Below are 55,239 nucleotides of genomic sequence, written 5' to 3'. Positions count from 1 at the left end.
GCGGATTGCCGAACTGATCGGCGAGGAGCCTGGCGGCACGGTCGGCTATGCGACACGCATGGACTCGCGGCTTTCCGCCCGAACCCGCCTGCTTGTCCTGACCGAAGGGATTTTCGTGCGGCGGATCCAGGACGATCCGGAGCTTTCGGGCATCTCCGCCGTCCTCTTCGACGAAGTGCATGAGCGCAGCCTGGACAGCGATTTCGGACTGGCACTGGCTCTCGACGCCCAGGGCGCCTTGCGACCCGACCTGCGGATCGTGCCCATGTCCGCTACCCTGGACGGCGCGCGCTTCGCCACGCTGCTGGCCCATGAAGGGAATGACGCGCCGGTGGTGGAAAGCGAGGGCCGCATCCAGCCGCTGGAACTGCGCCATGTCGGACGCGCCGCAGAAAGGCGGATAGAGGATGCGATGGCGGCCACCATTCGCCAGGCGCTCAGCGATGAGGCGGAAGGCGACCTGCTCGCCTTCCTGCCGGGCGTGGCGGAAATCGAACGGACGGCGGAGCGGCTGGAAGGTGCTGGGGCAGAGGTCCACAAGCTGCACGGCTCGCTGGAACCCGCGGCGCAACGGGCTGCGATCCGCCCCTCGCGGGAGGGACGGCGGAAAGTGATCCTGGCCACCTCCATCGCGGAAACCAGCCTGACCATCGAGGGCGTACGCATCGTGGTCGACAGCGGGCTGGCGCGACGGCCCCGCTACGACCGGGCGGCGGGGGTGACGCGGCTGGTGACGGAGCGGGCGAGTCAGGCGGCCGCAACCCAGCGGGCCGGCCGTGCGGCGCGACAGCGGCCGGGCGTGGCCTATCGCCTCTGGGAAGCAGCAGCGACGGCGGGCATGCCGCCCTTCGACCCGCCGGCGATATTGGAAAGCGACCTGTCGGGCCTGATCCTGGATTGCGCGCTCTGGGGCGTGGACGATCCGGCTCGCCTGCGCTGGCTGGACGTGCCGCCCGCCGCCGCCGTGGCGGAGGCGCGCAAGCGGCTCATGGCGCTGGAGGCGCTGGATGCCGACGGCCGCATCACCGCGCATGGCAAGATGCTCGCCACCCTGCCGCTGGAGCCGCGCATTGGCCATATGCTGGTGCGGGCCGGCGAGATGGGACTGGCAACGGTCGCCGCGGAAATCGCCGTCCTGCTTGGCGAACGGGGCATCGGCGGGCAGGATACAGACCTTTCGCAGCGGCGAATCCGCTGGCGGCGCGAGAGCGGGAAGCGGGCCGACGCCACGCGGGCGATGGCGAAGCGGTGGGCGAAGCTGGCCCCGGCAGACGCAGCCAGGACTTCGCCTCTGGTTGCGGAAGAAGGCCATGAAGCCGGTCTCTGCCTCGCCCTTGCTTTCCCGGACCGGCTTGCCAAACGCCGCTCCGCGGACGGGGCCGATTGGGCAAGCATCGGCGGACGCGGCTTCCGGCTCGACCCGCTCAGCCCGCTGGCCAGGGAGGAATGGCTGGCGGTGGGCGAAGTGCAGGGCAGTGCGGCCGGCGCCCGCATCCTTTCCGCCGCGCCGATCAGCGAGGCGGAAGTGATTGCCCTGTTCGCCGGCCGGATCGCGGAGCATCGCACCGTGCGGTTCCGGCCCGCCAATGGCGGCATAGAGGCGCTGCGTGAAAGGCGGCTGGGCGCGGTGCGGCTTTCCTCCGGCTCCGACGACCGGCCCGATTCCGACGCGGTCATCGCCGCCCTGGTCGAGGGCGTGCGGCAGGGTGGGCTGGAGCTGCTTCCCTGGTCGGACGCCGCGCGGTCGCTCAGGATGCGGGCCGCCTTTGCCGGGGTGGAGGCGCTCTCGGACGCCGCGCTGATGGAGACGCTGGACGACTGGCTCCCGCCGCTGTTGCAGGGCAGGCGGCGGCTCTCCGACATCGACCGATCGCAACTTTCCGGCGTGCTGGAAGGGCTGATCGGCTGGGACGGCAAGCAGCAGGTCGACCGGCTCGCCCCGCCTGAATTCCGTTCCCCCGCCGGCAGCGGCCATGAAATCGACTATGCCGCTGAGGGCGGCCCCCGCGTCGAGCTGCGCGTCCAGGCCCTGTTCGGCCTCGACCAACATCCGGTCGTCGGCAGCGGGCGCATTCCACTGGTCCTTTCCCTCACCTCCCCCGCCGGCCGGCCGATCCAGACGACGCAGGACCTGCCCGGCTTCTGGGCGGGCAGTTGGCGCGCCATCGCCAAGGAAATGCGCGGCCGCTACCCAAAGCATCCCTGGCCGGACGATCCGGCGGCAGCCAGCGCCACGCTGCGCACGAAACGGGCCGATGCCAAGGGGAAGCCTTGACTTGGGTCCATTCGCTGGTGCAACGCAACCCGATCTTCCCTCAGGAGTCTCCATCGCGATGAGCGCGCGCATCTATCAGATCCAGAAGAACGCCCTGCAGTCCGGCAAGGCGCTGACCCGCAAATGGGTGCTGGAATATGTGGCTGCCGAAGCGAAGAAGCCCGACCCCCTGACCGGCTGGGCGGGTTCCGGCGACACCAGGCAGCAGATCAGGCTGACCTTCTCTTCCGAGGAAGCCGCCTGCGCCTATGCAGAGCGGGAGGGGATCGCCTATACGGTCATTCCGACCGCGCCCAAGACGTTGAAGATCCAGGCCTACGCCGATAATTTCCGGTAAGGCGCCGGAAGCAATTTCCAGGCAGCCGGGACCGATCGCTGGCTTCCTTATCGCCATCCCCAGGCCAGGTCGGCCACCAGCGTGGCGAAACTGATCACCACCCCGGCCAGGAACAACCGATAGGCATAGCCCAGCCAGCGATATTTGCGTCGCTGGAGCACCTGACCGTTCTGATACATGTCGCGCAGCATCGCCCGGCACAGCGCGTCGTCATCCGCCACCAGCCGCATCATCCGCGCACTGAACTCGGTTTCGCTGAGGCTGGTGAAGACGCCGAAAAACAGCAGATTGTCATCCTCCGTCACACCGCTGCGCGACCGGCCGACATTCGGCAACACCGCCAGGATCGCACAGGTCGCGGCCAGAAACACGCCGAGCGCCAGCACCACCACCGGCCAGACCAGCGCACCCGACCGCAATTGACCAACGCAGAGGGTGAAGACCACCATCGACGCGCCGATCAGCATGTTCGCCTTCTGATCGGCCATCTGGCTGAGTTGCATGTTGGTCTGGACCGCGGTGCGCAGCAGGTGGATCGCATTGGGCACCGGCGCATCTGTCGCCTGGGTCATCATCCCCTCCCCTTTTTTCGCGACACTCATGCCCGATTGCCGCCTTATTCCCTTGCCAAAGAGCGACGCTTGAGGGCAAAAGCCGCTCTTTCACGGAAAGCACCAGGGATAATGACGGATCGCCAGCAAATTTTCGACAGCGTTCTGGGCCAGATCGCACCTTTCAACAAAAAGGACGTCGCACTGACCGAGGCGACCACCTTCGCGGGGGATCTGGAGTGGGACAGCCTGACGGTGATGGATTTCGTCGCCGCGATCGAGGATGAATTCGACATCATCATCACCATGAACATGCAGGCCGAGATCGAGACGGTGGGCCAGCTTGTGGATGCCGTAGCGAAGCTGAAGGGCTAAAGGCCGCCCTGGAGCGATTTCCGGTCGGATGGCGTCATCCGACGGTCAGGAAATCGCGGTAAAATAAAGGAATAGAGTGGCCGATCTGATCCAATCAGATCAAAAGTCGCTCCAGTGATTATTTGCCGTTCGTGCCGAGTAGCCATCAAGCGTGTCGAAATGGCGGATCCAGGGAGCGGGGAACAGCATGACGGGCTTCGAGAGGGGCTTTGGCTGCGCCCGGTCCGAACTCAGGACGAACGGGTTAAGGGACCACATATGACGACCAATACCCGCGACCTCTTCTCCAAGTTCGATTCCCTGATCGCAGAGCGGGAGGCGCTGCTGGCGACCGGCGTGCGCGACCCCTTCGCCATCGTCATGGATGAAGTGAAATCGCCCACCCTGGCCGTGATCAAGGGCAAGGACACGATCCTGCTCGGCACCTATAACTATATGGGCATGACCTTCGACCCGGAGGTGATCGCCGCGGGCAAGAAGGCGCTGGACGATTTCGGCGCGGGCACCACCGGCAGCCGCTTGCTGAACGGCACCTATCAGGGCCACCGGCAGGTCGAGGACGCCCTCCGGGACTTCTACGGCACCAGCGGCGCGATGGTCTTCTCCACCGGCTATCAGGCCAATCTGGGCATGATCTCGACGCTGGCGGGCAAGGGCGACTATGTCGTGCTGGATGCCGACAGCCATGCGTCCATCTATGACGGCTGCTTCCTGGGCGATGCGGAGATCGTCCGCTTCCGCCACAACAGCGTGGAGGATCTGGACAAGCGCCTGGGCCGCCTGCCCGCCGACGCCCTGAAGCTGGTGGTGCTGGAGGGCGTCTATTCGATGCTGGGCGACGTCGCCCCCCTGCCTGATATGGTCGCCGCGGTGCGCAAGCATCCCAATTGCATGATCCTGGTGGATGAAGCCCATGGCATGGGCTTTTTCGGCCCCAATGGCCGGGGCGTCTATGAGGAGCAGGGTGTCGAGAAGGACGTCGATTTCGTGGTCGGCACCTTCTCCAAGTCGGTCGGCACGGTCGGCGGCTTCTGCGTGTCCAACCACCCGAAGTTCGAAGTGCTGCGCCTCGTCTGCCGTCCCTATGTCTTCACCGCATCCCTGCCGCCGAGCGTCGTCGCGACCGCAGCGACATCGATCCGCAAGCTGATGCACGCGAGCGAGAAGCGCGCCCATCTCTGGAAGAACAGCCAGCGGCTGCACAAGGGCCTCTCCGACCTTGGCTTCAAGCTGGGCACGGAAACCCCGCAATCCGCGATCATCGCCGTCATCCTGACCGACCAGACGCAGGCCGTCGCCATGTGGCAGACGCTGCTGGAGCTCGGCCTCTACGTCAACATGGCGCGCCCTCCGGCGACACCAGCTGGAACTTTTCTGCTGCGCTGTTCGCTCTGCGCTGAACATAGCGATGAACAGGTTGGGCAGATCATCGGCATGTTCGAGGCGGCAGGCAAGGCGACCGGGGCGATCGGCTGAACGCGTCCTGTCATCGACTTTACGACCGGACGGCCGATTAACGAGACGGAATCCGCCGCAAAAACGGAACCTTTCACCTGCGGCATTTCTCGCTTAACATTGTTCATCTAGTGTAACTGTCGATGACGGACGGGTTTTTCATGGATGAACATGCGACCGGTTGGCGAGCGTTCGTGGCACGCTTTCTGCCGCTGGTGCTCGTCATCCTGCTGTTCGGATCGCTCGGCACGCTGCTCTACAGCGCCAGCCATGCCGCGCATGACCATGAGCGCGCGCTGCAGGAACAGCGGCGCAGTTTCGAGATCATCGCCCTTGCCCGCGCATTCGAGGCGAAGACCGCCCGCGCGGAAGTGACGCTGGCCCGCTATGTCATCAGCCTTGATCCCGATACCGGCCGCCTGTTCCAGGACCAGTGGCGCACCGCCGGGAGCCAGCTCAAGGTGCTCAATTACACCACCCGCCATTCCGACTGGCAGCGCGGCAATGTGATGGCGTTGCAGGCCGCCTTCGACCAGCGCGGCAAGACGCTGAGCGAGATCGGCCTGCGCACCACCTACGACCAGAAGATGGCAGCGCTTGCCCAGTTCCACCAGGCGGGCAAGTCCCGCGACCTGATGCGCATCACGGCATTGCTGGACCGGGTCATCCAGGCGGAAGACGCCCGGTTGCAGGAGCGCAGTCAGGCCGTGTCGCTGGCAGGGGATCGCAACGCCTGGTTCGGAAAGACATCCCAGCTTTTCGGACTGGTGCTGCTGGTCTGCGTGCTGTTCGCGCTCTGGTTCGCCAATGCCGCCTATAGCGAGCGCCGCAATGCGCGCAGGCAGGCGGATGACGAGGCGGAGCGCGCCGACCGGCTGGAGGAGGCCGTCACCGCCCGCACCGCCGAATTGTCGGATGCCTATGAACGGCTCAAGAAGGAGACCGCCGAACGCGCCGTCGCGGAGGAAAATCTGCGCCAGATGCAGAAGATGGATGCCGTGGGCCAGTTGACGGGCGGCATCGCCCACGACTTCAACAACATGCTGGCCGTGGTGGTCGGCGGCCTGGAATTGGCCAAGCGCAAGCTGCGGCTGAAACCGCAGGAGGCGAACCGTCATCTCGACAATGCGATGGAGGGTGCCAATCGCGCCGCCGCGCTGACCCGCCGCCTGTTGGCCTTCGCCCGGTCGGAACCGCTGCTGCCCAACGCCGTCGATCCTGATGCGCTGGTGGCCGGACTGTCCGAATTGATCGATCGGTCCATCGGCGACCAGATCACCATGGCCTTTGAAAATGAGGCGAAGGGCTGGCGGATCTTCGTCGACCAGCATCAGATGGAAAATGCGATATTGAACCTGTGCGTCAACGCCCGCGACGCCATGGACGGACGGGGCCGACTGGTCATCAGGACAGGACAGGCCCAACTGGCGCAGCACGAGATCGGGGAATGCGCCGCCGGCGAATATGTGATGCTCAGCGTCACTGACGACGGGTGCGGCATGACGCCCGAAATCCTGTCGCGCGTGTTCGAACCCTTCTTCACCACCAAGCCGGTCGGCAAGGGCACCGGGCTGGGCCTCAGCCAGATCTTCGGCTTCGTGCACCAGTGCGAGGGCGAGATCCGCATAGAATCGGAGCCCGGCAAGGGCACAAGCGTCCATCTCTACCTGCCCCGCCATGTCGCGGCGGGAGGCGAAGGTGCGATGGACGCGCCTATGCCGGACCGGGAGCCTGTGCTCCATCCCCCGATGCGTATCCTGGTGGTGGAGGATGATCCCCGCGTCCTCAACCAGACGATGGCGGCGCTGGCGGAACTGGGCCACCTGCCGGTCGCCTGCGATCATCCGTCCAGGGCGGCGAAGCTGCTCACCAGCCATCGCGACATCGGCCTGATCGTCAGCGACGTGCTGATGCCGGACATGACCGGGCCAGAGATGATACGCACCCTGCCGCCCCTCTATGCGCATCTGCCAGTGCTGTTCGTCACCGGCTATGCCGGCGATATAGCGGAAAGCACCGATTTCGGGGGCCATGAAGTGTTGCGCAAGCCCTACACTCTGACCGGGCTGGCACAGGCGCTGTCCAATGCGCTCAGCGGATCGCACCACCCCGGAACAGCCGCGGCAGCAGAGTAAGCGCGCCGATCAGCGGCCAGCGGCGCTGCCAGGGCCTGATCTGGATCGTGGTGCCCGCATGGCGATTGATCTTCCACGCCAGATAATCGATGCCGCCAGCATAGGTGAAGCTTGCCTTGGCCAGGCGGATGACGGACAGCCATTTGCCGCGCCTTTGCAACCGCCGCCAGCGGGCAGCCGCCTGCTCCGGCGATGGCGGCAGGCCCTGGTCCAGCGCGGCCTCGCCAAAGCGCGCGTAGCGCTCCGGATCGGCATCGACGATGGAAAGCGATCGCCCCTTCCGTTCGGCCCGCAATTCCGCGCCATAGGTCAGGGTGAAGCCGGTCCTCCACAGCGACAGCGCATCCTGGGCCTGCGCCATTGGGCGAGCAAGCGAGAGCAGCGTCGGGGCAGCGCCGGCAACGGCTGTGATGGCGCGCTGGCGGGCAAGGTCATCCGCCGCCCAGAGCAGCCGCGCGGGCTGGGCAAAGCGGGCCCAGACCGACACATTGTCGGCGGCAGGGCTGTTGAGGCGGGCAAAGTCACCTTCCGACAGCACGGCATATTTGGCGATCAGGCCATTATGTTCGAAGGGAAAGACATTGGGCGGGATCAGCCGGTTGGCGGCCGCAAGCCAGCGCTTTCCATAAGCGGCGCGATAGTCGGAGACGATCAGGTAGAAATCCAGCATCAAGCCGTCGAGATTCTTCTCCCGCAGGCAGGAACCGTAGAAGAGCACCGCCCGCGAGGCATCGGGATATTGCGCAGCCAGCGCGCCCGCCATCGCCGCCGCGCGCGGATCGGCGGGCCCGGCCAGTTCGGCGGTGACGAGGGAGAGGAGAGAATGAGGCATCGGTCCTGCTACGGGTACAGCATGCTCCCCCAAAAACACTCGAACGAGCGGTCAGCAGGAGCGCGGGTCAAACGGCCAAGATCAGGCTCCTCCCTTCGCAGGAGCGCCGCAGTCTTTCAATCCCGCCGCCGGAATATCAACGACAGATTGTTCGCGGGCATTTCGAGCAATCGGCGAAGCACCAGCCCCTCGCCCTCCGCCGCGGCAATCACATCCTCCACCCGGCGCAGCCCCCATTGCGGATCACGAGCCTTGAGGGATGCATCGAAGGCAAGATTGCTCGGCGCTGTTTCGACATTTTCCCGCAGATAGGGCCCGTAGAGGTAGAGCAAGCCGCCCGGCGGCAGTACGGCCCCCGCCCCCTTCATCAACCCCAGCGTCGCTTCCCAGGGGCTGATATGGACCATGTTGACACACAGGATCGCGTCGGCCCTTTCCACCGGCCAGTCGGCGCTCGCGTCGAGCCTGAGCGGCGGTCGCACATTGGGAAGGCCCGCCTCCTGCCGCCACGATTCTATGGATACCAGCGCCGCCGGGTCGGGATCGCTCGGTTGCCAGTCGAGAGCAGGCAGGGTGGCGGCGAAATGAACGACATGCTGTCCGCTGCCGCTCGCCACTTCCAGCACGAGACCGGAGGACGGCAGTTCATCGCGAAGCACCGCCAATATGACATCGCGGTTCCGTTCCGTCGCGGGCGCATGGCGCTTGCCGGCGGCGGCAGGGCCGGAACCGGGTTCCCACGGCGCCGGCCTGTCCGTCATTCGGCCACTTCCGCCAGTGCCGGCTCGGTCCAAGCGAGGACCGGCCTGCGCGCAGCCAGCGTTTCGTCCAGGCGGCGGCGCGGCGCGAAATGGGGCGCGCCCTTCAATTGCTCATCGCCCGCCTTGGCGCGTTCGGCCACACTGCGCAGCGCCAGGATGAACTGGTCAAGCGCCGCCTTGCTTTCCGTCTCCGTAGGTTCGACCAGCATCGCGCCATGGACGACCAGCGGGAAATACATGGTCATCGGATGGAAGCCCTCGTCGATCAGCCCCTTGGCGATGTCGAGCGTGGTGAAGCCTTCGGCCAGCCCCTTGTCGCTGAACAGCGCCTCATGCATGCACGGGCCGCTGCCGCCAAAGGGGGCATCCAGCACATCGTCCAGGCTGCGCAGGATGTAATTGGCATTCAGCACGGCGTCGCCAGCGACCTGCCGCAGGCCGTCCGCACCATGGCTGAGGATATAGGTCAGGGCGCGGGTGAACATGCCCATCTGACCATGGAAGGCGACCATGCGGCCGAAGGTCCGGCCATGATGGTCTTCCACTGTCTCTTCCTCGACCAGCACGAATTTGTCGCCCTGCTTTTCCACGAAAGGCAGCGGCGCGAACGGGGCAAGCGCCTCCGACAGCACCACCGGGCCGGAGCCGGGACCGCCACCGCCATGCGGCGTCGAGAAAGTCTTGTGCAGGTTGATGTGCATCGCATCGACGCCCAGGTCGCCGGGGCGGACCCGGCCGACAATGGCGTTGAAATTGGCGCCGTCGCAATAGACGAAGGCCCCGGCGGCATGCACCGCGTCGGAGATCGTCCTCATGTCCCGCTCGAACAGGCCGCAGGTATTGGGATTGGTGATCATCACCGCGGCAACATCGGGCCCAAGGCGGCCTTTCAGCGCATCCAGATCGACGCGACCATCCGGGGTCGCCGGAATATCCTCGACCTTGTAACCGCAGAAGGCGGCGGTCGCAGGGTTGGTACCATGGGCGCTTTCGGGCACCAGGACGACGCTGCGCGCATCGCCGCGCGCTTCCAGCGCCGCGCGGATCGCGAGCAGGCCGCACAGTTCGCCATGGGCGCCTGCCTTGGGACTCATCGCGACCGAATGCATGCCGGTCAGCGTCACCAGCCAGCCGGCCAGTTCATGAATCACTGCCAGCGCGCCCTGCACCGTCGATTGCGGCGCAAGCGGGTGGACATCGGCGAACCCGGGCATCCGCGCCACCTTCTCATTGAGGCGCGGATTATGCTTCATCGTGCAGGAGCCGAGCGGGAAAAGGCCAAGGTCGATGGCATAATTCTGGCGGCTGAGACGGGTGTAGTGGCGCACCGTTTCCTGCTCCGACAGGCCGGGCAAGCCAATGCTGTCGGTGCGCGCCAGATTGCCGAGGCGGTCGGCAACATCTGGCGCCTGCGCAAAATCGACGCCAGTGGTCTCGGCCGAGCCGATTTCGAAGATCAGCGCTTCCTCCAGCATCAGCGCGCGGTTGCCGGTGACGGTGGCAGGCACGGGCGCGGCATCGGATTCGGCCAGAGCCTGCGGCGTGGTGGGGCGGCCTTCCTTGAGCATAGTCATGCCAGTTCCTCCTCCAGCGCCTTGGCAAAGGTTTCGATATCCTCCGCCGTCACGGTTTCGGTGACGGCGACGACCAGCCCCTTGCCGATCGCCGGTGCATCCGGGAACAGGCGACCGAGCGAGACGCCGCCCAGAATGCCCTTGTCGGCCAGGTTGCGGACGACCTCGCGGGCATCTTTCGACAGGACCAGGGTGAATTCGTTGAAGAAACTGTCGTTGAGCAGCGCAACGCCCGGCACCTGCGCCAGACGGTCGGCCGCCTGGACGGCGAGGCCATGGTTGAGGGCAGCCATCTCCCGCAGCCCCTTTTCGCCCAGCAGCGTCATGTGGATGCTGAATGCCAGCGCGCAGAGGCCGGAATTGGTGCAGATGTTCGACGTCGCCTTTTCACGGCGGATATGCTGCTCGCGCGTCGAAAGCGTCAGCACGAAGCCGCGCTTGCCCGCCGCGTCCATCGTCTGCCCGCAGAGGCGGCCCGGCATCTGGCGGACATATTGCTGCTTGCAGGCGAAAAGGCCGAGATAGGGCCCGCCGAATTGCAGGCCGACGCCGATGGACTGCCCCTCGCCGACGACGATGTCCGCACCCATATGGCCCGGCGCCCTGATCGCGCCCAGCGCAACGGGTTCCGTCACCACCGCGACCAGCAGCGCGCCCGCCGCGTGGGCAGCGTCCGCGAGCGGCGTCAGGTCGGCGATGCGGCCCAATATGTCGGGATATTGAACGACGACGCAGCTCGTATCCTTGTCGATGGCCGCGATCAGTGCATCGATATCGGTGGCGGCATCCAGTGCCGGCGCCTCATGCACCAGCGCGTCGCCGGTGAATTTCGCCATGGTGTTGGCGACCGAAACATAGTGCGGATGCAGGCCGGAAGACAGGACCGCCTTCCCCCGCCTGGTGATGCGGCGGGCCATGCCGATCGCTTCCCAGCAGGCGGTGGATCCGTCATACATGGAGGCATTGGCGACGTCGCAACCCAGCAGACGGGCCACCTGCGTCTGGAACTCGAACAGCACCTGGAGCGTGCCCTGCGCGATTTCCGGCTGATAGGGGGTATAGGCGGTCAGGAACTCGCCACGCTGGATCAGATGATCGACGCTGGCGGGAACATGATGGCGATATGCGCCCGCGCCCAGGAAGAAGGGCGCCTCCCCTGCCGACAGATTCTTCCGTGCCAGAGCAGCCATGTGACGCTCGACCGCCAGTTCGCTGGCATGGTCCGGCAGGCCCGCGATCTTGCCCGGAAGGCGGGCTTCGGCGGGAACGTCCACGAACAGGTCGTCGACCGACGACGCACCGATGACGGAGAGCATCTCCTGCCGGTCGGCGTCAGTAAGGGGTAGGTAGCGCATTCAACAAATCTCCCCCCTCCCCAAAGCGGGAGGAGCTTTCATGGGATCAAAGGCTCGCCACGAACTTCTTGTAGGCCGCTTCGTTCATCAGGCCTTCCAGTTCGCCGGCATCGGCAACGCGCAGCTTGAAGAACCAGCCGTCCTCTTCGGCATCGCTGTTCACCAGCGCAGGCTCATCCTCCAGCGCGCCGTTGGTTTCGATGACCTCACCCGAAATCGGGGCATAGACGTCCGAAGCCGCCTTGACCGATTCGACCACGGCAGCGTCGTCGCCCTTTTCGAAGGACGTACCCTCGGCGGGCAGTTCGACGAACACGATGTCGCCCAATTGCTCCTGCGCATAATCAGTGATGCCGACCGTGGCGATTTCGCCCTCGACATCGATCCATTCATGTTCGTCGGTGAAATAACGGCTCATAATTTACTTCCCTCCGAGTGATTTGCTTGAAAATCACGACCAATCAGAAACCAAAAAGGACTCAGGCCTTTCGACGATAACGGTGCGGAACGAACGGCATCGGCGCGACCTCAGCCGCGATCCGCTTGCCGCGCACTTCGATTTCGAGCGCGGTGCCGATCGCGCTGTGCGGCAGGCTGACCCAGCCCATGGCGATCGGCGCGCCCACCGTGGGCGCGAAACCGCCGGATGTGACCTCACCCACCCGTGCACTGCCAGCATGGATCGTTGCGCCCTCCCGCGCGGGCAAACGACCCTCGATCCTGAGGCCCACGCGCTTCGAACCCGGGCCGTCGGCCAATTCCTTCATCACCCGCGCATGGCCGATGAAGCCGCCTTCTTCCCGCCTGCGTTTCTGGATGGCGAAGCCCAGGTCGGCGCCGATGGCGCTGACGGCGTGCGTCAGGTCATGACCGTAAAGCGGCAGCCCCGCCTCCAGGCGCAGCGAATCGCGCGCGCCAAGACCGACAGGCTTCACCTGCGGCAAGGCGCAGAGCGCGTCGGCGAGAAGCGTCGCCTCGGCGGCGGGGACGCTGATTTCGAAACCATCCTCGCCAGTATAGCCCGACCGGCTGATCCACAGCGGAACGCCGCGCCAGGTGAAAAGGCCGGACTGCATGAAGATCAGATCGGCGGTTTCCGGGATCAGCGTGGCCAGGGCCTCCCCTGCCTCCGGCCCCTGCAAGGCGAGCAGGGCCTGCTCGTCCATATGATTCATCACGACTTCATCGGGCAGATGCTCGATCATCCAGCCCATGTCGTCATATTTGGTCGCGCCGTTGACGACCATGTAGATGTCCGCGCCATCGAAGGCGCCACCCCCCAGGCGGGAAACCATCAGGTCGTCCAATATGCCGCCCTCTTCGTCGAGCAGCATCGAGTAGCGCTGGCGAAAGGGCTTCAACCCCCTGATGTCGCTCGGCAGCAGAAGTTCCAGCGCATCGTCCACGCCTTCGCCGGAAAAGCTGAGCTGGCCCATATGGCTGACGTCGAACAGCCCGGCATGTTCGCGGGTCCAGCCATGCTCGGCCATGATGCCTTCATATTGGATCGGCATGTGGTAGCCCGCAAAACCGACCATGCGCGCACCCCTGGCCCGGTGCCAGCCATCCAGCGGCAGGGCCTGCAACGGCAATTCTTCTTCGATATGGGCGATGTCGTCGTTGCCGGACATGGGAGGCGGGCCTTTCCGTGCGAGGGTCGTTGGCGACAGACGCGCCGTCCCGGAGTCGGACTGATCGCGTTTGCCACCCCCTCTGTCACGGAACCTGAGAGCTTTGACCACCGGCCGAGCGACCGGATGGCTTACCCCTTCGGTGGGACGGGATGATCCGTCCGCTTTCCAGAGTGCCTGCCCATGATGCGGTCCTTTGGCCTGAGAGATTCCGGGGCGGTTGCTCCTTCGGCGACGGGGTGGCCTGAAAGGCTTCCCATGCTCTCCCGCATCAAGTCCGATGACCGAATCCACGGCACCGGCGACAGTCCCGCATTGCGTGAAATGCGCCGCGCCGTCAATCGCTCAATCCGCGCCTTCCTCTTTTGCCAGCCGTTCGGCCAAAATGCGGGCGGCCTGTCGTCGTTCGATCAGCCGCTGATTGGCCGCCGCATCGCTCAGCACGAGAGCGCCAAGCCCCTCCTCCCCTTCGAACAGGCGCAGGAAGCGTTCGACGCCGGCGAAATTGGAGTCCGCGACCAGATGCCGCACCAGGTCGATCCGTCCCGACCAGAGCCGGTCGTCTTGCGCGCGCAGCAGTTCGGCAAGATCCTCAAGCTGGGCGGCGAGCGCGGCGATCTGCGGATGAAGGGCCATGGCCCAGCCTTAAAGCATCGTGCGCAAAAGTGGGAACCGATTTTGCGCAAAACGATGCGGCATCAAAAGAATAGAGCGATTTCCGGGCGATAGGAACCATCATGAGCAGCAGATCGCGGAAACAGCGAATCGGGAGCGCATGGAGGACAAGGGAAATGCTCAGGCCAGCGCCAGTTCACCGAAAATCTCGGCATGCCGCTTTTCGGCATAGCGATCGGTCATGCCGGCGATGAAGTCCGCTATATGCCGGCTGCGCTGAGGTTCCAGCGTCGCGCAATCATCGCGCCACTCCGGCGGCATCAGCTTCGGATCCGCCTGATAGGCGCGGAACAGATCGGTCACGATCACCCGCGCCCGGTCCGCCGCCGCCAGTTGCGAAGGATGGTGATAAAGCGTCGCATACATGAAACGCTTGAGATCGCGCTCCTGCGCGGCGAGTTCGGGCGAGAAGCCGACCAGCGTGGCACCAGCCCTGCGAACGTCGTCGACCGTCTCCACGCCCGCGGCGGCGATATTGGCGCGAGTGGCCGCGATCAGGTCATTCGCCATCACGCCGATCTGTTCCCGCACCAGTTCGCGCAGCAGGCGATCCTGCGGCACATCGGGATAGCGCGCGCGAACACGGTCCCAGCAGCCTTTCACCAGCGGCACGCTCAAAAGCTGGTCCAGCGTCAGCAGGCCCGCGCGCAGCCCGTCGTCGATATCGTGATTGTCATAGGCGATGTCGTCCGCAATCGCCGCAAGCTGCGCCTCCAGCGAGGCATGGCTGGCCAGGTCGAGCGGGAACAGCGCATCCACCGCCTGCATGGCCCAGCCGGGCCGCGTGACCGGACCATTGTGCTTTGCCAGCCCCTCCAGCATCTCCCAGCTCAAATTCAGGCCGCGAAACAGCGGATAGGGGCTTTCCAGCAGCATCAGCGTGCGCAGCGTATGCGCATTATGGTCAAAGCCTCCATGCGCATCGAGCGCTGCCTCCAGCGCGTCCTCCCCGGCATGGCCGAAGGGCGGATGACCGATGTCATGCGCCAGGCAGAGCGCTTCGGTCAGATCCTCGTTGAGGCCCAGCGTCCGCGCCGTCGTGCGGCCGATCTGCGCCACCTCCAGGCTATGGGTCAGGCGGACGCGGAAATGATCGCCGTCGGGCGACACGAACACCTGCGTCTTGTGGCGCAGGCGACGGAAGGCAATGCTGTGGATGATGCGGTCGCGGTCCCGCTGGAACATGTCGCGCGGCCCCCGCACCTCCCCGCCTGGTTCAGGATGAAGGCGACCGCGGCTCTGGCCGGGATCTGAGGCATAGGATGCAAGCAGCGTCATGCCGCGCCCTTTAAAGTCGTTTTCGGCCCTTGCCGAGTCGTTCGATGTCCCGCCGGATGGGAAATCACTATTTGGCCGGGAGGCGCTCGACCTCTTCCCCGGCGTCACTCTTCCAGGCGAAGGCGTCCGCCCCCGCCGCCTTCAACTTTTCCTCCAGCGTCTTGGCCCGCGTAAAGCTGCTGAACGGCCCGACAAGCAGGCGATTGGTGCGGCCCCAGCTCGCGACCCAGGCGTCCTGTGGTTCGAGCGAGTCGTATTTCTTGCGCAGCCCCTTCATGGTAAAGGCCAGCGCGCCCTTGTTCGCACCCGTGCCGACCTGAAGCCAATTGCGCGCGGGATTGGCGGCAAGGCGCGCCTTTTCCTCGGCCGCCTTCTTCTTTTCCTCGGCCAGTTGTTTGGCCTTGGCGTCCGCTTCGGCCTTCGCCTTGGCGGCAGCGGCCTTCTTCGCCTTTTCCGCGGCGGTGGCGGCAGCAGCGTCCCGCTCGGCACGGCGGGCGGCCTGGATCTGGGCCACCTCCGACAGGTCGACCGCGACGACGCTCGATCGGCGTTCGGATTCCGGCACATCGATGGCGTGAATGATGTCGGCCAGCGAACGGGTGACGGCCGGGTCGATCTGCTGCTGCTGCGTTGCCGGCGACGGTACCGCCGACGGTGCGGGCGATGGTGCGGGCGGCGGAACGGCCGGTTGGGCCGGGGACGCAGCCTGGACCTGTGGCGGGGCCGTCGTCCGGGGCACCGACGCCTGGGCGAGCGTGATCGCGTTGAGCTGGCTCGGCGCCGGATTGGCGGGCGCAGTGTTTTGCGCGGGGACGGATTCGAAGCCGGGCGCCGGCGGACCCTGCACATGGGCGGCGGGCGCGGCCGCCTGCATAGTGCGCTGGGGCGACGGCGCCTGTATTTGCGAAGCGGCCGAGCCCGGAGCGGGCTGGCTCTGCACCGGCGCGCTGCGGGAAGGCGCTTCCACCTGAGCGAGCCGCGTGGCAGTCTCCGTGCGACGAGAACGGCGGTCCTGCTTCGTGGACCGGGAAGGCGGCGTCTGCGTGGCGGGTTGGCTGGCCGGCGGCACCGCAGGCGTCACCGACGCGAATGCGGGCGCGGTCGGGGTGATGGGTGCGATCGTGGAACCCACATTGGCGGGGAAATGTCCGAAATGCACCGCCGCCGCCTTCTGGGCCGCGGTCAGATAGGGCATTTTCTGCATATAGGGCAGGATGGCCGAGGCAAGCTGCGACGGCATGGTCTGCTCCGCGATCTTTTTCGCGTCCGCCTGTCGGTTGTTCATCGCCAGGATGAACGCCCGGTAGCGCCAGGCCGCCCGGTCACTCTTGTAGAGCAGCGGTTTCAGCACCCGTTCCGCCGCGTCCACCTGACCGGAAATGCCGAGCGACGCAGCATAGCGGTGGGCGAGTTCGACATCGTCCGGCGTCCGCTGGAGCGCCGCCTGATAGTCGCGCTGCGCCCCCGCCTGATCGCCGGTCATGTCCTTTGCAAGGCCCCGATCGGACAGCAAGGTTGCTTCGGGAAAGCCCAGCCGCGTTGCCTGGTCGAACAGACGCAGCGCTTCGCCCGGATTCTGGTTTTTCAGCATGACGCGGCCCAGGCCCGCCTTCACCTTGCCGTTGTTCGGCGCAAGCATGTCCGCCCGCGCGAAGAAACCCGCCGCCGCCCGCGCATCGTCCATGTCCAGCGCCGCTTCTCCCGCGCCGATGAGCGCCGTCACATCGCGAGGATTGGACGCCAGGCGCGCGAGATTATTGTTGAGGTCTTCGGCGCTCGAGGGACGAATCGCCTGCACCTGGGCAGGCTGCGCCAGAACCGGTTGTGCCAGCGCGGTGCCCGCTAGAAGCAGTCCGCGAACAATCCATATGTCATAACGTCTCACAGACAGCCCTTTAGCGGATGGAGGCGGTGCAAGGGAATATGTCGAAAGAAAAAGCGCGCCCGGTTGCCCATGGCAACCGATGGCGCGCTTGTCCTGATCCGTGCGGGGCGAACCCTGCTGCCTGTTTACTGATTGCTCTGACGATTGAGGAAACGCGGAATGTCCGGCGTTGGCGTTCCGTCATCGCTCGCGCCGGCGCCCTTCTCGGCGCCACGGGTCAGCCCCGCCATGCGCTCGAACAACGTGCCTCCGGTGGCGACGCGCGGTGCGGCCTGCGACGCCGGAGCGGGCTGAGCCGGCACTGTTTCGGCCGCATCCTCACCCAGCAGCAATTCGTCCTGCGAAGGATCTTCGTCGGAGAACACCGCTGCGGGGCGCGGCGGGCTGAAGGGCGCGGGCTTTGCCGCGGCAGCAGGCGCTGCGGCAGGCGGCGTCAGCGGCGCGGGCGCAGGCGCGGCGGGCACGTCCAGTTCCAGCGTTTCAGGCTCTGCTTCCGGCGCGGGAGCAGGCGCGGCGACCGGAGCCGGAGCGGCCTGCGGCGCGGGCTTGGGCGCGGCGGCGGTCGGCACGGCAACGGCCGGACGGCTCGCGAAGCTGAACGGCTGGGTCAGCGGCGCGGCACTGGCGCTGGCATCGCTGTCGATGCCGGTGGCGACCACGGACACCCGGATCTTGCCGTTCAGATTGTCGTTGAAGGCCGAACCCCAGATGATGTTCGCATCGGGATCGACCAGTTCGCGAATATGGTTGGCGGCCTCGTCCACTTCCATCAGGCGCATGTCGTCACCGCCGACGATGGAGACGATGACGCCCTTCGCACCGCGCATCGACACGCCGTCGAGCAGCGGATTGGCGATCGCCTTCTCCGCCGCCTGGAGCGCGCGGCCGTCGCCTTCGGCTTCGCCGGTGCCCATCATCGCCTTGCCCATCTCGCCCATCACGGAACGGACGTCCGCGAAGTCGAGGTTGATGAGGCCTGGCATGACCATCAGGTCGGTGATGCCGCGCACGCCCTGCTGCAACACCTCGTCCGCCATCTGGAAGGCTTCCTTGAAGGTGGTGTTCGGGTTGGCGATCAGGAACAGGTTCTGGTTCGGGATGACGATGAGGGTATCGACATGCTTCTGCAGTTCCTCGATCCCTGCCTCCGCCGACTTCATGCGGCGATTGCCCTCGAAGGTGAAGGGCTTCGTCACGACGCCGACGGTCAGGATGCCTCGGTCACGGGCGGACTTGGCAATGACCGGAGCGGCGCCGGTGCCGGTGCCGCCACCCATGCCCGCGGCAATGAAGCACATATGCGCGCCGTCGAGCGCCTGCTCGACCGAGGCGATGGTCTCTTCCGCGGCCGCCTTGCCGATTTCCGGGCGAGAGCCGGCGCCCAGCCCTTCGGTGATCTGCGGGCCAAGCTGGATGCGCCGTTCCGCGGGCGAAGCGTTGAGCGCCTGCGCGTCCGTATTGGCGACAATGAAATCCACACCCTCGACGGAGGCGGCGATCATGTTCGCAATGGCGTTGCCGCCCGCGCCGCCGACGCCGATCACCGCGATGCGTGGCTTCAACTCGTCCACATGCGGCGGGCTGATTTCAATGCTCATAAATTCTAGCTCCCTCCAGCTTCGGTGACGTGAGCGAAACTGTCATCGAAGGTTAATGCAAGATGATGGCGTATTTCACCAGTAAATTTCGTCTGACCGTGTTTATTTCAATAGTTCGTCTTCATCGCCTTCACCATCCTCTGCCACCATGCTGGCGCGCCGATACGGTGAACGGTCTGGGGAGCGGGCGCTATCGTTCTAAGATCAACCGGGTTTGAAGCGCCATAAAGCGCAAGACCGGCCAATGTCGCAAAGGCCGGACCGCTATGTGCCTCCGGCATGGCGGCGAGGCCGCGCGGCCGCCCGATCCGCACCGCGCGGCCCAGCGCACCCTGCGCATAGTCGGCAATGCCCTTCATTTCGGCGCCGCCGCCGGTCAGCACGACCTGCCGCCCCGTGGGGGTGTTGAAGCCCATGCCGGCGAGCGCCGCATTCACCTCCACCATGATCTGGTTCAACCGCTCGCAGATCACCGCCACCAGAGCGGCGCGGGTAATCTTGCCGCCATCGGCGTTGGGGCCCGCGCTTTGCCCCGGAATGGCGACATCGCCATGCGGCGCCGCGATCTCTATCATGTCCCGGAAATCGCGGCGGTTCTGCATCGCGGATCCGTAGAAGCATTTGATCCGCTCCGCCTGGCTGCGGCGAATGCCGAAGGCCGACGCTATGTCGTCGGTGATGTCGGACGCACCGATGGGAATGCTGTGCAGCCCGACCAGCATGCCACCCGCATAAAGCGAGACATTGGTGACGCCCGCGCCCAGTTCCACCAGCGCGACGCCCAGGTCGCGCTCTTCCTCGGACAGGCAGGCAAGGCCCGTGGCGATGGGAGAAGCGACGATGGAATTGACATTGAGATAGGCGCCGCGCACGCAAAGGTCGAGATTGGCGAGCGGCGCCCCGTCGGCCAGCACGACATGGATATCGACGCCCAGCAGGTCCGCATGCATGCCCAGCGGCTTCTTCACCGGCACACGGCCGTTGATGGTGAAACAGGTCGGCTGCGCATGCAGAACCACGCGGCCGTCCGGATCAATCCCCTGCTGGCCTGTGGTCAGAAGGTCATCGATGTCCGCCTGTTCGACGCGATAACCGCCCATGTCGCGCTCGACGGTGACGACATCGCTGACCAGCGAACCGCCCGAAAAGCTGACCCACACATCCTCGATATTCGTGCCCGCGACGCGTTCCGCCTGTTCGACGGTTTCCCGCACGGCGAGTTCGGTCCGTTCCATATCCGCGATGAAGCCGCGCCGAACGCCCCGGCTTTCACGCTGCCCGGTGCCCAGGATCGCCAGTTCGCCATTTTCGGTGCGCCCCGCGATCAGCGCGGACACTTTCCACGATCCGATGTCGATCGCGGTGACGAACTTCTCGACCTTGGGTTGGGCCATGGGGGTTCAGCCTTCCTCGCCCTTGGCAGGCGCTTCGGCGCTCGCGGCGGGCTTGTCGCCGGACTGGCCGCTTCCCTGCCCCTGCGGCAGGCGCAGCACGAAACGATCGGGATCGCGCATGTCGAACTTCACGATACCCCGGCCCAGCAGGCGGTTCACCCCGTCCATCCGCGCGAAATTGACCAACGCCGTAGCCGACGGCTTGTCGCCTTCGGGCAGGGACAGCGTCTCGCCCGATTGAAAGCGCAAGTCCCAGCGCCGGTTCCCGACCCAGGTGGCGCCCGCCAGCATCGGTTTGAGCGCAGGCGCATTTTCCATCAGCCTGTTGAGACCCGCGGTCTGCAGATTGGCGTTGGGGCCAACGACCAGCGGCAGGTCCGGCATCGCCCCTGCCGATACCGATTGCAGCACCACGCCGGCCACGTCGATCAGGTGAAGCTGCCCATCATGCTGCCACACCGCAACCGGATCGCGCTCGACGATGTCGACCACCAGCGTATCGGGCAGGCGACGGGAAATGCGCGCATCCTTGACCCAGCCGAGCTTCAGCATGTCAGCCCGCACCCTGGGCAGGTCGAGCGAGAGCATCGACCGGCTCACCTGGCCAAGGGCGATATTGTAGATGGGCAGTTCGTCCATCCGCTCGACGCCGCGCACTTCGACTTTCTCGACCTCGAAGCCTGCCTTGGCCGCCAGTTCGGACGCCTTCTGCCCGGCCATGGCGGGAAGGCCCGACCAGATGGCGATACCCACCAGCGCCGCCAGCACGATACCGACGATCGCCCAGCTCGCCATGCGCTGGAGCGTCTCCTCGCTGACCGGCAGCAGGTCGATCAGACCGTCGATCCAGCTCCGCTGCTTGACCGAACGTCCTCGCCCACCGCTGCGGCCGCGCGTGCCGGTCGTGCGCGCCAACCGCGCCGTTCCGCCACGCCGGATGCGTGCTTCAGCCATGCTTCGTCCCCCCTGCGCTCTTCAGCGCGTCCTCGACTATACGCTCCACCAGCTCGGCATAGTCAATGCCCAGCTTCGCCGCCTGTTCAGGCACCAGGCTGAGCGGCGTCATGCCCGGCTGCGTGTTCACTTCCAGCAGGAACAGCCCGTCGATCCCCTGTTCATCGTCCCAGCGGAAATCAGCCCGCGACGCCCCCTTGCAACCCAGCAACTGGTGCGCGCGCAGGGCAATGGCCTTGCAGGCTTCGCTGATCTCCTGGGGAATATCGGCGGGGCACACATGCTCGGTCATCCCGTCCGTATATTTGGCGTCGAAATCGTAGAAACCGCTTTTCGGACGCAATTCCGTGACCAGCAGCGCTTCGTCGCCCAGCACGGCGGTCGTCAGTTCCCGCCCGCGAATATAGGGTTCGGCCAGCAACTCTTCGAAATGCAGCCACGGACCCTCGACATCCCGGCCGATCGGCGAACCATGATTGCCGTCCCTGGTCACGATGGCGACGCCGACCGAACTGCCCTCATTGACCGGCTTCACCACATAGGGGCGCGGCAGGGGATCGCCCTCGAACAGGCTTTCGCTGCGGACGATATGCCCGCCGGGCATGGGGATGCCATGGGGCACCAGCGCCTGCTTGGTAAGCTGCTTGTCGATGGCGATGACGGAGGTGGCGAGGCCCGAATGGGTGTAGGTGATGCCCATCAGGTCCATCATCCCCTGCACGGTGCCGTCCTCGCCGGGAACGCCGTGAAGGGCGTTGAACACCACGTCCGGCCTCACCTCCGCAAGGCGCAGCGCGATGTCACGATCCATGTCGATCCGCGTGACCCTGTGGCCACGCGACTCCAGCGCCTTGGCGACACCCTCGCCCGACGAAAGCGAAACCGGCCGTTCGGCGGACCACCCCCCCATCAGGACGGCAACATGCCAGGGGCCACGGGTCATCTGTCTTTTCCTTCAACCAGCTGAACGCCCACCCTTTGAATTTCCCATTCGAGGTCGATGCCGCTCTTTTCCTTCACCCGGCGGCGGACCTCCTCGCCCAGCGCCTCGATATCCGCGCTCGTCGCGTCGCCCAGGTTGAGGAGGAAATTGGTGTGCTTTTCCGAAACCTGCGCGCCGCCCTGTCGCAGCCCCCTGCACCCGGCCTGATCCACAAGCTGCCAGGCCTTGTGCCCATCGGGATTCTTGAAGGTCGAGCCGCCGGTCTTGCTGCGAAGCGGCTGGCTTTCCTCGCGGGCGGCGGCGATGCGATCCATTTCCGCCTGGATGGCCGCCGGCTCGCCAGGAACGCCCCGGAAAATGGCACTCACCACGACCGCGCCGTCGGGAAGGGCGCTGTGGCGGTAGGTGTAGCCCAGCGCGTCGATCGGCAGCGTCACCCGTTCGCCCGACCGCAGAACAACATCGCATTCCACAAGGATATCGCACGTCTCACGGCCATAGGCGCCCCCGTTCATCCGCACGAAGCCGCCGACCGTGCCGGGAATCGAGCGCAGGAATTCAAGCCCCGCTATGCCCGCGTCCCGCGCCGTCGAGGAAACAAGGATGCCCGATGCTCCTCCCCCGCAACGCAGGCTGGTCGCATCGACCTGCTCCACCCTGGCGAATGGCTTGCCAAGGCGCACCACCACGCCCGGAACCCCGCCGTCGCGCACGATCATGTTGGACCCCAGGCCCAGCGCCATCACCGGAATCGCAGGGTCGAGCCGCGCCAGAAAATCAGAAAGATCGTCCGCGTCCTTCGGCTCGAACAGCCATTGCGCAACACCGCCCGCCTTGAACCAGACGAGCGGCGCCAGCGGCGCATCGGCCCTGAGCGAGCCGCGAACCGGGGGAAGAGACGTGACCGCCAGCGTCAATCGCGCATCCCCCAGAGCCGCATCCAGCCCTTCATCGCCTTCACACCCGCTTCGCCCGCCCGCCCGGCGGCGGCCCCGGCGTCCACATTGCGCTGCGCCGCGTCGACCATCTGCTGCGCCACTTCGATGCCCTGCATCTGGAGGTCGATCATGCGCTTCTGCATCTCGAGGCCAACATTGAACAGCTCGAACATCAGGCGGTTTCCTTCTCCGCAACGGCGGAGGCAAGGCCCGCCGCCCATTTGGTGATGTCGCCCGCGCCAAGGCAGATGATCATGTCGTCCGCCTGCACATCGGCGGCGATCAGGCGGGCGAGATCGTCCGCACCCTCGACCGTCGCGGCGTTGCGATGGCCCCGGCGCTTCAGCCCCGCGACCAGTTCCGCGCTGTCCACCCCTTCGATCGGCTGCTCGCCGGCCGGATAGACCGGGGCGGCATAGACGATGTCGGCGTCGTTGAAAGCCTGCTGGAACTCATCCATCAGGTCGCGCAGACGGGTGAAGCGATGCGGCTGGACCACGGCGATGACCCGGCCTTTCGCTCCTTCGCGTGCGGCGGCCAGCACAGCCCTGATCTCGACCGGATGATGACCATAATCGTCGATCACCGTCGCGGTACCGCCCCCGACGGCGATTTCCCCGACTTTGGTGAAGCGCCGCTTGACCCCGCCGAACTTGGCGAAGCCGGTCTGGATCGTCGCGTCATCGATGCCCATCTGCAGCGCCACGCCGATCGCCGCCATGGCGTTCAGCACATTGTGGCGGCCCGGCATCGGCATTACGATCCCCTCGATCCGGCGCAGCGATCCGTCACGCTCACGAATCTGCACATCGAAGCGGTTGCCGCCCGGGATCGGCTGAACATTCTCGCCGCGAATATCCGCCTGGGCGGAGAAACCATAGGTGACGATGCGCCGGTCCTGCACGCGCGGCAGGATCGCCTGCACCTCCGGATGGTCGAGGCAGAGCATCGCCGCGCCATAGAAGGGCACATTCTCGACGAACTCGACAAAGGCATCCTTCACCTTGTCGAAGCTGCCATAATGATCGAGATGTTCCGGATCGATATTGGTGACCACCGCCAGCGTACCGTCGAGGCGCAGGAAGCTGCCGTCGCTCTCGTCGGCCTCCACGACCATCCACTCGCTGTTGCCCAGCCGGGCATTGGAACCGTAGCTGTTGATGATGCCGCCATTGATCACGGTCGGGTCCACCCCGCCCGCGTCCAGCAGCGCCGCAACCATGGAGGTGGTCGTGGTCTTGCCGTGCGTGCCCGCGACAGCCACGGTGGATTTGAGGCGCATCAGTTCCGCCAGCATTTCCGCGCGACGGATGACGGGCACGCGGCGTTCCAGCGCCAGATCGACCTCGGGATTGCCCTTCTTGATCGCGGTGGAGGTGACGACGACAGCAGCATCGCCCAGATTTTCGGCCTTGTGGCCGATCATCACCGGAATGCCCTTCTTGCGCAGTCCCTCGACCACATAGCCTTCGGCCACGTCGCTGCCCTGAACCTTGTAACCCAGATTGTGCATCACTTCGGCGATGCCGGACATGCCTATGCCGCCAATGCCGATGAAATGGATCGTGCCGATGTCGGTGCCGACACCCTTCATGCGCGGGATTCCTTATTCATGAAACAGGGAGAACCTTTCAGGCCGAGATTGCCGGACTTCACGCGGGAACCCCCTGCAGATTGAGGCTTGCCGGGGTCGGCCCGACCTTCACCGGATCGTTGATGATCGGCGCCGTGCCGATGCTTTCCAGCAGATCCGCCATGTCGCGTGCCGCATCGGGGCGGCCGCAGGCGCGGGCGCGTTTCGCTGCGTTCTGGAGCGCGCCCGGTTCCAGCGCCATCTTCTGCATCTGCTTGGCAAGCTCGACCGCCGTGAAGCGCGCCTGCGCAATGGTGCGCGCGCCGCCGGCCTCGGTCATTTCCCGGGCATTCGCGGTCTGGTGGTCGTCCATCGCGCTCGGCAGCGGGATCAGGATCGCGGGCCGGCCTGCACAGGTCAGTTCCGCCAATGTGGATGCGCCCGCACGGGCGATCACCAGGTGCGACCAGCCCAGCTTCTCCGGCACATCGTTGAAATAGGTCGCCAGGTCCGCCGGGATTTCGAGGTCGGCGTAGAGCTTGCGCACCCGCTCGATATCCTCGGCGCGGCATTGCTGCGTCACCTGCAGGCGGCGGCGAAGGCTGAGCGGCAACATGCCCAGCCCGTCGGGCACGACGCTGGAAAGTATTGTCGCACCCTGGCTGCCGCCGATCACCAGCACGCGGAACACGCTTTCATCAGTCAGCGCGGGGAATTCCTCCTCGCGCAATTGCTTCACTTCCTCGCGCACCGGATTGCCGACCAGATGCACCTTGCCGGCATAGCGGTCCTTGAGCCGCCGGACGTCGGGATAGGCGGTCGCGATCGCGTCGACCCGCCCCGCCAGATAGCGGTTCACCCGGCCCAGCACGGCATTCTGTTCATGAATCGCCGTCGGAATGCCGTCGGCCAGCGCGCCCAGCAGCGCGGGCATGGCCGGATAGCCGCCGAAACCCACCACGGCCGTCGGACGGAAGGTCTCGTTCAAACGCCGCGCCATCGCCCGGCCTGCAAGGATCGCCTTCACCGCGCCCGGCCAGCTCTTCGGATTCCTGGTCATGCGCCCCGCCGGCATGACATGGACCTGCGCCTTGTCGAAAATGCCGGGAATCTTGGCGCCGCGCTCATCCGTCACCAGCGCGACATGGTGGCCGCGCAGCATCAGTTCCTCGGCGACGGCATGCGCCGGAATCATGTGCCCACCCGTCCCGCCGGCGGCGAGGACGAAGTGTCGGGAAATACTCATCGACCACTCCATTTGACGACCGTGTGCCGACCCATGAAGGGATTGCGCCGCGTGAACGCGAGCAACAGGCCGACGCCGATACAAAGCGCCAGCATAGAGGAGCCGCCATAGCTGATAAAGGGCAGCGTCATGCCCTTTGACGGAAATATCTGCGCATTGACGCCCATGTTGATGATCGCCTGCAGCCCGAATTGCGTGGTGAGGCCCGCCGCGGCGAGGATCGTGAAATTATCATCCTCGTCCAGCATGCGCAGAAAAACGCGCACGACGATCGCCAGATAGACGCAGGCAATGCCGATGCACGCAAGCAGGCCGAACTCCTCCCCGATGACGGAGAAGATATAGTCGGTATGCGCTTCGGGCAGGCGGAACTTGTTCTGTCCCCCGCCCGGACCCACGCCCAGGAAACCGCCATGGGTGATCGTGCGGAAGGCCAGCTCCGTCTGGTCCGGCCCCATATCCTGTGCAACGCCGATCCCCAGGAAGTCGTTGATCCGCTGGCGGCCATTCTCGTAGAACATGTACATCAGCACCAGGCCGCCGAGCCCCACGCCCGCCATCGCGCCGATGAAGCGCATCGAAACGCCCGACAGCAGCAGCAGGCCACCCCAGCAGGCAAGGAAGATGACCGTCTGGCCGAAGTCCGGCTGCTTCATCAGGATCGCCGCGATCAGCAATGTCAGCGCGCCTGTCAGCGGGATCACGGGCAATGTCATGTCCTTGCCGCGCAGCGACAGCAGCCAGGCCATGGTGACGACATAGACAGGCTTCAGGAATTCCGACGGCTGGAACCGGAAACCCGGCAGATCGATCCAGCGCTTGGCGCCGTTCACGACCGAGCCAAGCACCGGCACCAGCAACAACGCCACGGCAAAGACGACGCACAATATGAAGGCCAGCCTGCGCGCCTGCGTCCGGGGCAGCATGGAGATCACCAGCATGATCGGCAGGCCGATGAACACCCACATCAGCTGGCGATAGAAATAGATGAGCGGCGTCACCGAAACCGTGCTGGTCGACCGATCGATCGCCGCCACCGGGGACGCCGCCGCCACCGCCACCAGCCCGATCGCCATCAACGCGACGATCAGCGACAGCAGCACGCGGTCGATTTCCCAGAACCAGATGGCCAGCGCCGTGCGCTCCCGCGGGACGGTGCGGTTCCTGAATTCCTTTACAAGATCGCCTGCCCTCGACATGCCCCCAGGTTCCTCCGCTTCCCTTTATTCCAGCGCGGCCACGGCAGCGACGAAGGCATCGCCTCTCGCCTCGAAATCGCGGAACTGGTCGAAACTGGCGCAAGCGGGCGACAGCAGCACCACATCCCCCGGCTGGGCCACCCGCGCCGCCCGGCGAACGGCGGCCGATAGCATCTCGCTATCGTCCACCGCCATATGCGATCGCAGCAGTTCGGCGAACATAGCGCCCGCCTCACCGATGGTATAGGCATGGGCGACATTACCGAAATAAGGTTCGCACTCGTCCAGATTGTCGGTCTTGGCAAGGCCGCCGACAATCCAGTGCAGGCGCGGCCGCCCATCGATCGGCGGATAGGCGGCGAGCGCAGGGGCGGTCGAGGCAGCGTTGGTCGCCTTGCTGTCATTGACATAGAGGACGCCGTTCAACTCGCGCACCCGCTGCATCCGGTGGGGCAGGCTGGCATAGCTTTGCAGGCCCTTTTCGATCGCCGCTTCATCGATGCCGAGCGCGCGGGCGACGGCAATGGCGACGGCAGCGTTCTGGGCATTGTGCGGGCCTTGCAGCGCGGGCCAGCTGGCCTGGCGGCTGGGATCGATGTCGGCGGCTTTCACCGCCATCACGCGCTCGTCGTCGGCTGCGCGGGAATGACGCACGGACGACAGGATCGAACGGCTCGGTTCATCCTCAGCAGCGATCACCGCGATATGATCGCCCGCCTGCATTTCAAACAGCCGCGCCTTGGACGCCACATAGCCTTCAAAGCCATTATAGCGATCCAGATGATCGGGCGTGATGTTCAACAGCACCGCCACGTCGCAATCGAGACTGCGCGTCAGGTCGATCTGGTAGCTGGACAGTTCCAGCACATAGACGCCGCCGTCGGGCAGCGGGTCCTGCCCCAATATGGGCAGGCCGATATTGCCGCCCATCCGAGTCGGAATGCCCGCCGTCTCGATGATGTGATGGACCAGGGCCGTCGTGGTGGACTTCCCGTTGGTCCCGGTGATCCCGACCACCCGATGCTTCGGCAGGGTGGGACGGGCAAGCGCGAACAACTCTATGTCGCCGACGACCGGCACGCCCGCGAGCTTCGCATGCATGGCGATGGGATGCCTGTTGAGCGGAACGCCCGGCGAAACCACCACGCCGTCAAAGCCCTTGAGGTCGATTTCGGTGGGGTCAGCCAGTTCCGCCTTGCCCTCGACGGCGGCACGCGCCTCGTCCCGACTGTCCCAGGCGACGACCTGCGCGCCGCTGGCGGCGAGGCATTCGACCGTCGCCAGCCCGGACCGCGCCAGACCCAGCACCGCATATTTCCTGCCTGCAAAGACGTCCGAAACGATCCCCATGGCGCTCACCGCAACTTCAGCGTGGCAAGGCCGGCCAGCGCCAGCACGAAGGAAATGATCCAGAAGCGGATCACCACGGTCGGCTCAGCCCAGCCAAGCTGCTCGAAATGATGGTGGATCGGGGCCATCTTGAAGACCCGCTTGCCGGTCCGCTTGTAGAAGAAGACCTGGATGATGACCGACATCGCCTCCACCACGAACAGCCCGCCAATCACGCCCAGCACGATCTCATGATGCGCGGTAACGGCGATCACGCCAATGGTGCCGCCCAGCGCCAGGCTGCCGGTATCGCCCATGAAAACGGCGGCAGGCGGCGCGTTGAACCAGAGGAAGGCCAGCCCCGCCCCGATGATCGCTCCGCAAAGAATGGTGAGATTGCCCGCCCCCGGCACATGTGGAATGCCCAGATAATGGGCAAAGTCTGCGCGCCCGACCAGATAGACGATCGCCATGAACGCCATGCAGGCAATGATGACCGGCATGGTCGCAAGCCCGTCCAGCCCGTCGGTCAGGTTGACCGCATTGCCGAACGCCACGATCACGAAGGCGGCGAAGAGGAAATAGAACGGCCCCAGCTCAATTGCCGGGCCGTTGTAGAAGGGCAGGTAAAGCGCGGTATTGCCATGCTGGTTGACGATCAGCCAGGCGGCGAAACCGGCGATCAGAAATTCGAACGCCAGCCGCATCTTGCCCGAAAGCCCCTTGTGGCTGGCCTTGGTCACCTTGTCATAATCATCGAGGAAACCGATGGCGCCAAAGCCCAGCGTCACGAACAAGCAAGCCCAGACATAGATGGACGACAAATCCATCCACAGCAGCACCGACGACATCACCGACGTCAGGATCATCAGCCCGCCCATGGTCGGCGTGCCCCGCTTGGCCAGGTGGGTCTGCGGGCCGTCGTCGCGAATCGGCTGGCCCTTGCCCTGCCGCACGCGCAGCCATCCGATGAAGCGCGGCCCGATCAGCAGGCCGATGATCAGCGCGGTGGCGATCGCCGCGCCGGCGCGAAAGCTCAAATAGCGGATGAGGTTGAACACACCCGCGAAATCCATTGTCTGGGCAAGCCAGTAGAGCATCAGTTCTTCGCTTCCTGTAGCGCGGCCACGAGGCGCGACAGGCCGATGCCGTTCGACCCCTTCACCAGGATCGCATCGCCCGCGCGTATTTCATTTCGTACAAGATCGGTTGCCCTGGCGGCGTCGGGGACATGGTCGAAGGGCATGGCGCCTCGCAGCGCCTGGGCCAACGGCTCCATCTCCTCTCCCACCAGAACCGCATAATCCACCTTCCCCGCGGTCAGCGGCTCGACCAGCGAGGCGTGCAATTCGCGGCTGCGGTCACCCAGTTCGCGCATCCCGCCCAGCACAGCAATGCGCCGGTCCGCCTGCTCGCGGCCCAATTGCTTGAGCGTCGCCGCCATGCTCAGCGGATTGGCGTTGTAGCTTTCGTCGATCAGCAACGCCTCGCCACCCTCGACCGGCAGGATGCTCCTCTGCCCCCGGCCCGGCAGGCCCGGCATTTCCGCCAGCGCCAGCCCCGCCGCGGCCAGGTCGCCGCCCAGCGCCTCGACCGTCGCCAGCACCGCCAGCGCATTGGAAACCCAATGCTCGCCCGGCGCGCCCACGGTCAGGCAGAGCTCCACGCCCGGCAGCGCCGCCGTGACCAGCGTGCCGCCACCCGCCGCAGGCACGGTTTCACGCGCGCGCACGTCCGCCTGCGGATCGAAGCCGAAGGTCAGGATGCGCGCCGCATGCTTCTCCGCCTTGGCATAGAGGGTCGCGACATGCGGGCTGTCATAGGGGATGACCGCCGTGCCGCCCGGCTCAAGCCCCTCGAAAATCTCCGCCTTGGCCTCCGCGATCTTCTCCTCGGTGCCGAAAAATTCGATATGGGCCGGCGCGATGGCGGTGACGATGGCGACATGCGGCCGCACCTGCCGGGTCAGCGCCGCCAGTTCACCGGCGTGGTTCATGCCCATCTCGAATATGCCAAAGGCCGATTCGCGGGGCATGCGCGACAGGCTGAGCGGCACGCCGACATGGTTGTTGTAGCTCTTGACGGACCGGTGAACCGCCCCCGGAAAGGCGCGGTCGAGCGCATGAAACAGCGCTTCCTTGGTGCCGGTCTTGCCCACCGATCCGGTGACCCCGATCACCTTGCCCTGCATCCGCGCGCGCGAGGCGCAGCCAAGCGCCTCCAGCGCCGCCGCGCTGTCGGGCACCAGCACATGGGGCTGGGCGATCGGCTGGCTGACGATGGCGCCCGCCGCACCCTGACCGAAGGCCTTGTCGACGAAGCGATGGCCATCGGTCGCCTCGCCCTTCATCGCCACGAACAGATCGCCGCCTGTTACTTCCCGGCTGTCGAACGCCACGCCAGAAACGGCGAAGGGCGCCGAAGCGACGCCCCCTGTGGCCTGCGCAATCTCTTCCTGGGTCCAGAGTGCGCTCATCCGGCGCATTCCCGCGCTACGGTCACATCGTCGAAGGGCAGCACCCGATCCCCGATGATCTGGCCCTGCTCATGGCCCTTGCCCGCCAGGAGCACGATATCGTCCGCGCCCGCCTGCGCGATGGCGGCGGCGATGGCGGCGCGACGTCCGCCGATCTCCTCCGCCCCCGGCGCGCCCGCCATCACGGCTGCGCGGATGGACGAAGGCTCTTCCGAACGGGGATTGTCGTCAGTGACGATCACATGGTCGGCGAGCTCCGCGGCCACCTTGCCCATTTGCGGCCGCTTGCCCGCGTCGCGATCGCCGCCCGCGCCGAACAGGGCGATCAGCCTGCCCCGCGTATGCGGCCGCAGCGCCTCTATGGCGGCGCGCAGCCCATCGGGCGTATGGGCATAATCGACATAGACCGGCGCCCCCGCGCGGGTGATGACCGCCCGCTCCAGCCGCCCGCGCACGGGCTGCACCCGGCCGAGCAGTTCCAGCACCTTGCCCGCATCCTCGCCGCCCGCGATCACCAGACCCGCAGCGGTGAGCGCATTGGCCGCCTGATAGGCGCCGATCAGCGGCAGGTTCACCTTGCAGGACTTGCCTCCAAGATCCTTGGCCAGCTCGACTTCCAGCGCCTGGCCCAACTGGGTCGGGGTGCGGTTGGCAAGACGCAATGCCTGCCCCTGCACCCCGACGCTCAGCACACGAAGCCCCCGCTTCGTAGCCCGCTGGAGAACCTTGTCCGACCATGCGTCATCGGCCCAGACGACCGCGGTGCCGTCGGGCGCGACGACCTCGTCGAACAGGCGCATCTTGGCTTCGAAATAGCTGTCCATGTCGCCATGATAATCCAGATGATCACGCGACAGGTTGGTGAAGGCGGCGGCCGAAACCGGCAGGCCTTCGGTGCGATATTGGGCCAGGCCATGGCTCGACGCTTCGAACGCGGCATGGCTGATGCCCTCGCGCTTCAGGCCCGACATGTTGGCAAGGAAGGTGACGATGTCCGGCGTGGTGAGCCCGGTGGACACCTGATCCACGGATGTCGTGACGCCCAATGTGCCGATGGAGGCGGATTTATGTCCCAGCATCCGCCAGAGCTGCCGGGCCAGTTCGACGGTTGAGGTCTTGCCGTTGGTCCCGGTGACGGCGACGGTCACCTCCGGAAACGGCGCGAAATAGCGGGCGGCAAGCTGGGCGAACAGGCGGCGGGGGTTGTCAGACGCAATATGCATCGCGCCTTCGACCTTGGCCTGCGGCCGGGCGACGACCGCCGCGGCCCCGGACTGCACGGCTGCGGGAATGAAGTCCTCGCCATTGACGCGCGCGCCCTGGAAGGCCCCGAACACCGTGCCCGGCGCCACCTTCCGGTTATCGATTGCGAAGCCCGACACCGGAACGTCCAGGGACGCTCCCATGTCGAGCTTCGCATCCAGCCCCTCGATTAGCGACCCGAGGCGCATTATTCTTTCTCCTTGTCGCCGTGCAGCAGCGGCATGAGATCGGAAATATCGACGTCGCGCCGCTCATCGGGCAACACGCCCAGCATCGGCCCGGTGCGCTCCACCACCCGCTTCACCACCGGCGCCGCTGTCCAGGCGGCCGTGCGCAGGCCATATTGGCCCGTCGCCTCGTCCATGGTGACGAGGACCACATAGCGCGGATTGTCCATAGGGAAGGCAGAAGCGAAGGTCGTCACCAGTGAAGTCTTGTTATACCGGCCTTGCTGAGGTTTTTCGGCCGAACCTGTCTTGCCGCCCACCCGGTATCCCTTGGCGTCGGCGGAGCGACCTGTACCTGCCGCCACGATCATGCGCAACAGCTGGCGCATGCGCGCGCTGGTAGCGGCTGAAAAGACGCGCCGGCCCTCCGGAACCTCGTCCGCCTTCAATTTCCGCAGCGTAGCAGGCCGCCAAAGTCCGCCATTCACCAGGGCGGCATAAGCCGAAGCGAGATGCAAAGGCGTTACGGCGATGCCGTGCCCATAGGAAACGGTGAGCGTCGTGATCCGCCCCCAATTGGCCGGCCAGAGCGTGCCCGCCCGTTCGTTGAGTTCGATCGGCGCGCGCTGGTCGAAATGCAACTCGCGGAAAAGATGCTGCAAAGGCTCCGCACCCATCTGGTCGGCGATCCGGGCGGTCCCGATATTGGAGCTGTGCACCAGGATTTCGGGCACGTTGATCCAGCGGCCCAGCGGATGGTCGTCCTTGATCCGGAAACCCGCAATGGCGAGCGGCGCCGTCGCGTCATAGGTCTTCGACATGGACGTGACGATGCCACGGTCCATCGCCGCGCCGATCGACAGCGGCTTGAACGCCGAGCCCAGTTCATAGCGGGCCTGCACCATATGGTTGCAGAGCGGCGATTCGCTGCAATTCTTGCCCGCATAATCTTGCAGCTTGTTGGGATCGAACACGGGAATCGACGCCATGGCGATCACTTCGCCGGTATTGGCGTCCAGTATCACGCCGCCCGCCCCCTTGGCGCGGGTCTGGACGAGCTGGGCATAGAGTTCGCTCTCCAGCGCGCCCTGCACCCGGCTGTCGATGGACATGGCAAAGGGCTGGCCGCGCATCGCCGGATCGGTCAGCCGGTCGTTGAACGCCGCCTCCACCCCCATGCCGCCCTTGCCGTCGGCATTCGGCGCGAACCCCAGCAGATGGGCGGCCAGGGTGCGCTGCGGATAGAGCCGCTCCTTCTCACGCGGAAATTCAATGCCGATCTCGCCCAGCGCGTTCACGGCGGCCACCTCTTCCGGCAGCGCCCGGCGACGCAGATAAGCCCAGCCGCGGCCCGTCAACTTCTTGTAGAAGGCGCTTTCCGGTTCGTCGGGGAAGATCTCATGCAGCTTGCGCGCCAGTTCGGAGGGGTCTCCGATCAGCCGCGACGGCCGCACCGCGATCGAATAGGCGTCCATGGTACGCGCCAGCGGCACGCCGTTGCGGTCCACGATGTCGGCCCGCGCCGGAAGGCCGCCCATCACGTCGCCGCCACGCCCATTGCCGGCAAAGACCCCCACCCAGGTCAGGCGCAGGATCAATACCGCCGTGATCGCCATGAACAGGATCAGCAGCAGCATCAACCGGTTATGCGCGATCGCCGTCAGGTCAACGCGCTGCTTGCCTGCTCTCGCGCCGCCCGGCTGGACGATGATCGTCGCCATTTAGCGGTCCCCCTTGGCGCGCTCGCGCTTCGCCTTGGCACTGATGTCGCCCAGCGTACTGTCGTCAAGCAGCTTCGCGTCCAGCATCGCCATCCGCTCAGCGTGGCGGACGACGGGATTGGGCTTGGTGGTGTCGGCGTCCTCCTTCGCCTTTTCCCTGGCGGTCTTGACGGCGGGCTTCGCGATCTTGTCGACATTGTCCGCGGCATGCGCCTCCCGGATGACGGCGATATCGCTGCGGATCTGGGTCGGCGCGGGGCTGGCGGGCGCAGCCTGCGGCGCGGACGGCAGGTCGGCGGGCGTCTCCACCATCGCCACCATCACCGGCGGCGCCACATAATCGGGGCCATTAGGCTGCACCCCGTCGAGATGCGCCAACGCCCGCTCGCCCGCCAGATATTGCTGGGCGGTGGGCGTCGCATACATGAAATCGTCCTGGTTCCAGCGCTCAAGCTGCCGCATGTTCGCCCGCGCGCTGAACTCGGTCTCCAGATAGCGGATGTCGGCCTTCGCCCGCGCGATCTGCGTCCGCACCTTCATCAGTTCGTTGCGCTCCGTCGCGACCTTCAGCGACACCATATAGGCGCCCAGCGCGCCCAGCGCGACGAGAAGGATCCAGATCAGGCTCTGCAATCTCTTGACCGCGATCATGAGCGGGAACTCCGGGGGGCAACAGGGGCGGACGTACGAATGGCGCTGCGCAGCGTGGCGGATCGGGAGCGTGGATTGCGCGCCAGTTCCGCCATGCCGGGCCGCACCGCCTTGGCGGGCTTTTCGAAAGTAGGCGCCGGCCCCGACTGGCGCTGGGGCAGATGCCGTGATCCGCTCGCCTCGCTGCCGCTGCGGTTGCGCAGGAACTGCTTGACGATGCGGTCCTCCAGGCTGTGGAAGGTGACGACCGCGAGCCGGCCGCCCTCCTCCAGCATCGCTTCGGCCGCCTCCAGCCCCCGCTCCAGTTCCTCCAGCTCGCGATTCACATGGATGCGTATCGCCTGGAAGGTGCGGGTGGCCGGGTCCTTCTTGTCATGCGGCTTGTGGCCGAGCGCCTTGCGCACCACGCCGGCAAGCTGCCCGGTGCGCTCCAGCGGCCGCGCCTCGACGATCGCCTTCGCCACGCGGCGTGAGCGCGGCTCCTCGCCATAGCGATAGAGGATGTCGGCAATCTCCTGCTCAGGGGCATTGTTCAGGAAATCGGCGGCGCTCATCCCGCTCTGGCTCATCGTCATGTCGAGCGGGCCGTCACCCTGAAAGGAAAAGCCCCGCTCCGGCCGGTCGAGCTGCATGGAGGACACGCCGATATCCAGCGTGACACCGGAAACGGACGCCACGCCCCGTTCCGCCATCGCTTCTTCCATCCGGGAAAATTCTCCGGCGATCAGGGTGATACCCTTTTCGTCGGCCAGCGCCCGCCCTTCGCGAATCGCGTCGGGATCGCGGTCGAAGGCGAAGACCTGCGCGCCCTTGTCCGCCATGGCGGCCGAATAGCCCCCCGCGCCGAATGTGCCGTCGACATGAACCTCGCCGGGGTTGATGGCGAGGGCACGAAGCACTTCGTCGAGGAGCACCGGAATGTGGCGGTCAGAGTCCTGGGCAAGGCCGGCGGAAACGCTCACTTGCCTCCTCCAGCCGCCCGCTGGTCCAGCCAGCGCCGGACCTTGTTGCGGATCAGTTCGGGCCGGTCCTTGCTGTCGACCAGCGTTTCCGGCTTCCAGATCTGGATGTAGCGGCCCACGCCATAGAAGAAGACGGCGTCGGTGATGCCATATTCGTCCTTGATGTCGGGATGCATGGCAAAGCGGCCGCCTTCGTCGAAGTTCACCTCCTCGATCGTGCCGAGACGGCGCTCCAGCTCCAGGTCGGCATCATAGGGGCGGCCCGCGGCGCGCGCTTCGCGGGCCAGTTCCTCGACCTCGGTGAACAGGTGGCGGCGATGCGATTCGCCAAAGGCCGTGGCGCAGGGGTTGCCGCCATGGACCGACAGGAAAAGTCGCGTTTCATTGCCGCTGGACAGCTTGATCTGCCGGCGCATCTCCAGGGGCAGCACGAAACGGCCCTTGCCGTCCGCGACGCTGAACGCGTTGCCCGTGTAGAGAATGACGTCCGACACTTTTCGACTGCTGCCCCTCTGTTCGCAGGGCGCAGGCCGTCGCCAGCCGAATTCGCGCGGAAGCGAACCGGCTCACAGGACTAGCAAAGCCTGACAAACCCCTATGGCTTTCAAATACCAAGCCACGGGGTTCAAGAAAAGGGATATTTTGGGAAAAGCCGGGAAATCCTGTTTTGTTCTGGTAATTAACCGTCTTTGAGGGGCGTTGGCTGGTCAAACTGTGGTGAAGAAGGGGCGGAAGGAGCCTTCCGATACGGCCTGAAAAGCGCCGTTCCCAAGGCTGCCCAGAAAATCCCGACGATCACCGCCCAGCGGACGGCCGTGACCAGGGCGTCGCCCGACCGCACCCAGCGCCGCCCGGCCGGAAGCGTGGCGCCCAGTGCATCCGCGACGAATTGCGGGGTATCAGCGGTCCACCGCTCCGGTTCAAGCGGCGCAGCGGGATCCGCCAGCCAGAGCCGGTCATCGACAAGGTCGGCGTCCGCGACCATGGTCACGCTGCCCTTGCCCACGCCGCAGCGCGCCACCAGTCCACGCCCGATGATGCGGCAGTCGGGTCCCGCATCCTTGAAACCGGAGGCCGCATACAAAGTGAGCACCCGGCCGTCTCCCAGGAAATGGCGCTTTTCCTCCGCCTCGGGCGGCATGAGCTTGACGCCCCAATATTCCATCATCGCCCCAAGCAGGGTGATGGCTGGCGGCCGCCGCCGGTCACCCAATGGCAATTCCATCGGCCAATGCAGTTCAGGATCCACCAGCAGCAAGGCCCTGCCGCCCCGGCTGATCCAGGCGTTCAGCGCCACCAGTTCGGCCATTGAAAAAGCCCGCGGCTGGGCCAGCAGGAGCGTCCTGACCCCGCTGGTTTCGAGCGAAAGCGGAGAATCGAGCGGCCGCACGTCGAACCGCTGGCGAAGGACGGTAATGATGGGAGCATCCACTTTGGCCTCGCCGCGCCAGAAAAGCGGCAGGCCGGTGATCACAGCCATTTTGGGAAGATGGGTCGCTGGCTGAACGGGGGGATCCCTGGCGAGCCAGCACATTGCCACGGCCAGCAAGGCCAGGCCGGCCCCGGCGATCCGCCCTGCCCCGGCTGTTGCAGGAGCCCGCAACATCAATCCCGCAATCACGGCCACCAGCACCACCGCAAGCAACCAGGTCAGCGGTACCAAGGCCGGCACGCGCCAGGCCGCCAGGAACAGGCAGGACAGCACCATCCCAACCGTCCCCAACCCGATCCACCAGACGGCGCCCTCCGTTCGGCGCCTCCCGATCAGAGCCGCCGCCGGAATCAACAGCAATGCCGGAGCCATCCACACGCGAGGATCGACCTGCCCGGTGCGCAACAGCGATGCCAGCCCGCCAAGCAGCACCAGCAGGCCCGGCGCAAGCAGAAGCAGAAATGTCCGCAGGGCAGCCTTCAAGCCGACGCCGCCGGCTCAGCGCGAAGCCGGCTGAATCTCACGATCCATGGGTTTCTTGAGATTGGGGTCCGGTTGCAGGTCGGGCACGATCGGCGCCTGTTCCGGGGCGGGCTGCACGCCCAGTTCCGCCAGGGGCTCCTTGGGCGACACCGCGTTCACGTCCAGCGTGGGAACGGTCGGCGGCGGCACCGTCGGATCATCGACCCGTGCCTTGTCGATCACGATATTCGCCAGACCCACGAGCAACACCACGCCCGCAAGCCCGGTCAGGCCTATCTGGACACGCTGCAACCCTTCCTGTTGGCGGGGTGTTTCAGCCATGAAGCGCTCTTTTTTCTCGCCGCCGCGACCCTTGTCGGCGCTCAACGAGTGTGCGCGAGCCAGGGGAAGACAGTCAAGCCCTTCGATTCGAGCCACTCGCGGTTGTAAAGCGTTGAAAGGTAACGAAATCCGGTATCGCACAGGATAGTGACGATCCGCTTGCCCGGCCCAAGCTGCTTCGCAAGCGCCACCGCGCCCGCGACATTGATGCCCGACGACAGGCCCAGGCACAGCCCTTCATCGGCCAGCAGACGCCGCACCCAGAGCAGCGCTTCCTCATCGGAAATGCGGAACTGCGTATCGATCGGCGCGCCTTCCAGATTGGCGGTGATGCGCCCCTGCCCAATGCCCTCGGCCACCGAAGACCCCTCGGCTTTCAACTCGCCATGGGCATAATAATTGTAGAGCGCCGCGCCATGAGGATCGCTGAGCGCAATGGTGATATTCTCATCATGCGCCTTCAGGCCCAGCCCCACGCCGGCGATCGTCCCACCCGTGCCCGCCGCGCAGGTGAAGCCGTCGATCTGCCCATCCATCTGCGTCCAGATCTCTTCGGCCGTGCCGATGATATGCGCCTTGCGATTGGCGATATTGTCGAACTGGTTGGCCCAGATCGCGCCTTCGGTCTCCTCCGCCAGCCGCCGGGACGTGTGGACGAAATGGCCGGGATTGGAATAGGGCGCGGCCGGCACCGTCACCAGTTCCGCCCCCAGCGCCCGCAGCGTGTCCATCTTTTCGCGGCTCTGCGTCTCGGGCATGACGATGATCGTCCTGTAGCCCTTGGCATTTGCCACCAGCGCCAATCCGATGCCGGTATTCCCCGCCGTACCTTCGACGATCGTACCGCCGGGCTGCAACAGCCCCTTTTCCTCGGCGTCATTGACGATGAACAGCGCCGCGCGATCCTTCACCGAAGCGCCCGGATTGGCGAATTCGCATTTGGCGTAAATGTCGCAACCCGTTTCTTTCGACGGGCCGGCAAGACGCACCAACGGCGTGTTGCCAATCAGGGCGAGACTATCTTTCTGAACCAGCATCGCCTCCGCATAGCGGACCAGACACGCGCTTGCCAAGCAACGGATTGATGACCGCGCGAAAGTCACGATTGTCGGCACCCGCGTTAAGCCTTGCATCATCCATCGTCCCAGAGCGGGACAGGCGCGATTCCGCAGAGGAACTGGCAAGGCTTTTCCCCTATGAGGAGCGCCAGCATGCGGATTTTCAGCGAAAAAAGGGGTCTGAAAGGCCTTTGGACGGCGGCAAGGCATGGCGTCGCCGTCATGCTTGTGCTGCTCGCGCTCGCAGCGCCTCGCCTGATCACCGCAGCGCCGCTGGACCTGCTGGCCGCCCGCGAGGCGCAGGATGATCCTGCCGAGAAGCCCGGAGAGAATTTCCCCGGATCAGCCTTCTTCTTCGCCCAGGGCGCCTTCGATCCCGTCCCCGGCGCAGCCACGCTGCAAAGCGAGCATGTGCTGGGGCTTGACGCCGTGCAGGCCGCCCCCGCCATGGCCTTTCGCGGCCTGACGGCGCTCGACAGCTATCGGGCCCTCAACTGCCTAACGTCCGCCATCTATTATGAGGCGGGCAGCGAGCCGGAGGAAGGGCAGCGCGCCGTGGCGCAAGTCGTCCTGAATCGCGTCCGCAATCCCGCCTGGCCCAAAAGCGTCTGCGGCGTCATCTACCAGGGATCTGAACGCACCGATTATCGCTGCCAGTTCACCTTCAGTTGCGATGGTTCCATGATGCGCGTGGCGGATACCGCTGGGTGGGCCCGCGCGCGCCGCATCGCCGCTCAGGCGCTTGCGGGCATGGTCTATCGGCCCGTCGGCCTCGCCACCTATTATCATACCCTGGCCGTGCGACCCGAATGGGCCGGCGCGATGCGGCCCGTAGCCGTGATCGGCGCGCATATCTTCTACCGTCCACCCGGCGCGGACGGCACGGCCGCCGCCTTCCGCATGGCCTATATGGGGCGGGAGACGCAGTCAGGGCCTGCTCGCTCTGTCTGGAAGGCGGACGCTCCCTTGCCCGCTTCGGCGGTGACAACCATCACGCCTTCACCGCCTGTCAGTGCGATTGCGCCGCCCCTGCCCGTACCGGGAACCAGCCTGCCGCAATCCGGCATCAGGCCCGAATATCGCAACAGCGGGCGTCCATTGATCTGATCGCCGCACCTTTTTTTGCAAGGCAGTCCGGATTTTTTACGGTTTCCATGGCGGAAACCATTTAAGTCTTTGAAATAATTTGAAATAAATTTCCGAACATTTTTCCCGACCTGCGGAACCGAATGCCGCCTCCGATGGTTCTGCACTGCGGATAGCAAATCTTTTGCCCCCCGCTCTTGCTATCCAAAAAAACATGAGCCCGGAACGCATCTCCCCCCCCGACGCGTTCCGGGCTCAGAACTTTTCGGGCAATCCACGCATATCAGAGATATTTTCGCTTTCGGAACGCTTTGCCGACCGGCGGGTTGTTTCCTGGTCACCGGCATAAGCCCCGGTTGAACCATGTCCTGCCCGCAACGCAGGACAAAGGCTCTCAAGAGGAGATGATGATGACCAGGAAGATATTAGCCGCGCTTTTGCTGACAGGTTCATTGATGGTCGCGGCATGCAACACGGTCGAGGGCGCCGGCAAGGACGTGCAAAGCGCCGGCCAGGCAGTCGAAAACGCCGCAAACTGATCATTGGAAAGGCTCGCTTCGCCGCGAGCCTTTTTCCCTTCAGCTTGCTGCGTCGGCTGCTTCGCCGGGAGCCATATCCTTCACCCGCTTCCTGTCAGTGAACCAGATGGCGATGATGGTGATTTCGTAAAGCGCCAGCAGCGGCACAGCGAGCATGAGTTGCGAAACGACATCGGGCGGAGTCAGGACCGCGGCAAGCACGAAAGCCGCAACGATCATGTAGCGCCGCAAACCGATCAGTTGCGACCGATTGACAAAACCGGCCCGGTTGAGCAGCATCAGCAGCACCGGCATCAGGAAACTGACGCCAAAGGCGAGGATGAACTGCATCACCAGCCCCAGATAGCTGTCCGCACTCGGCAACGCTTCCACCTGCAATCCGCTGCTGTTCCCCTGAAATTCGAGGAAGAAGTGGAAAGCCGTGGGCATCACCACGAAATAGGCAAGCGATGCGCCCATGGCGAACAGGAAAGGCGTCGCGATGATAAAGGGCAGCAGCGCCTTTTTTTCCTTCGCGTAGAGCCCCGGTGCGACAAAGGCCCAGAGCTGGTTCGCGATGATGGGGAAGGACAGGCAGAAGGCACCGAAAACCGCGATCTTCACCTGAACGAAAAAGGCCTCATAGAGCTTGGTATAGACCAGCCGCCCACCACCGTCGCCAAAGGCTTCCTTGAGCGGATGGACGAGGATCGCGAACAGTTGTTCGGAGAAATAGAAGCAGATGGCGCCCGTGATGAACAGCGCATAGACGCATTTGAGCAACCGTCCACGCAGCTCGATCAGATGGTCAAGCAGCGGTGCCTTGCTGTCGTCGATATCCTTCATGCGGCCGCATCACCCTTCCGCGCCGGTTCCTGCGCGACATAGGGTGGACCCTCGGCGGCCGGCCGGGCGATATGGGGCGGCGCTTCACTGGCAGGGGCAGCTTCGGCGACGAAGGGCGGGACGTCCCCGGATGATGTGGATGCGGCCGGCGCCGGCAAGGCTTCGCTTTCGCCGATGCTTTCAGACCCACTCATTTCAGGCCGCGCGGTTTCCGGCGGATGCTCATCCATGATCCGCTTGTTCTGCGCGGCCCATTTCTTTTCCAGCTCCTCCAGCTCGACCTCGCGAACCATCGCATCGATGCCGGTACGGAAATGGCGCGCCATGGACTGCGCCTTGCCCACGATCTGCCCCACCTTGTAGAGCGCGCGCGGCAGGTCTTTCGGACCGATGACGATCACCGCGATGATGACGATCACCAGAAGTTCAGACGAATCGATACCAAACATGCGTGCCTACAGCCCCGGCAGAAGGAAAGATCAGGCCTTGGTCTTTTCTTCCGTGGCGGTGGGCGCGTCCTGTTCGGGCACGCGATGACCCTCGATGCGCGTGGCGGGCTTGGTCGGGACATCGTCCTCCTCCATGCCCTTCTTGAAGCTCTTGATGCCCTTGGCAACGTCGCCCATCAAGCCGGAGATCCGGCCACCGCCGAACAGCAGCATGACCACCAGGAGAACGATGACCCAGTGCATCAGCGAAAAGGAACCCATTTGAACACACTCCTGAAACTGCGTCTCATCTAGAGTGATTTCGACTGAAATGGAACCATTTCACAGCCTGGAAATCACGGCAAACAAAACCCGCAGATCATGTTTTGGCCCTAATGGACCAAGCATGATCTAGGCGTCTTCCTCATCATTTTCCACAACGGATTGGGCGCCCAGACCCTCAAGCGCCAAATCGACCGGATCCAGGAGGCCGGCGGCCCGCAGATCGTCGATCCCGGGCAGGTCCCGGCGGCTGCCAAGGCCGAAATGCGACAGAAATTCCACCGTCGTGACGTAGATCAGGGGCCGTCCCGGCACCTCCCGGCGCCCGGCGGGCCTGATCCACCCTGCCTCCATCAGCACGTCCAGAGTGCCTTTCGCCACCTGAACGCCGCGAATGCCCTCTATCTCGGCGCGACTGACGGGTTCATGATAGGCGATGATCGCCAGCGTTTCCATGGCGGCACGCGACAGCTTGCGCGTCTCGTCCTTTTCCCGACGAAGAATATGGGAAAGGTCGGCCGCCGTCTGGAAATGCCAGCGTCCGCCCCGTTCGACCAGATTGACGCCGCGCCCGGCATAATGCGCGCTCAAGCTTGCAAGCGCGGCAGGCAGATCGCCCGACTCTCCCACATGCAGCCTGATCTCAGCCGGGGTCAGCGGCTGTTCCGACACGAACAGCACGGCCTCCACCGCGCGAAGGAAATCATCCTCTTCCTCGATCACAACAGGCGCCCCGCAGTCGATTCCGGCACGGCGGCGCGCAGGAAAATGGGTTCGAAAATGCCTTCCTGCTGGATTTCGAGCCGCCCCTGCCGCGCCAGTTCCAGCGCGGCGACGAAACTGCTGGCCAGCGCCGATCGTGCCATTGGCCCATCCTGCCCGCCTGGCAGGAAGGCTTCAAGCGCGGTCCAGTCGATCGCCGCCCCCACCAAGGTGCCGACACGCTGTATCGCCTCGTCCAGGGTCATGACCGGCCGGACCGCGACCATATGCACAACTGGCTGCGTCCGCGCACGGACCTGGCCGTAGGACTGGATCAGGTCGAACAGGCTGGCCGCCCATTTCGCCTTGCGGACGAGGCGCAAACCCTCCGGCTTTTCCCGAACAAACACGTCGCGGCCGACGCGGTCGCGCGCCATCAGCCGGGCACCCGCCTCCCGCATTGCGTGAAGCCGCTGGAGCCGCAATTGCAGCCGCAGCGCCAATTCCTCGGGGCCGGGTTCGGGCTGCGCCTCCCTGGGCAGCAGCAGCGAGGATTTGAGATAGGCCAGCCAAGCCGCCATCACCAGATAGTCGGCCGCCAGTTCCAGCTTCAGCTTCCGCGCGCCCTCGATATGGGCAAGATATTGTTCGACCAGCGCAAGGATGGAGATCTCGCGCAGATCGACCTTCTGCGTCCGCGCCAGAGCCAGCAACAGGTCCAGCGGCCCTTCCCAGCTTTCAAAGCTGACGGTCAGCGTGTCCGGCCTGGGCGCTGCGGCGGGGGTGAAGAAATCCTCCATCGTCAAAGCGGCACGTTCCGCCCGTCAGCGCACCGTTTCACGCCGGCACCATGGCCAGCAGCGCGTCGCGGGTGGCGAGCAGTTCGTCCAGCGGCGGACCGTCGGGCGCGGCGCGCCTCGACGCCATCGCCCGGTCCAGCCTTGCCCTGGCCTCCACGCCGATCTCCGGCAGCAGGCCCGCAATGCCCACCATGTCGTCCATCCGCCCCCAGCAGTTGAGGGCAAGATCGCAACCCGCCGCAACCGTTGCCGCCGCCAGTTCGGGGATGCTGCCCTTCAGCGCCTTCATGTCGAGATCGTCGGACATCAACAGCCCGTCGAAACCGATCCGCCCACGGATGATCGTGTCGATCACGGAAGGCGAAAGGCTGGCCGGCAGGTCCGGGTCCCAGGCGGTGTAGACGACATGCGCCGTCATTCCGATGGGCGCGTCCTTCAACGCCTGAAAGGGCGCCAGGTCGATCGCCAGCGCATCCTCGTCGGCCGTGACGATGGGCAGTTCATGATGGCTGTCGACCATCGCGCGGCCATGGCCCGGCATGTGCTTGATGATGCCGACCACGCCCTCCTCGGCGAGCCCTTCGATCACGGCCCTTCCCAAGGCCGCGACCCGCATCGGCTCTGCGCCCAGGGTACGGTCGCCCATGATGTCGCTCGCCCCATCCTGCCGCACGTCGAGCAACGGCAGCGCATCGACCGTGATCCCGACCTCCGTCAGGGTCGCGGCAATGGCCCGTGCATTGGCCCGGGCCGCGGCAATGGCGCTGGACGGCGCTATCTCATAGAGCCTGTCGAACAGCGCGCCGGGAGGGAAGCTGGGCCAGACCGGCGCCTGCATCCGCGCCACCCGGCCGCCTTCCTGATCGATCATGACGAGCAGATCGTCACGACCATGCAGCGCGCGCAGGTCGTCGGTCAGGGCGCGAAGCTGCGCGCGATCCACGATATTGCGCCGGAAGAGAATGTAACCCGCCGGATCGGCCTCCGCGAAGAAGGCGCGTTCGTCGGATGTCAGGGTCTCACCGCAAAGGCCAAAGATAACGGGTTTCATGCGAAGCGATGGTAGCGGGTGAAAGAAGCCCTGTCGAAGGGGTTATTCCGGCCTTGCGGCGTGATTTCCCAATATTGGTTGCGGGATAGGAAGCTCAGTGGCTTCAGGGCCGAACGAAACGGTCGCGATGGGGCCCTTCAAACCAGATCGCCCTTCGCCCCTAATTGACCACCATACAGCTTTCGCCCGCGACCTTGAGCTTGCCGCAAAGCGTACTGGCCTGCCCGCCTGCCGCGGCGCGCAGGCGATAGACTGTGCTGCCGCCCACTTCCGCCTGCTCGATCGACATCGGCAACGGCTCCAGATAGGTAAAACGCTTGGACAAACGCTTCCAAGCATCCTTGGCAAACGCCTGGTTCCCATAGGCGCCAAGCTGGATCATGCCGCCGCCTGCGGGCCGCGCCGCCGCTGTCGCCGGCCTGGCGCTGGTCTCATCCGTCACCCGCGCCGTGACGCTTTGCGCCGGCTTGCCCTTCACGGCGGGGCGCGCATTGTCCGCCGATCCGGTCGGCACGATCGGCGCCTCCGGCACGCGGGTGGGGTCGATTCGCCCGTCGCGCGCCACGCCCTCGCTCGCGGCATAGCTGGCATCGCCCTCGCCATCGAATTTCTTGGCGTCGGCTTCCTTGGCGGGAATCTTGTAGTCCCCGGCGGGCGCGGCAATCAGCTTGCCTTCGCCCCTGGCGCCGCCGGTCCGGTTCTGGATCAGCCAGACCCCCGCGACGACAGCGCCGATCAGCACCAGGCCAAAGAGAATGAAGCCCAGCAGCCGCAACGGCGAGAGCCCCTGCTCCTCCTCATCCTCGATGGCGGGCTCCAGCCAGGGCAGACGCTCTTCATCGTCCAGGTCCAGCCTTCCCCGCGCATAGTCGCCCATCTCGATCAAACTCCGCCGGTCATTGCATCTCGGTCAGGGCCGCAACGCCCATCAGCGCCAACCCGTTACGGATGATCTGCCCGATTCCCCGGCTCAAGAAAAGCCGCGCGGAAGTAGTGGCCGGATCATCCGTCAGGATGACCCGCGCCTGCGGATTGTCGTTGCCGAGATTCCACCAGCTATGGAAGGCAGATGCCAAGTCATTGAGATAAAAGGCAATACGATGCGGCTCACGGGCCAAAGCTGCCCCTTCCACCACGCGCGGGAACTGCGCGGCGAGCTTCACCAGCCCCAATTCCTCCGTCCCAAGGCGGGACAGGTCGGGCGCAGGCAGGGCGATCCCCGCCTCTTCCGCCCGTCGTCCCAGCGAACTGATGCGTGCGTGGGCATATTGCACGTAGAAGACGGGATTGTCCTTCGACGCCTCCACCACCTTGGCAAAGTCGAAGTCCATCTGGGCATCGGCCTTGCGGGTCAGCATGGTGAAGCGGACCACATCCTTGCCGACTTCGCGGACCACATCGGCGAGCGTCACGAAATTGCCGGCCCGCTTGGACATCTTCACCGGCTCGCCGTCGCGCAGCAGGCGCACCATCTGGATCAGCTTGACGTCGAAGCGCGCCTTGCCCTCGGTCAGCGCGGCGACCGCCGCCTGGATGCGCTTCACCGTGCCGCCATGGTCCGCGCCCCAGATGTCGATCAACTGGTCAGCCGTCTGCGCCTTCTGGTAATGATAGGCCATGTCGGCGCCGAAATAGGTCCAGCTACCGTTGGACTTCCTGATCGGGCGATCCTGGTCGTCACCGAATTTCGTCGAGCGGAACAGCGGCAGCTCGACCGGCTCCCAATCCTCGGGCGTCTCGCCCTTGGGCGCTTCCAGCACGCCGTCATAGACCAGGTCATGCGCGCGCAGCCATTTTTCGGCCGCTTCGGGCTTGCCCGCCGCCTGCAACTCGGCCTCGGAAGAGAAGATGTCGTGGTGAATGCCCAGCAGCGCCAGGTCGCTGCGGATCATCTCCATCATGGCCGCGACGGCCTGGGTGCGGAACAGCACCAGCCATTCGCTCTCCGGCGCGCCCACATATCTGTCGCCATATTGGGCGGCCAGCGCCTGGCCCACCGGCACCAGATAATCGCCGGGATAAAGGCCTTCGGGAATTTCTCCCACCGCTTCGCCCAATGCCTCGCGGTAGCGCACATGCGCCGACCGGGCGAGCACGTCGACCTGCCCCCCGGCATCGTTGATATAATATTCGCGGATCACCTTGTGCCCGACATGTTCCAGCAACGTGGCGAGCGCGTCGCCCACCACCGCCCCCCGGCAATGGCCCATATGCATGGGGCCGGTCGGATTGGCGGACACATATTCGACGTTGACGGTCACGCCCTCCCCGGTCGAGGAACGGCCATAATCCTCCGCCTCGGCATGGATGGCGGCCAGCTCCGCGCGCCAGGTGGCGTCGGTCAGCTTCAGGTTGATGAAGCCCGGTCCGGCGATGGACGCGCCCTCGACCTCGTCCAGCTTTTCCAGCCCCGCGACGATCTTCTCCGCCAGGCTGCGCGGATTGCTGCCGGCTGGCTTGGCGAGCACCATGGCGGCGTTGGTGGCAAGGTCGCCATGACCCGGATCACGCGGCGGTTCGACCGTCACCGGCTTGCGGTTGAGACCGGTGGGCAGCGTGCCGTCAGCCTCCAGCGCGTCGAGCACGGCGTCGAGATGGGCGGTGAAACGGTTGTAAAGAGACACTGGGGCGAACTTTCTACCAGGACCCGTTCACCCTGAGCCTGTCGAAGGGTCGCCCTCTTTCAGAAGAAACAAGGGCTTCGACAAGCTCGGCCCGAACGGGGAAATGAACTGAGCTTAGCGGGTCGCGTTGTAACGGAGCTGATCCTGGGTCAGGTTGAAACCCACGAGCAGCTCGAAACTGGTTCGCTGCAGGGCCGCCTTGACCTCCGGCTGCGCGAAGGGGTCGATCGCGGCATCGGCATCGCCGGCCTTGCGCTTTTCCGTGATCTTGCGCTGGACGTCGGCAGGCAATGTCGCGGCAGCCTTGTTCACATAGGAACCCGCCTTGGCGGTCGCGGTGGCGCGATATTGCCCGGCCGGGAAGTCGAGCACCACCTGGCCCACGCGCTTGGCGACGACCGCGTTGCCGCCCCGCACAACGGCGGAATAATAGGGAAGCGTCACCTGCCGCGCCGCGCTCGCGTCACTGCGGCGGGCGTTCACGGTGAAGGTCGCCTCGGTATAAAGCTGGTCCCCGTCCGAACAGGTCGAGCGCAGATTGGTGATTTCCGCCACCACGTCGATCGCGCGCGCATCCGTGCTGCCCGCCGGGTTGAACAGGGTGACGTCGCCGGTTTGTGCCGGGATCGCCGCCACGGGACAGGCCGAGCGCACGGCCACGATGCCGCCCGTGGGATCGATTTCGCCCCGCTGGGAACAGCCCGCAAGGGCCATGGCGATCATTCCGGTCAGCGCAAATCGAGAAAAGGTCACAGGCAATCCCTTGGGAACAGGCGTTGGGCTTCTTATCCATAGCCCGTCCCCCACGCAACTCAAACTGCACAGCGCCGCAAGTAAGCGGCTTTCCACCAAAGCCGCATTGGTCTAAGCGGCGGGCATGACCGCCCTTCCGCCCATGAAGCTGCTGATCGCCGCCCCGCGGGGCTTTTGCGCCGGTGTCGACCGCGCCATCGTCATCGTCGAAAGGGCGATCGAAAAATATGGCGCACCTGTCTACGTCCGCCATGAGATCGTCCATAACAAATATGTGGTCGACGGGCTGAAGGCGAAAGGCGCGATCTTCGTCGAGGAACTGGATCAGGTTCCCGACGGCGTACCCGTCGTGTTTTCCGCCCATGGCGTGCCCAAGACGGTCCCGGCCAGGGCCGAGGAACGCGGGCTCGACTATCTCGACGCCACCTGCCCGCTCGTCAGCAAGGTCCATCGCCAGGCCGAACGGCAGGTGGAGGTGGGGCGCCATATCCTCTTCATCGGGCACCGGGGCCATCCGGAAGTGATCGGCACCTTCGGCCAGGTCGAGCCGGGCCATATGACCCTCATCGAAACGGTGGAGGATGCCGAAGCCTTCATCCCTGCCGATCCGGACAATCTCGCCTTCCTGACGCAGACGACCCTGTCGGTGGACGACACCGCAGCGATCGTCGCCACGCTCCAGCGCCGCTTCCCGGCGATCCATGCGCCCAAGGGCGAGGATATCTGCTACGCCACCTCCAACCGGCAGGCCGCGGTGAAGGCGATCGCCGCCCGTTGCGACGCCGTGTACGTGATCGGCGCGCCCAACAGTTCCAACTCCCTGCGACTGGTGGAGGTGGCAGAGCGCGAAGGGACGCCGGCCCGACTGATCCAGCGCGCCGACGAGATCGACTTCGCCTGGCTGGATGGCGTCGGCACGCTGGGCCTTACCGCCGGCGCCTCCGCACCCGAGGTTCTGGTGCGCGAAGTGGTCGACCGGATCAGCGAACGATTCTCCGTGCTGGAGGAACAGGTCGAAACCGCGCGGGAAAGCGTTGCCTTCAAACTCCCCCGCGGACTGGAGGCCGCGTAGATCCATGGCCGTCTATACCCAGGTTCCCGCCGAACAGATCGACGCTTTCCTCACCCGCTACGACGCCGGACACCTCGTCTCCGCCAAGGGTATCGCGGAAGGGGTGGAAAACAGCAATTATCTGCTCGAAACCACCGGCCCGGACGGGCAGGGCCACCGCTATATCCTCACCCTTTATGAAAAGCGGGTGGATGAGGCGGACCTGCCCTTCTTCATGGACCTGCTCGACCATCTGGGCGCACGCGGCTGCCTGGTGCCCCGTTTCATCGCGGATCGGCAGGGGAAGCGGCTGCAACAGCTCGCCGGACGCCCGGCCTGCCTGATCGAATTCCTGACCGGCATCTCCGTGACGGAGCCGACCGTGGGCCAGGCCCGGGCGGCAGGCGCTGCGCTGGGCGAGATGCACCGCGCGGCGGAGGGATTCGCCGGCACCCGCCGCAATGCCCTCGACCTCCCCGGCTGGCATGAGCTGGCCGCCAGATGCGGCGCGGACTTCGACCAGATCGCGCCTGGGCTAGGCGCGCGCGTGGCGGAGGAACTCGCTTTTCTCGACGCCCATTGGCCGGCAGACCTGCCCCGCTCCGTCATCCATGCCGATCTCTTTCCCGACAATGTGCTGATGTTGGGCGACCAGGTGACGGGCCTCATCGACTTCTATTTCAGCTGCACGGACGTCCGCGCCTATGATCTGGCCGTCACGCACAGCGCCTGGGTGTTCAGCAATGACGGCGCGACATGGTTCGGGGATCGGGCAGCGGCGCTCGGTGCCGGCTATCGCGAAACGCACGGCCTGACCGAAGCCGAACGCGACGCTTTCCCTGTCCTCTGTCGCGGTGCGGCGCTCCGCTTCCTGCTGACGCGCGCCTATGACTGGATCAATACGCCCGCCGATGCGCTGGTGACGCGCAAGGATCCGCTCGCCTATCTGCGTCGCCTTGAATTCTACGCCAATGCCGACCCGGCCATGTTGCTCGGCGCATGAGCGCCCTTCCGCAGGTCGAGATCTTCACTGACGGCGCGTGCAAGGGCAATCCCGGCCCCGGCGGCTGGGGCGCGGTGCTGCGCTTTGGCGAGACGGAGAAGGAAATTTCCGGCGGTGAAACGCTGACCACCAACAACCGCATGGAGATGATGGCGGCCATGCAGGCCCTGGAAACGCTGAAGCGCCCGTGCCAGGTGACCCTTTATACCGACAGCAAATATGTGATGGACGGCATCACCAAATGGGTCTTCGGCTGGCAGAAGAACGGCTGGAAGACGGCAGACAGGAAGCCGGTCAAGAATGCGGAACTCTGGCAGGAACTGGTCAAGGCCGCTGCCCGCCACAAGGTGACCTGGCAATGGGTGAAGGGCCATGCCGGCCACCCGGAAAATGAACGGGCCGACCAGCTCGCCTGCGCCGCGGCGGAACAGTATCGTCAATAGAGCGATTTCCAAGCGATCGGAGCCGATCGCTGGTTAAAAAATCGCGGAAAACAAGGAATCCAGAGCGACGATCTGACGGGCGCGATCCGGTCAGGATTGAAGGCCGTCATCCTTGTCCAGGGGATTGCGGCCGAAGACATTGCCCGCCGGATAATAGCGGCAGACCAGATAATCGTAGCTTTGCCCCTCCGCCAGGGCGCAGCCGACCTTGCGCGTGCCGCGCCAGATGATCTGGGTATAATGGCCGACATCCTCCCATCGGCCGGTGACGCTGACATCGGGCAGCTTGCCGCTCCGCCGGAACCAGCGCTTCTCATCAAGGAAGGAGCCGACCATCAGCTGATAATCATAAAGGCCGCGCGACCCCATCCAGAGATTTTCGCCGCTCGGAACGGTACGGCTGGAACGGGCGGAATGGCGGAAAATATTGGTCTGCGCCATTTGCCGCGCATAGCGGGCCGCATCAGCGGCCAGGGCGCTGTCCCAGGCCAATGGCGCAAGCCCCAGCGATTCCCGCTCCTCATTTTGCATGCCCAGCACGACGTCCTGCATCAGGTGGTCGTCCCGGTCCGCTTCCTCCAGCCCGTAATAGGAGGCTGGCCTTGCCGGCGGCAATTGCCGCATCCCCGATGACGGCTCCGCATCGCCCTGCGCCGCCGCTGTCGCCAGCAGGCCCAGCAGTGCTAGAGCGGGTTTCGATCTGATTGAATCAGATCGCCGCTCTGAATTCCTTGTTTTCCGCGATTTCTTGACCAGCGATCGGTTCCGATCGCTTGGAAATCGCTCTGGCCGCGCGGGCCAAAGCCGCCTAAGAACGCCTCCGATCATGTCCCCCGCCCTTCTCAGTCCCGACAATGCGGCCGATGAGCCCATAGCCTTATATGTGCATTGGCCATTTTGCGTTTCCAAATGTCCTTATTGCGATTTTAACAGCCATGTCCGAGCCAGCATCGACAGCGATGCCTGGCGTGCGGCGTTGCTGAGCGATCTGGCCCATGAAGCCGCGCTGAACGGCGGCCGCCGGCTTTCTTCCATCTTCTTCGGCGGCGGCACGCCATCGCTGATGCCGCCCGACATTGTCGGCGCGCTGATCGACGCTGCGACCCGCCATTGGCGGCCGACAAGCGACATCGAAATCACGCTGGAGGCCAATCCCAGTTCGGTCGAGGCCGCCCGATTCGCTGACCTGGCGGCGGCTGGCGTAAACCGCGTATCGCTGGGCCTTCAGTCGCTGGAGAATGAGGCGCTGCATTTCCTCGGCCGCGCGCATGACGTGCGGGAGGGGCTGGCGGCATTGGAGGTGGCCCAGTCGACCTTCGGCCGGGTGAATTTCGACCTGATCTATGCCCGTCCCGATCAGAGTCTGGCGGATTGGGAGAGCGAACTGGCGCGCGGACTGTCCTTCGGCACCGACCACCTCTCGCTCTATCAACTCACCATCGAACCGGGCACCCGCTTCGCGACGCTGGTGGCGCAGGGCAAGCTGAACCCGGCCGATCCGGACCATGCCGCCGATCTTTACGAACAGACGCAGGCCATGACGGCCGCCGCCGGCATAACGGCTTACGAAATCAGCAACCACGCCCGGCCCGGACAGGAAAGCCGGCATAACCTGACCTATTGGCGCTATGGCGACTATGTCGGCGTCGGGCCCGGCGCGCATGGCCGGCGCGACGGACTGGCGACGCTGCGCCACAGGAAGCCGGAAAACTGGATGAGCGCCGTAACGCGCAATGGCCACGGTCTGCAAGGCGAGGAACCGCTTGATGACCGCGACCGGGCCAGGGAAGCGCTGCTGATGGGACTGCGCCTTGCCGAAGGCGTGGATCTGGATCGTATCGCGCGCCTGTCGGGATTGCCCGTCGACATGCTGGTCGACAGGCACGCAATCGCGCGGATTGCGGGGCATGGCATGATCCGCCAGGACGGGCAGCGGCTTCGCATCGACCCGGCCGGAATGCTGCTGCTCGACGCCATCCTGCCGGAGATTGTGGCGGTCTGAACAACGGATATGGGGCACGCTGCGTCAAATCCGATGCAGGTCGCGCATTCCGCTTCCTGGTTTCGCACCTGCCCCAATCAGGCCCCGCTTCAGTCAGGCCCCGCTTCAGTCAGGCCCCGCTTCAGTCAGGCCTGACTCACTCCTCCCCGTCCATTTGCGCAATCTCCTTGTCCAGATCGCGCAAGACTTCGGCGCGGATCTTGTCGGACATCCGGGCCGCCGCCGCGATCTGGGCGCGGGCCGCGATCAATCCTGCGCGGGCAGCGCGGTTGGCCTGCCCCTCTATCTGGTCCTGACAAATCCGGATACGGATGTGGCGGCGGCCATCGGCGTCCACCGTCTCCTGCCGACTGACGCTCTTGCCGTTCTCGCAACCATTGGCGATGTCGACATTCGGTATCTTGCGGCGGATTTCCGCTTCGCTCGGCATGGCATGGGACATGACGCGTTCGCCCTCATCGCCCAGGGCGGTGGGAGGCGACGGCGGAACGGGCGGGACCGGCGGCGCCACATCGGCCACGGGCGCAGCCGGAGCGGGAGGAGCGGGAGGAACCGAGGGCAGCGATGCCGTCTCCCCGGATTGCCCGGCAGGGGATTGTAACGGGGCTGCGGCGGCGATTTTCGGCGTCTGGGATGGGGCGATCTCGCTGGCCGAAGCAGGCTGGGCAACCAGATCGGCCAGCCTGCCGAAATTCATCGACTCCACCTTGTCGGTGATCGCGGCGACCTGTCGCGCCGCCCGGGTGCCGGACGCAGTCAGGGCCAGGCCCGACGCGGTCACCAGGGCGACCGCCGCCATGCCCCAACTGATGCGGCACAGCGACATTTCATGGGCAGACAGCATTTTCAGCCTCCCTTTCAGCGCGGTTATGCGATTGAGATGGCAGGCGCCGGCGAACCGGCGACCCCCGGCAGCCTTCAGGATGGCGCGCCCATAGGCATGCGCCTGATCCCGGCCATGGAGCGAGAGCACCCGCGCATCGCAAGCCTGCTCCTGATCCGCGCGATAGGCATGATAGGCGGCCCAGGCGATCGGATTGCACCAGTGCAGGCCCAGCAGCAGCAATGCGACCATGTTGGCGGCCAGATCCCCGCCCTGATGATGGGCGCGCTCATGGGCGATCGCCATCGCCTGCTCCTGCGGGTCGAACCGCAGGGCGAAATCGGCGGGCAGCGCGATGACAGGACGAATAAGCCCGAAGGCCAGCGGTCCGCCCGCCTTCGGGCTGGTGACGATGCGGATGCGGCCCTCCTCGCCGATCAGCGTCGCTCCGTTGAGGATGAAATGGCGGAAGCGGATATAGCCGATCGCCTGCACGGTCAGGAACAGGATGACACCCAGCAGCCAGAGCGAAGCAGCGATCTCCAGCCAGGGAGTGCCCGATCCGGACTGAAGGGGCAGCGTCACCGGCGCCGCATCCAGCAGGGTCGGCAAGCCCGCCTGATCGGCCGCGCGCTGCAACGGCGAAGGGTTGGCGACTCCCTGCGGCAAGGCGGGCAAGGTCATGCGGGCAAGCGGCAGCAACCAAAGCCAATAGGCCGCCTTTGCACCCAGCCAGCGCGCAACCGGTCGCCGCAGCAGCATGACCAGCGCCATCAACAGGGCCGTGGCGATCAGCGTTTCTGCGATCCAGACGCTCATGATTTCAACCCTTTCAGGATTTCCTCAAGCTCGGCGATATCCTCCGCCGTCAACTGGTCCTGGCTCGCAAGCTGCGCCACCAGAGGCGACACGCGCCCGCCGAACAGCCGGTTCACGAACCGCCCCGACTCGCCTGCAACATACTCCTCCCGCGCGACGAGCGGGCGATATAAAAAGCGGCGGCCATCCTGATCGGCGGCAATGATATCCTTGGACATCAGCCGGGACAGCAGGGTCTTGACGGTCTGGACGCTCCAGTCGCGCCCGGCGGCGACCCGCTCGGCCACGTCGGCGGCGGTCTGGGGCGCGCGTGCCCACAGCGCCTCCATCACCACCAGTTCGGCCTCGCTGATCTTCTCGCTCACAGGGTTCATCCGCACCAAATTCGACTACAGATGTAATCGCATTGATTACATCTGTAGTCAAGCCATGCGCCGGACTGTCGCCATATTTTACATTCTATGGATCAGCTTCATGGACATTAACCCTCAGACAGCGCGCTAAGGGCCGATTTCCGCTGGCTGGCACAGGCTTTGCGTTTCCAGCCTCATACCCGATCGTTCGACTACCCGGGAGGATGCGGCACCAGTCTCCGCCGCATCCTCCCACCCGGTTTTCCCAGCCCAACGCCGAACGTCAACCCGCGTCACAAGCATGAAAAAAGCGGCCCGGATGACCGGACCGCCCATTCAGCATGCTAATAAAAGGCGTTCAGTTGGCCGCTGCGACGCCCTGGTCGGTCATCAGCTGCTGCAATTCGCCCGCCTCGTACATCTCCATCATGATGTCGCTGCCGCCGACAAATTCGCCCTTCACATAAAGTTGGGGAATGGTCGGCCAATCGGAAAAGGCCTTGATGCCCTGACGGACCCCTTGGTCCTGCAAGACGTCGACGCTTTCATAAGCGACGCCCAGATGTTCAAGGATCGCGATGGCGCGGCTGGAAAAGCCGCATTGCGGGAACAGCGGGGTGCCCTTCATGAAAAGCACGACATCATTGCCGTTAACGATGTCGGCGATCCGCTGCTGCACGGCGTCGGTCATTATCTGATCCATTCCTGTCAGGCGCCAATCCGGCGCGCTCAATATGATGGCGGTTAATTGGGGACGGCAGTGGTCAGTTGCAAGGCGTGGAGCACACCGCCCATGCGGCCGCCCAGCGCGGCATAGACGGCCCGCTG

At 65.2% G+C, this 55,239-nt stretch carries 55 protein-coding genes and 1 riboswitch (2 of these 56 cut by a window edge); of the genes, 11 read left to right on the top strand and 44 right to left on the bottom strand.

Annotation, left to right across the window (positions count from 1 at the left end; genetic code table 11):
* Together hrpB and MRBLMC3_RS21980 are read left to right on the top strand one after the other, a co-directional pair.
* On the top strand, positions 1 to 2,275 hold the 3' portion of the coding sequence (gene hrpB, locus MRBLMC3_RS21985; RefSeq protein WP_363832340.1) for an ATP-dependent helicase HrpB. It extends 197 nt beyond the left edge of the window; the window shows 2,275 of its 2,472 coding nt (coding positions 198-2,472); its start codon lies off the left edge, out of view; it ends in the stop codon at positions 2,273 to 2,275.
* Positions 2,276 to 2,333: 58 nt separating this feature from the next.
* Positions 2,334 to 2,612, top strand: a complete 279-nt coding sequence (locus MRBLMC3_RS21980) for an ETC complex I subunit (RefSeq protein WP_363739223.1) — start codon at positions 2,334 to 2,336, stop codon at positions 2,610 to 2,612.
* A gap of 47 nt (positions 2,613 to 2,659) precedes the next feature.
* On the opposite strand, the gene MRBLMC3_RS21975 is transcribed toward MRBLMC3_RS21980, so the two are convergent.
* Complete coding sequence (locus tag MRBLMC3_RS21975) at positions 2,660 to 3,214, bottom strand: Pycsar system effector family protein (protein ID WP_363739222.1); 555 nt, start codon at positions 3,212 to 3,214, stop codon at positions 2,660 to 2,662.
* 81 nt (positions 3,215 to 3,295) lie between these two features.
* On the opposite strand from MRBLMC3_RS21975, the gene MRBLMC3_RS21970 reads away from it, so the two are divergent.
* The 3 genes from MRBLMC3_RS21970 to MRBLMC3_RS21960 all read left to right on the top strand — a co-directional run bounded on the left by MRBLMC3_RS21970 (position 3,296) and on the right by MRBLMC3_RS21960 (position 7,128).
* Entirely contained in the window at positions 3,296 to 3,538 is a 243-nt protein-coding gene (locus MRBLMC3_RS21970) for an acyl carrier protein (protein ID WP_133653724.1), read from the top strand.
* A gap of 258 nt (positions 3,539 to 3,796) precedes the next feature.
* Entirely contained in the window at positions 3,797 to 5,014 is a 1,218-nt protein-coding gene (spt, locus tag MRBLMC3_RS21965; RefSeq protein WP_133653723.1) for a serine palmitoyltransferase, read from the top strand.
* 122 nt (positions 5,015 to 5,136) lie between these two features.
* Positions 5,137 to 7,128, top strand: a complete 1,992-nt coding sequence (locus MRBLMC3_RS21960; protein ID WP_363832338.1) for an ATP-binding protein — start codon at positions 5,137 to 5,139, stop codon at positions 7,126 to 7,128.
* Here MRBLMC3_RS21960 and MRBLMC3_RS21955 read toward each other — a convergent pair.
* The 29 genes from MRBLMC3_RS21955 to MRBLMC3_RS21815 all read right to left on the bottom strand — a co-directional run bounded on the left by MRBLMC3_RS21955 (position 7,085) and on the right by MRBLMC3_RS21815 (position 38,806).
* A complete protein-coding gene (locus tag MRBLMC3_RS21955; RefSeq protein ID WP_363739219.1) occupies positions 7,085 to 7,960 on the bottom strand; it encodes a hypothetical protein in 876 nt (291 codons plus the stop codon). The two genes, MRBLMC3_RS21960 and MRBLMC3_RS21955, sit on opposite strands and share 44 nt — an antisense overlap.
* 116 nt (positions 7,961 to 8,076) lie before the next feature.
* Positions 8,077 to 8,721, bottom strand: coding sequence for a DUF938 domain-containing protein (locus MRBLMC3_RS21950; RefSeq protein WP_363832335.1), 645 nt, complete (start codon positions 8,719 to 8,721; stop codon positions 8,077 to 8,079).
* Complete coding sequence (gene gcvPB / locus MRBLMC3_RS21945; protein ID WP_363832332.1) at positions 8,718 to 10,295, bottom strand: aminomethyl-transferring glycine dehydrogenase subunit GcvPB; 1,578 nt, start codon at positions 10,293 to 10,295, stop codon at positions 8,718 to 8,720. The genes MRBLMC3_RS21950 and gcvPB overlap by 4 nt, the downstream gene beginning before the upstream one ends.
* A complete protein-coding gene (gcvPA, locus tag MRBLMC3_RS21940) occupies positions 10,292 to 11,650 on the bottom strand; it encodes an aminomethyl-transferring glycine dehydrogenase subunit GcvPA (RefSeq protein WP_363739216.1) in 1,359 nt (452 codons plus the stop codon). The genes gcvPB and gcvPA overlap by 4 nt, the downstream gene beginning before the upstream one ends.
* Positions 11,651 to 11,696: 46 nt before the next feature.
* Positions 11,697 to 12,068: a glycine cleavage system protein GcvH gene (gcvH, locus tag MRBLMC3_RS21935; protein ID WP_133653717.1), complete on the bottom strand. Its 372-nt coding sequence runs from the start codon at positions 12,066 to 12,068 to the stop codon at positions 11,697 to 11,699.
* Positions 12,069 to 12,129: 61 nt separating this feature from the next.
* The gene (gene gcvT, locus MRBLMC3_RS21930; RefSeq protein WP_363832329.1) at positions 12,130 to 13,281 is read right to left on the bottom strand and encodes a glycine cleavage system aminomethyltransferase GcvT; all 1,152 of its coding nucleotides are present in this window, start codon (positions 13,279 to 13,281) and stop codon (positions 12,130 to 12,132) included.
* 179 nt (positions 13,282 to 13,460) lie between these two features.
* Positions 13,461 to 13,560, bottom strand: a riboswitch (glycine riboswitch).
* A gap of 66 nt (positions 13,561 to 13,626) precedes the next feature.
* Entirely contained in the window at positions 13,627 to 13,917 is a 291-nt protein-coding gene (locus MRBLMC3_RS21925) for a hypothetical protein (protein ID WP_363739213.1), read from the bottom strand.
* A gap of 159 nt (positions 13,918 to 14,076) precedes the next feature.
* Positions 14,077 to 15,234 carry a deoxyguanosinetriphosphate triphosphohydrolase gene (locus tag MRBLMC3_RS21920; RefSeq protein ID WP_363832327.1) on the bottom strand — a complete coding sequence of 386 codons (1,158 nt, stop codon included), beginning with the start codon at positions 15,232 to 15,234 and terminating at the stop codon, positions 14,077 to 14,079.
* A gap of 67 nt (positions 15,235 to 15,301) precedes the next feature.
* Positions 15,302 to 17,119, bottom strand: coding sequence for an SPOR domain-containing protein (locus tag MRBLMC3_RS21915; protein WP_363832325.1), 1,818 nt, complete (start codon positions 17,117 to 17,119; stop codon positions 15,302 to 15,304).
* Positions 17,120 to 17,244: 125 nt separating this feature from the next.
* A complete protein-coding gene (ftsZ, locus tag MRBLMC3_RS21910; protein WP_133653713.1) occupies positions 17,245 to 18,717 on the bottom strand; it encodes a cell division protein FtsZ in 1,473 nt (490 codons plus the stop codon).
* Between the two features lie 107 nt (positions 18,718 to 18,824).
* Entirely contained in the window at positions 18,825 to 20,111 is a 1,287-nt protein-coding gene (ftsA, locus tag MRBLMC3_RS21905) for a cell division protein FtsA (protein WP_025550635.1), read from the bottom strand.
* A gap of 6 nt (positions 20,112 to 20,117) precedes the next feature.
* Positions 20,118 to 21,065 (bottom strand): cell division protein FtsQ/DivIB, encoded by a 948-nt coding sequence (locus MRBLMC3_RS21900; protein ID WP_133653712.1) that lies wholly within the window; start codon positions 21,063 to 21,065, stop codon positions 20,118 to 20,120.
* Positions 21,058 to 22,008 (bottom strand): D-alanine--D-alanine ligase, encoded by a 951-nt coding sequence (locus MRBLMC3_RS21895; RefSeq protein WP_363739206.1) that lies wholly within the window; start codon positions 22,006 to 22,008, stop codon positions 21,058 to 21,060. Before MRBLMC3_RS21895 ends, MRBLMC3_RS21900 begins: the two co-directional genes overlap by 8 nt.
* On the bottom strand, positions 22,005 to 22,925 hold the full coding sequence (gene murB, locus MRBLMC3_RS21890; RefSeq protein WP_363832322.1) for a UDP-N-acetylmuramate dehydrogenase: 921 nt from the start codon (positions 22,923 to 22,925) through the stop codon (positions 22,005 to 22,007). Before murB ends, MRBLMC3_RS21895 begins: the two co-directional genes overlap by 4 nt.
* On the bottom strand, positions 22,922 to 23,119 hold the full coding sequence (locus MRBLMC3_RS21885; protein WP_363739203.1) for a hypothetical protein: 198 nt from the start codon (positions 23,117 to 23,119) through the stop codon (positions 22,922 to 22,924). The genes murB and MRBLMC3_RS21885 overlap by 4 nt, the downstream gene beginning before the upstream one ends.
* Positions 23,119 to 24,540 carry a UDP-N-acetylmuramate--L-alanine ligase gene (gene murC, locus MRBLMC3_RS21880; protein WP_363832320.1) on the bottom strand — a complete coding sequence of 474 codons (1,422 nt, stop codon included), beginning with the start codon at positions 24,538 to 24,540 and terminating at the stop codon, positions 23,119 to 23,121. The genes MRBLMC3_RS21885 and murC overlap by 1 nt, the downstream gene beginning before the upstream one ends.
* Positions 24,541 to 24,598: 58 nt before the next feature.
* Entirely contained in the window at positions 24,599 to 25,765 is a 1,167-nt protein-coding gene (gene murG / locus MRBLMC3_RS21875; protein WP_363756671.1) for an undecaprenyldiphospho-muramoylpentapeptide beta-N-acetylglucosaminyltransferase, read from the bottom strand.
* Entirely contained in the window at positions 25,762 to 26,964 is a 1,203-nt protein-coding gene (locus MRBLMC3_RS21870) for an FtsW/RodA/SpoVE family cell cycle protein (RefSeq protein WP_363739197.1), read from the bottom strand. The genes murG and MRBLMC3_RS21870 overlap by 4 nt, the downstream gene beginning before the upstream one ends.
* 24 nt (positions 26,965 to 26,988) lie before the next feature.
* The gene (murD, locus tag MRBLMC3_RS21865) at positions 26,989 to 28,314 is read right to left on the bottom strand and encodes a UDP-N-acetylmuramoyl-L-alanine--D-glutamate ligase (protein ID WP_363832317.1); all 1,326 of its coding nucleotides are present in this window, start codon (positions 28,312 to 28,314) and stop codon (positions 26,989 to 26,991) included.
* Between the two features lie 5 nt (positions 28,315 to 28,319).
* Positions 28,320 to 29,393 carry a phospho-N-acetylmuramoyl-pentapeptide-transferase gene (gene mraY / locus MRBLMC3_RS21860; RefSeq protein WP_133653704.1) on the bottom strand — a complete coding sequence of 358 codons (1,074 nt, stop codon included), beginning with the start codon at positions 29,391 to 29,393 and terminating at the stop codon, positions 28,320 to 28,322.
* Positions 29,393 to 30,769, bottom strand: a complete 1,377-nt coding sequence (locus MRBLMC3_RS21855) for a UDP-N-acetylmuramoyl-tripeptide--D-alanyl-D-alanine ligase (protein ID WP_363832315.1) — start codon at positions 30,767 to 30,769, stop codon at positions 29,393 to 29,395. The genes mraY and MRBLMC3_RS21855 overlap by 1 nt, the downstream gene beginning before the upstream one ends.
* A complete protein-coding gene (locus tag MRBLMC3_RS21850) occupies positions 30,766 to 32,220 on the bottom strand; it encodes a UDP-N-acetylmuramoyl-L-alanyl-D-glutamate--2,6-diaminopimelate ligase (RefSeq protein ID WP_363832312.1) in 1,455 nt (484 codons plus the stop codon). The genes MRBLMC3_RS21855 and MRBLMC3_RS21850 overlap by 4 nt, the downstream gene beginning before the upstream one ends.
* Positions 32,220 to 33,920 carry a peptidoglycan D,D-transpeptidase FtsI family protein gene (locus MRBLMC3_RS21845; RefSeq protein ID WP_363832309.1) on the bottom strand — a complete coding sequence of 567 codons (1,701 nt, stop codon included), beginning with the start codon at positions 33,918 to 33,920 and terminating at the stop codon, positions 32,220 to 32,222. The genes MRBLMC3_RS21850 and MRBLMC3_RS21845 overlap by 1 nt, the downstream gene beginning before the upstream one ends.
* Positions 33,921 to 34,571, bottom strand: coding sequence for a colicin transporter (locus MRBLMC3_RS21840; RefSeq protein WP_363739187.1), 651 nt, complete (start codon positions 34,569 to 34,571; stop codon positions 33,921 to 33,923).
* Positions 34,568 to 35,533, bottom strand: a complete 966-nt coding sequence (rsmH, locus tag MRBLMC3_RS21835) for a 16S rRNA (cytosine(1402)-N(4))-methyltransferase RsmH (RefSeq protein WP_363832307.1) — start codon at positions 35,531 to 35,533, stop codon at positions 34,568 to 34,570. The genes MRBLMC3_RS21840 and rsmH overlap by 4 nt, the downstream gene beginning before the upstream one ends.
* A complete protein-coding gene (locus MRBLMC3_RS21830) occupies positions 35,530 to 36,027 on the bottom strand; it encodes a division/cell wall cluster transcriptional repressor MraZ (RefSeq protein ID WP_363739183.1) in 498 nt (165 codons plus the stop codon). The genes rsmH and MRBLMC3_RS21830 overlap by 4 nt, the downstream gene beginning before the upstream one ends.
* Positions 36,028 to 36,212: 185 nt before the next feature.
* Positions 36,213 to 37,448, bottom strand: a complete 1,236-nt coding sequence (locus MRBLMC3_RS21825; RefSeq protein ID WP_363832304.1) for a Gldg family protein — start codon at positions 37,446 to 37,448, stop codon at positions 36,213 to 36,215.
* A gap of 15 nt (positions 37,449 to 37,463) precedes the next feature.
* A complete protein-coding gene (locus MRBLMC3_RS21820) occupies positions 37,464 to 37,769 on the bottom strand; it encodes a hypothetical protein (RefSeq protein ID WP_133653697.1) in 306 nt (101 codons plus the stop codon).
* Positions 37,770 to 37,810: 41 nt separating this feature from the next.
* Complete coding sequence (locus tag MRBLMC3_RS21815) at positions 37,811 to 38,806, bottom strand: cysteine synthase A (protein WP_363832406.1); 996 nt, start codon at positions 38,804 to 38,806, stop codon at positions 37,811 to 37,813.
* Between the two features lie 174 nt (positions 38,807 to 38,980).
* On the opposite strand from MRBLMC3_RS21815, the gene MRBLMC3_RS21810 reads away from it, so the two are divergent.
* Positions 38,981 to 39,934, top strand: a complete 954-nt coding sequence (locus MRBLMC3_RS21810; RefSeq protein ID WP_414714677.1) for a cell wall hydrolase — start codon at positions 38,981 to 38,983, stop codon at positions 39,932 to 39,934.
* Between the two features lie 389 nt (positions 39,935 to 40,323).
* Positions 40,324 to 40,452 carry an entericidin A/B family lipoprotein gene (locus tag MRBLMC3_RS21805; protein ID WP_025546951.1) on the top strand — a complete coding sequence of 43 codons (129 nt, stop codon included), beginning with the start codon at positions 40,324 to 40,326 and terminating at the stop codon, positions 40,450 to 40,452.
* 39 nt (positions 40,453 to 40,491) lie between these two features.
* Here MRBLMC3_RS21805 and tatC read toward each other — a convergent pair whose 3' ends face one another.
* From tatC to MRBLMC3_RS21760, 9 genes are all read right to left on the bottom strand, one after another.
* A complete protein-coding gene (gene tatC, locus MRBLMC3_RS21800; protein ID WP_363832301.1) occupies positions 40,492 to 41,277 on the bottom strand; it encodes a twin-arginine translocase subunit TatC in 786 nt (261 codons plus the stop codon).
* Positions 41,274 to 41,726, bottom strand: coding sequence for a Sec-independent protein translocase protein TatB (gene tatB / locus MRBLMC3_RS21795; RefSeq protein ID WP_363832298.1), 453 nt, complete (start codon positions 41,724 to 41,726; stop codon positions 41,274 to 41,276). Before tatB ends, tatC begins: the two co-directional genes overlap by 4 nt.
* Before the next feature lie 30 nt (positions 41,727 to 41,756).
* Positions 41,757 to 41,987 carry a twin-arginine translocase TatA/TatE family subunit gene (locus MRBLMC3_RS21790; RefSeq protein WP_133653693.1) on the bottom strand — a complete coding sequence of 77 codons (231 nt, stop codon included), beginning with the start codon at positions 41,985 to 41,987 and terminating at the stop codon, positions 41,757 to 41,759.
* A gap of 129 nt (positions 41,988 to 42,116) precedes the next feature.
* Positions 42,117 to 42,710 (bottom strand): SMC-Scp complex subunit ScpB, encoded by a 594-nt coding sequence (scpB, locus tag MRBLMC3_RS21785; RefSeq protein ID WP_363832295.1) that lies wholly within the window; start codon positions 42,708 to 42,710, stop codon positions 42,117 to 42,119.
* The gene (locus tag MRBLMC3_RS21780; protein ID WP_363832403.1) at positions 42,707 to 43,489 is read right to left on the bottom strand and encodes a segregation and condensation protein A; all 783 of its coding nucleotides are present in this window, start codon (positions 43,487 to 43,489) and stop codon (positions 42,707 to 42,709) included. The genes scpB and MRBLMC3_RS21780 overlap by 4 nt, the downstream gene beginning before the upstream one ends.
* A gap of 37 nt (positions 43,490 to 43,526) precedes the next feature.
* Positions 43,527 to 44,540, bottom strand: coding sequence for a beta-N-acetylhexosaminidase (nagZ, locus tag MRBLMC3_RS21775; protein WP_363832292.1), 1,014 nt, complete (start codon positions 44,538 to 44,540; stop codon positions 43,527 to 43,529).
* A 160-nt stretch (positions 44,541 to 44,700) separates the two neighbouring features.
* On the bottom strand, positions 44,701 to 45,417 hold the full coding sequence (locus MRBLMC3_RS21770; protein WP_363832290.1) for an SPOR domain-containing protein: 717 nt from the start codon (positions 45,415 to 45,417) through the stop codon (positions 44,701 to 44,703).
* Between the two features lie 19 nt (positions 45,418 to 45,436).
* Entirely contained in the window at positions 45,437 to 47,164 is a 1,728-nt protein-coding gene (gene argS / locus MRBLMC3_RS21765; protein ID WP_363832287.1) for an arginine--tRNA ligase, read from the bottom strand.
* Between the two features lie 114 nt (positions 47,165 to 47,278).
* Positions 47,279 to 47,887, bottom strand: coding sequence for a hypothetical protein (locus tag MRBLMC3_RS21760; RefSeq protein ID WP_363739273.1), 609 nt, complete (start codon positions 47,885 to 47,887; stop codon positions 47,279 to 47,281).
* 154 nt (positions 47,888 to 48,041) lie between these two features.
* Here MRBLMC3_RS21760 and ispH point away from each other — a divergent pair, with 154 nt between their 5' ends.
* The 3 genes from ispH to rnhA are packed head-to-tail and all read left to right on the top strand — an operon-like array spanning position 48,042 to position 50,414.
* Positions 48,042 to 48,989: a 4-hydroxy-3-methylbut-2-enyl diphosphate reductase gene (ispH, locus tag MRBLMC3_RS21755; protein ID WP_363832284.1), complete on the top strand. Its 948-nt coding sequence runs from the start codon at positions 48,042 to 48,044 to the stop codon at positions 48,987 to 48,989.
* Positions 48,990 to 48,993: 4 nt separating this feature from the next.
* On the top strand, positions 48,994 to 49,971 hold the full coding sequence (gene thrB, locus MRBLMC3_RS21750; RefSeq protein WP_363832281.1) for a homoserine kinase: 978 nt from the start codon (positions 48,994 to 48,996) through the stop codon (positions 49,969 to 49,971).
* Positions 49,968 to 50,414, top strand: a complete 447-nt coding sequence (rnhA, locus tag MRBLMC3_RS21745) for a ribonuclease HI (protein WP_133653687.1) — start codon at positions 49,968 to 49,970, stop codon at positions 50,412 to 50,414. The genes thrB and rnhA overlap by 4 nt, the downstream gene beginning before the upstream one ends.
* A 90-nt stretch (positions 50,415 to 50,504) precedes the next feature.
* Here the strand turns inward: rnhA and MRBLMC3_RS21740 are convergent, their stop codons facing one another.
* Positions 50,505 to 51,038 carry a CAP domain-containing protein gene (locus MRBLMC3_RS21740; protein WP_363832279.1) on the bottom strand — a complete coding sequence of 178 codons (534 nt, stop codon included), beginning with the start codon at positions 51,036 to 51,038 and terminating at the stop codon, positions 50,505 to 50,507.
* Positions 51,039 to 51,240: 202 nt separating this feature from the next.
* On the opposite strand from MRBLMC3_RS21740, the gene hemW reads away from it, so the two are divergent.
* Complete coding sequence (gene hemW, locus MRBLMC3_RS21735) at positions 51,241 to 52,416, top strand: radical SAM family heme chaperone HemW (protein WP_363832277.1); 1,176 nt, start codon at positions 51,241 to 51,243, stop codon at positions 52,414 to 52,416.
* Positions 52,417 to 52,552: 136 nt separating this feature from the next.
* On the opposite strand, the gene MRBLMC3_RS21730 is transcribed toward hemW, so the two are convergent.
* From MRBLMC3_RS21730 to MRBLMC3_RS21715, 4 genes are all read right to left on the bottom strand, one after another.
* Positions 52,553 to 54,058, bottom strand: a complete 1,506-nt coding sequence (locus MRBLMC3_RS21730; protein WP_363832274.1) for a M56 family metallopeptidase — start codon at positions 54,056 to 54,058, stop codon at positions 52,553 to 52,555.
* Positions 54,055 to 54,432 (bottom strand): BlaI/MecI/CopY family transcriptional regulator, encoded by a 378-nt coding sequence (locus tag MRBLMC3_RS21725; RefSeq protein ID WP_208108090.1) that lies wholly within the window; start codon positions 54,430 to 54,432, stop codon positions 54,055 to 54,057. The genes MRBLMC3_RS21730 and MRBLMC3_RS21725 overlap by 4 nt, the downstream gene beginning before the upstream one ends.
* Before the next feature lie 337 nt (positions 54,433 to 54,769).
* Positions 54,770 to 55,102, bottom strand: a complete 333-nt coding sequence (grxD, locus tag MRBLMC3_RS21720) for a Grx4 family monothiol glutaredoxin (protein WP_363832271.1) — start codon at positions 55,100 to 55,102, stop codon at positions 54,770 to 54,772.
* A gap of 53 nt (positions 55,103 to 55,155) precedes the next feature.
* Positions 55,156 to 55,239, bottom strand: the end of a protein-coding gene (locus MRBLMC3_RS21715; RefSeq protein ID WP_056683730.1) for a BolA/IbaG family iron-sulfur metabolism protein. The gene runs 150 nt beyond the window's last position; 84 of the gene's 234 nt are visible here — the last part of the coding sequence; the start codon falls outside the window, past its right edge — the gene reads right to left on this strand; it ends in the stop codon at positions 55,156 to 55,158.

This window comes from Sphingobium sp. LMC3-1-1.1 (genome assembly GCF_040676285.1).
In the GTDB taxonomy this organism is placed as follows: Bacteria; Pseudomonadota; Alphaproteobacteria; order Sphingomonadales; family Sphingomonadaceae; genus Sphingobium.
Note: the sequence above shows the minus strand (reverse complement) of the source record. Positions and strands in the feature narration are given on the sequence as shown.

What these genes read in the sequence shown, in the direction of transcription:
- MRBLMC3_RS21760 (WP_363739273.1), bottom strand. Translation starts at nt 47,887, where the DNA reads ATGATCGCCATGGCCCTTGCGGGCTGTTCCCAGCGGGGCGAAATCGAT.
- MRBLMC3_RS21770 (WP_363832290.1), bottom strand. Translation starts at nt 45,417, where the DNA reads ATGGGCGACTATGCGCGGGGAAGGCTGGACCTGGACGATGAAGAGCGT.
- mraY (WP_133653704.1), bottom strand. Translation starts at nt 29,393, where the DNA reads ATGCTCTACTGGCTTGCCCAGACAATGGATTTCGCGGGTGTGTTCAAC.
- murC (WP_363832320.1), bottom strand. Translation starts at nt 24,540, where the DNA reads ATGAAGGGTGTCGGCACCGACATCGGCACGATCCATTTCATCGGCATT.
- MRBLMC3_RS21740 (WP_363832279.1), bottom strand. Translation starts at nt 51,038, where the DNA reads ATGCGGCAATTGCCGCCGGCAAGGCCAGCCTCCTATTACGGGCTGGAG.
- MRBLMC3_RS21855 (WP_363832315.1), bottom strand. Translation starts at nt 30,769, where the DNA reads ATGAGCGCACTCTGGACCCAGGAAGAGATTGCGCAGGCCACAGGGGGC.
- gcvPA (WP_363739216.1), bottom strand. Translation starts at nt 11,650, where the DNA reads ATGCGCTACCTACCCCTTACTGACGCCGACCGGCAGGAGATGCTCTCC.
- MRBLMC3_RS21925 (WP_363739213.1), bottom strand. Translation starts at nt 13,917, where the DNA reads ATGGCCCTTCATCCGCAGATCGCCGCGCTCGCCGCCCAGCTTGAGGAT.
- MRBLMC3_RS21975 (WP_363739222.1), bottom strand. Translation starts at nt 3,214, where the DNA reads ATGAGTGTCGCGAAAAAAGGGGAGGGGATGATGACCCAGGCGACAGAT.
- spt (WP_133653723.1), top strand. Translation starts at nt 3,797, where the DNA reads ATGACGACCAATACCCGCGACCTCTTCTCCAAGTTCGATTCCCTGATC.
- MRBLMC3_RS21810 (WP_414714677.1), top strand. Translation starts at nt 38,981, where the DNA reads ATGCGGATTTTCAGCGAAAAAAGGGGTCTGAAAGGCCTTTGGACGGCG.
- MRBLMC3_RS21725 (WP_208108090.1), bottom strand. Translation starts at nt 54,432, where the DNA reads ATGAACCCTGTGAGCGAGAAGATCAGCGAGGCCGAACTGGTGGTGATG.
- ftsZ (WP_133653713.1), bottom strand. Translation starts at nt 18,717, where the DNA reads ATGAGCATTGAAATCAGCCCGCCGCATGTGGACGAGTTGAAGCCACGC.
- MRBLMC3_RS21815 (WP_363832406.1), bottom strand. Translation starts at nt 38,806, where the DNA reads ATGCTGGTTCAGAAAGATAGTCTCGCCCTGATTGGCAACACGCCGTTG.
- gcvH (WP_133653717.1), bottom strand. Translation starts at nt 12,068, where the DNA reads ATGAGCCGTTATTTCACCGACGAACATGAATGGATCGATGTCGAGGGC.
- tatB (WP_363832298.1), bottom strand. Translation starts at nt 41,726, where the DNA reads ATGTTTGGTATCGATTCGTCTGAACTTCTGGTGATCGTCATCATCGCG.
- MRBLMC3_RS21820 (WP_133653697.1), bottom strand. Translation starts at nt 37,769, where the DNA reads ATGGCTGAAACACCCCGCCAACAGGAAGGGTTGCAGCGTGTCCAGATA.
- murD (WP_363832317.1), bottom strand. Translation starts at nt 28,314, where the DNA reads ATGGGGATCGTTTCGGACGTCTTTGCAGGCAGGAAATATGCGGTGCTG.
- MRBLMC3_RS21900 (WP_133653712.1), bottom strand. Translation starts at nt 21,065, where the DNA reads ATGGCTGAAGCACGCATCCGGCGTGGCGGAACGGCGCGGTTGGCGCGC.
- MRBLMC3_RS21805 (WP_025546951.1), top strand. Translation starts at nt 40,324, where the DNA reads ATGACCAGGAAGATATTAGCCGCGCTTTTGCTGACAGGTTCATTGATG.
- MRBLMC3_RS21955 (WP_363739219.1), bottom strand. Translation starts at nt 7,960, where the DNA reads ATGCCTCATTCTCTCCTCTCCCTCGTCACCGCCGAACTGGCCGGGCCC.
- MRBLMC3_RS21870 (WP_363739197.1), bottom strand. Translation starts at nt 26,964, where the DNA reads ATGTCGAGGGCAGGCGATCTTGTAAAGGAATTCAGGAACCGCACCGTC.
- nagZ (WP_363832292.1), bottom strand. Translation starts at nt 44,540, where the DNA reads ATGAAACCCGTTATCTTTGGCCTTTGCGGTGAGACCCTGACATCCGAC.
- MRBLMC3_RS21960 (WP_363832338.1), top strand. Translation starts at nt 5,137, where the DNA reads ATGACGGACGGGTTTTTCATGGATGAACATGCGACCGGTTGGCGAGCG.
- ispH (WP_363832284.1), top strand. Translation starts at nt 48,042, where the DNA reads ATGACCGCCCTTCCGCCCATGAAGCTGCTGATCGCCGCCCCGCGGGGC.
- MRBLMC3_RS21780 (WP_363832403.1), bottom strand. Translation starts at nt 43,489, where the DNA reads ATGGAGGATTTCTTCACCCCCGCCGCAGCGCCCAGGCCGGACACGCTG.
- ftsA (WP_025550635.1), bottom strand. Translation starts at nt 20,111, where the DNA reads ATGGCCCAACCCAAGGTCGAGAAGTTCGTCACCGCGATCGACATCGGA.
- MRBLMC3_RS21845 (WP_363832309.1), bottom strand. Translation starts at nt 33,920, where the DNA reads ATGGCGACGATCATCGTCCAGCCGGGCGGCGCGAGAGCAGGCAAGCAG.
- MRBLMC3_RS21840 (WP_363739187.1), bottom strand. Translation starts at nt 34,571, where the DNA reads ATGATCGCGGTCAAGAGATTGCAGAGCCTGATCTGGATCCTTCTCGTC.
- MRBLMC3_RS21920 (WP_363832327.1), bottom strand. Translation starts at nt 15,234, where the DNA reads ATGACGCTGCTTGCATCCTATGCCTCAGATCCCGGCCAGAGCCGCGGT.
- gcvPB (WP_363832332.1), bottom strand. Translation starts at nt 10,295, where the DNA reads ATGACTATGCTCAAGGAAGGCCGCCCCACCACGCCGCAGGCTCTGGCC.
- grxD (WP_363832271.1), bottom strand. Translation starts at nt 55,102, where the DNA reads ATGACCGACGCCGTGCAGCAGCGGATCGCCGACATCGTTAACGGCAAT.
- MRBLMC3_RS21730 (WP_363832274.1), bottom strand. Translation starts at nt 54,058, where the DNA reads ATGAGCGTCTGGATCGCAGAAACGCTGATCGCCACGGCCCTGTTGATG.
- MRBLMC3_RS21950 (WP_363832335.1), bottom strand. Translation starts at nt 8,721, where the DNA reads ATGACGGACAGGCCGGCGCCGTGGGAACCCGGTTCCGGCCCTGCCGCC.
- MRBLMC3_RS21850 (WP_363832312.1), bottom strand. Translation starts at nt 32,220, where the DNA reads ATGCGCCTCGGGTCGCTAATCGAGGGGCTGGATGCGAAGCTCGACATG.
- hemW (WP_363832277.1), top strand. Translation starts at nt 51,241, where the DNA reads ATGTCCCCCGCCCTTCTCAGTCCCGACAATGCGGCCGATGAGCCCATA.
- gcvT (WP_363832329.1), bottom strand. Translation starts at nt 13,281, where the DNA reads ATGTCCGGCAACGACGACATCGCCCATATCGAAGAAGAATTGCCGTTG.
- MRBLMC3_RS21885 (WP_363739203.1), bottom strand. Translation starts at nt 23,119, where the DNA reads ATGTTCGAGCTGTTCAATGTTGGCCTCGAGATGCAGAAGCGCATGATC.
- MRBLMC3_RS21980 (WP_363739223.1), top strand. Translation starts at nt 2,334, where the DNA reads ATGAGCGCGCGCATCTATCAGATCCAGAAGAACGCCCTGCAGTCCGGC.
- MRBLMC3_RS21970 (WP_133653724.1), top strand. Translation starts at nt 3,296, where the DNA reads ATGACGGATCGCCAGCAAATTTTCGACAGCGTTCTGGGCCAGATCGCA.
- rnhA (WP_133653687.1), top strand. Translation starts at nt 49,968, where the DNA reads ATGAGCGCCCTTCCGCAGGTCGAGATCTTCACTGACGGCGCGTGCAAG.
- MRBLMC3_RS21790 (WP_133653693.1), bottom strand. Translation starts at nt 41,987, where the DNA reads ATGGGTTCCTTTTCGCTGATGCACTGGGTCATCGTTCTCCTGGTGGTC.
- murG (WP_363756671.1), bottom strand. Translation starts at nt 25,765, where the DNA reads ATGAGTATTTCCCGACACTTCGTCCTCGCCGCCGGCGGGACGGGTGGG.
- thrB (WP_363832281.1), top strand. Translation starts at nt 48,994, where the DNA reads ATGGCCGTCTATACCCAGGTTCCCGCCGAACAGATCGACGCTTTCCTC.
- tatC (WP_363832301.1), bottom strand. Translation starts at nt 41,277, where the DNA reads ATGAAGGATATCGACGACAGCAAGGCACCGCTGCTTGACCATCTGATC.
- MRBLMC3_RS21895 (WP_363739206.1), bottom strand. Translation starts at nt 22,008, where the DNA reads ATGACCCGTGGCCCCTGGCATGTTGCCGTCCTGATGGGGGGGTGGTCC.